53 protein-coding genes and 4 pseudogenes (2 of these 57 only partly in view) are annotated in these 55588 nt (G+C 68.6%); 31 read left to right on the top strand and 26 right to left on the bottom strand.

Annotation, left to right across the window (positions count from 1 at the left end):
• From ACQ859_RS13170 to ACQ859_RS13160, 3 genes are all read left to right on the top strand, one after another.
• A protein-coding gene (locus ACQ859_RS13170; protein WP_431266151.1) for a saccharopine dehydrogenase family protein crosses the window boundary here: on the top strand, positions 1-516 show its end. Its footprint begins 600 nt before the window's first position; 516 of the gene's 1116 nt are visible here — the last part of the coding sequence; the start codon falls outside the window, past its left edge; it ends in the stop codon at positions 514-516.
• 46 nt (positions 517-562) lie between these two features.
• A complete protein-coding gene (locus ACQ859_RS13165; RefSeq protein ID WP_431266150.1) occupies positions 563-1195 on the top strand; it encodes an NAD-dependent epimerase/dehydratase family protein in 633 nt (210 codons plus the stop codon).
• A 112-nt stretch (positions 1196-1307) separates the two neighbouring features.
• The gene (locus ACQ859_RS13160) at positions 1308-4709 is read left to right on the top strand and encodes an amidohydrolase family protein (RefSeq protein WP_431266149.1); all 3402 of its coding nucleotides are present in this window, start codon (positions 1308-1310) and stop codon (positions 4707-4709) included.
• 190 nt (positions 4710-4899) lie between these two features.
• Here the strand turns inward: ACQ859_RS13160 and dut are convergent, their stop codons facing one another.
• The 11 genes from dut to ACQ859_RS13105 all read right to left on the bottom strand — a co-directional run bounded on the left by dut (position 4900) and on the right by ACQ859_RS13105 (position 16296).
• Entirely contained in the window at positions 4900-5349 is a 450-nt protein-coding gene (gene dut, locus ACQ859_RS13155) for a dUTP diphosphatase (RefSeq protein ID WP_431266148.1), read from the bottom strand.
• An 85-nt stretch (positions 5350-5434) separates the two neighbouring features.
• On the bottom strand, positions 5435-6664 hold the full coding sequence (gene coaBC, locus ACQ859_RS13150; protein ID WP_431266147.1) for a bifunctional phosphopantothenoylcysteine decarboxylase/phosphopantothenate--cysteine ligase CoaBC: 1230 nt from the start codon (positions 6662-6664) through the stop codon (positions 5435-5437).
• A gap of 202 nt (positions 6665-6866) precedes the next feature.
• The gene (gene trmB / locus ACQ859_RS13145; protein WP_431266146.1) at positions 6867-7628 is read right to left on the bottom strand and encodes a tRNA (guanosine(46)-N7)-methyltransferase TrmB; all 762 of its coding nucleotides are present in this window, start codon (positions 7626-7628) and stop codon (positions 6867-6869) included.
• Between the two features lie 160 nt (positions 7629-7788).
• Positions 7789-9108, bottom strand: a complete 1320-nt coding sequence (gene deoA / locus ACQ859_RS13140; protein WP_431266537.1) for a thymidine phosphorylase — start codon at positions 9106-9108, stop codon at positions 7789-7791.
• 152 nt (positions 9109-9260) lie between these two features.
• Positions 9261-10025 carry a deoxyribose-phosphate aldolase gene (gene deoC / locus ACQ859_RS13135; protein ID WP_431266145.1) on the bottom strand — a complete coding sequence of 255 codons (765 nt, stop codon included), beginning with the start codon at positions 10023-10025 and terminating at the stop codon, positions 9261-9263.
• Positions 10026-10184: 159 nt separating this feature from the next.
• Positions 10185-11042 (bottom strand): purine-nucleoside phosphorylase, encoded by an 858-nt coding sequence (locus ACQ859_RS13130; RefSeq protein ID WP_431266144.1) that lies wholly within the window; start codon positions 11040-11042, stop codon positions 10185-10187.
• Between the two features lie 70 nt (positions 11043-11112).
• Entirely contained in the window at positions 11113-11571 is a 459-nt protein-coding gene (locus ACQ859_RS13125; protein WP_431266143.1) for a cytidine deaminase, read from the bottom strand.
• Between the two features lie 2 nt (positions 11572-11573).
• Positions 11574-12539: an ABC transporter permease gene (locus ACQ859_RS13120; protein WP_431266142.1), complete on the bottom strand. Its 966-nt coding sequence runs from the start codon at positions 12537-12539 to the stop codon at positions 11574-11576.
• Positions 12532-13689 (bottom strand): ABC transporter permease, encoded by a 1158-nt coding sequence (locus ACQ859_RS13115; RefSeq protein WP_431266141.1) that lies wholly within the window; start codon positions 13687-13689, stop codon positions 12532-12534. Before ACQ859_RS13115 ends, ACQ859_RS13120 begins: the two co-directional genes overlap by 8 nt.
• The gene (locus ACQ859_RS13110; RefSeq protein WP_431266140.1) at positions 13686-15281 is read right to left on the bottom strand and encodes an ABC transporter ATP-binding protein; all 1596 of its coding nucleotides are present in this window, start codon (positions 15279-15281) and stop codon (positions 13686-13688) included. Before ACQ859_RS13110 ends, ACQ859_RS13115 begins: the two co-directional genes overlap by 4 nt.
• Before the next feature lie 25 nt (positions 15282-15306).
• Entirely contained in the window at positions 15307-16296 is a 990-nt protein-coding gene (locus ACQ859_RS13105; protein WP_431053304.1) for a BMP family lipoprotein, read from the bottom strand.
• Between the two features lie 463 nt (positions 16297-16759).
• Between ACQ859_RS13105 and ACQ859_RS13100 the strand changes: the two genes are divergently transcribed.
• The 5 genes from ACQ859_RS13100 to ACQ859_RS13080 all read left to right on the top strand — a co-directional run bounded on the left by ACQ859_RS13100 (position 16760) and on the right by ACQ859_RS13080 (position 22189).
• A complete protein-coding gene (locus ACQ859_RS13100) occupies positions 16760-17041 on the top strand; it encodes a FeoA family protein (protein ID WP_431266139.1) in 282 nt (93 codons plus the stop codon).
• Between the two features lie 42 nt (positions 17042-17083).
• A complete protein-coding gene (gene feoB, locus ACQ859_RS13095; protein ID WP_431266138.1) occupies positions 17084-18895 on the top strand; it encodes a ferrous iron transporter B in 1812 nt (603 codons plus the stop codon).
• Between the two features lie 167 nt (positions 18896-19062).
• Complete coding sequence (locus tag ACQ859_RS13090) at positions 19063-20883, top strand: DUF885 domain-containing protein (protein WP_431266137.1); 1821 nt, start codon at positions 19063-19065, stop codon at positions 20881-20883.
• Entirely contained in the window at positions 20880-21128 is a 249-nt protein-coding gene (locus ACQ859_RS13085) for a SlyX family protein (protein WP_431266136.1), read from the top strand. The genes ACQ859_RS13090 and ACQ859_RS13085 overlap by 4 nt, the downstream gene beginning before the upstream one ends.
• A gap of 323 nt (positions 21129-21451) precedes the next feature.
• A complete protein-coding gene (locus ACQ859_RS13080) occupies positions 21452-22189 on the top strand; it encodes a hypothetical protein (RefSeq protein WP_431266135.1) in 738 nt (245 codons plus the stop codon).
• 68 nt (positions 22190-22257) lie between these two features.
• Here ACQ859_RS13080 and ACQ859_RS13075 read toward each other — a convergent pair whose 3' ends face one another.
• Together ACQ859_RS13075 and lepB are read right to left on the bottom strand one after the other, a co-directional pair.
• Complete coding sequence (locus ACQ859_RS13075; protein ID WP_431266134.1) at positions 22258-22968, bottom strand: glutathione S-transferase N-terminal domain-containing protein; 711 nt, start codon at positions 22966-22968, stop codon at positions 22258-22260.
• A gap of 139 nt (positions 22969-23107) precedes the next feature.
• Positions 23108-23788: a signal peptidase I gene (gene lepB / locus ACQ859_RS13070; protein ID WP_431266133.1), complete on the bottom strand. Its 681-nt coding sequence runs from the start codon at positions 23786-23788 to the stop codon at positions 23108-23110.
• A gap of 215 nt (positions 23789-24003) precedes the next feature.
• Between lepB and ACQ859_RS13065 the strand changes: the two genes are divergently transcribed.
• The 3 genes from ACQ859_RS13065 (at position 24004) to ACQ859_RS13055 (ending at position 27486) form a co-directional block, all read left to right on the top strand.
• The gene (locus ACQ859_RS13065) at positions 24004-24357 is read left to right on the top strand and encodes a DUF2946 family protein (protein ID WP_431266132.1); all 354 of its coding nucleotides are present in this window, start codon (positions 24004-24006) and stop codon (positions 24355-24357) included.
• A gap of 138 nt (positions 24358-24495) precedes the next feature.
• The gene (locus ACQ859_RS13060) at positions 24496-26682 is read left to right on the top strand and encodes a TonB-dependent receptor (RefSeq protein WP_431266131.1); all 2187 of its coding nucleotides are present in this window, start codon (positions 24496-24498) and stop codon (positions 26680-26682) included.
• A 123-nt stretch (positions 26683-26805) separates the two neighbouring features.
• Positions 26806-27486 (top strand): class I SAM-dependent methyltransferase, encoded by a 681-nt coding sequence (locus tag ACQ859_RS13055; RefSeq protein WP_431266130.1) that lies wholly within the window; start codon positions 26806-26808, stop codon positions 27484-27486.
• A gap of 10 nt (positions 27487-27496) precedes the next feature.
• Here the strand turns inward: ACQ859_RS13055 and ACQ859_RS13050 are convergent, their stop codons facing one another.
• Positions 27497-28546 carry an SRPBCC family protein gene (locus ACQ859_RS13050; RefSeq protein WP_431266129.1) on the bottom strand — a complete coding sequence of 350 codons (1050 nt, stop codon included), beginning with the start codon at positions 28544-28546 and terminating at the stop codon, positions 27497-27499.
• Positions 28547-28687: 141 nt separating this feature from the next.
• On the opposite strand from ACQ859_RS13050, the gene ACQ859_RS13045 reads away from it, so the two are divergent.
• The 3 genes from ACQ859_RS13045 (at position 28688) to ACQ859_RS13035 (ending at position 31077) form a co-directional block, all read left to right on the top strand.
• Positions 28688-29176 carry a MarR family winged helix-turn-helix transcriptional regulator gene (locus tag ACQ859_RS13045; protein WP_431266128.1) on the top strand — a complete coding sequence of 163 codons (489 nt, stop codon included), beginning with the start codon at positions 28688-28690 and terminating at the stop codon, positions 29174-29176.
• Positions 29177-29320: 144 nt separating this feature from the next.
• Positions 29321-30304, top strand: coding sequence for an alpha/beta fold hydrolase (locus ACQ859_RS13040; protein ID WP_431266127.1), 984 nt, complete (start codon positions 29321-29323; stop codon positions 30302-30304).
• 203 nt (positions 30305-30507) lie between these two features.
• The gene (locus tag ACQ859_RS13035) at positions 30508-31077 is read left to right on the top strand and encodes a GNAT family N-acetyltransferase (RefSeq protein ID WP_431266126.1); all 570 of its coding nucleotides are present in this window, start codon (positions 30508-30510) and stop codon (positions 31075-31077) included.
• A 124-nt stretch (positions 31078-31201) separates the two neighbouring features.
• Here the strand turns inward: ACQ859_RS13035 and ACQ859_RS13030 are convergent, their stop codons facing one another.
• Genes ACQ859_RS13030 through ACQ859_RS13015 form a run of 4 tightly spaced genes read right to left on the bottom strand, consistent with a single transcriptional unit; the run spans position 31202 to position 34821 of the window.
• Positions 31202-31918, bottom strand: coding sequence for an ABC transporter ATP-binding protein (locus ACQ859_RS13030; protein WP_088403963.1), 717 nt, complete (start codon positions 31916-31918; stop codon positions 31202-31204).
• Positions 31919-31942: 24 nt separating this feature from the next.
• Positions 31943-32734: an ABC transporter ATP-binding protein gene (locus ACQ859_RS13025; RefSeq protein WP_431266125.1), complete on the bottom strand. Its 792-nt coding sequence runs from the start codon at positions 32732-32734 to the stop codon at positions 31943-31945.
• A gap of 22 nt (positions 32735-32756) precedes the next feature.
• On the bottom strand, positions 32757-33887 hold the full coding sequence (locus ACQ859_RS13020) for an ABC transporter permease subunit (RefSeq protein WP_431266124.1): 1131 nt from the start codon (positions 33885-33887) through the stop codon (positions 32757-32759).
• A gap of 10 nt (positions 33888-33897) precedes the next feature.
• Positions 33898-34821: a branched-chain amino acid ABC transporter permease gene (locus ACQ859_RS13015; protein WP_088403807.1), complete on the bottom strand. Its 924-nt coding sequence runs from the start codon at positions 34819-34821 to the stop codon at positions 33898-33900.
• A gap of 283 nt (positions 34822-35104) precedes the next feature.
• Between ACQ859_RS13015 and ACQ859_RS13010 the strand changes: the two genes are divergently transcribed.
• Genes ACQ859_RS13010 through ACQ859_RS13000 form a run of 3 tightly spaced genes read left to right on the top strand, consistent with a single transcriptional unit; the run spans position 35105 to position 38323 of the window.
• The gene (locus tag ACQ859_RS13010) at positions 35105-35767 is read left to right on the top strand and encodes a hypothetical protein (RefSeq protein WP_431266123.1); all 663 of its coding nucleotides are present in this window, start codon (positions 35105-35107) and stop codon (positions 35765-35767) included.
• A 2-nt stretch (positions 35768-35769) separates the two neighbouring features.
• A complete protein-coding gene (locus tag ACQ859_RS13005) occupies positions 35770-36990 on the top strand; it encodes a sensor histidine kinase (protein ID WP_431266122.1) in 1221 nt (406 codons plus the stop codon).
• Positions 36983-38323 carry a sigma-54-dependent transcriptional regulator gene (locus tag ACQ859_RS13000; protein WP_088403805.1) on the top strand — a complete coding sequence of 447 codons (1341 nt, stop codon included), beginning with the start codon at positions 36983-36985 and terminating at the stop codon, positions 38321-38323. Before ACQ859_RS13005 ends, ACQ859_RS13000 begins: the two co-directional genes overlap by 8 nt.
• A gap of 305 nt (positions 38324-38628) precedes the next feature.
• Here the strand turns inward: ACQ859_RS13000 and ACQ859_RS12995 are convergent, their stop codons facing one another.
• Entirely contained in the window at positions 38629-39003 is a 375-nt protein-coding gene (locus ACQ859_RS12995; protein WP_431266121.1) for a response regulator, read from the bottom strand.
• Positions 39004-39319: 316 nt separating this feature from the next.
• Between ACQ859_RS12995 and ACQ859_RS12990 the strand changes: the two genes are divergently transcribed.
• The 7 genes and pseudogenes from ACQ859_RS12990 (at position 39320) to ACQ859_RS12960 (ending at position 45332) form a co-directional block, all read left to right on the top strand.
• Positions 39320-39967 carry a biliverdin-producing heme oxygenase gene (locus tag ACQ859_RS12990; RefSeq protein ID WP_431266120.1) on the top strand — a complete coding sequence of 216 codons (648 nt, stop codon included), beginning with the start codon at positions 39320-39322 and terminating at the stop codon, positions 39965-39967.
• Positions 39964-41109: pseudogene (locus ACQ859_RS12985) on the top strand (GAF domain-containing protein); the annotation flags it as partial. The gene ACQ859_RS12990 and the pseudogene ACQ859_RS12985, both read left to right, overlap by 4 nt.
• Positions 41110-41114: 5 nt before the next feature.
• A pseudogene (locus ACQ859_RS12980) lies at positions 41115-41429 on the top strand (hypothetical protein); the annotation flags it as partial.
• A 12-nt stretch (positions 41430-41441) separates the two neighbouring features.
• The gene (locus ACQ859_RS12975; RefSeq protein ID WP_431266536.1) at positions 41442-42317 is read left to right on the top strand and encodes a sensor histidine kinase; all 876 of its coding nucleotides are present in this window, start codon (positions 41442-41444) and stop codon (positions 42315-42317) included.
• Between the two features lie 20 nt (positions 42318-42337).
• Positions 42338-42795 (top strand): annotated as a pseudogene (locus tag ACQ859_RS12970) (response regulator).
• A 3-nt stretch (positions 42796-42798) separates the two neighbouring features.
• Positions 42799-44793 carry a response regulator gene (locus tag ACQ859_RS12965; RefSeq protein ID WP_431266119.1) on the top strand — a complete coding sequence of 665 codons (1995 nt, stop codon included), beginning with the start codon at positions 42799-42801 and terminating at the stop codon, positions 44791-44793.
• An 80-nt stretch (positions 44794-44873) separates the two neighbouring features.
• Positions 44874-45332 carry a cupin domain-containing protein gene (locus ACQ859_RS12960; RefSeq protein ID WP_431266118.1) on the top strand — a complete coding sequence of 153 codons (459 nt, stop codon included), beginning with the start codon at positions 44874-44876 and terminating at the stop codon, positions 45330-45332.
• 216 nt (positions 45333-45548) lie between these two features.
• Here the strand turns inward: ACQ859_RS12960 and ACQ859_RS12955 are convergent, their stop codons facing one another.
• From ACQ859_RS12955 to pmbA, 5 genes are all read right to left on the bottom strand, one after another.
• Positions 45549-45713, bottom strand: a complete 165-nt coding sequence (locus ACQ859_RS12955) for a hypothetical protein (protein WP_431266117.1) — start codon at positions 45711-45713, stop codon at positions 45549-45551.
• Between the two features lie 200 nt (positions 45714-45913).
• A complete protein-coding gene (locus ACQ859_RS12950) occupies positions 45914-46306 on the bottom strand; it encodes a type II toxin-antitoxin system RelE/ParE family toxin (protein ID WP_431266116.1) in 393 nt (130 codons plus the stop codon).
• A 105-nt stretch (positions 46307-46411) separates the two neighbouring features.
• The gene (locus ACQ859_RS12945; RefSeq protein ID WP_431266115.1) at positions 46412-46798 is read right to left on the bottom strand and encodes a hypothetical protein; all 387 of its coding nucleotides are present in this window, start codon (positions 46796-46798) and stop codon (positions 46412-46414) included.
• Between the two features lie 138 nt (positions 46799-46936).
• Positions 46937-48019, bottom strand: coding sequence for a TRAP transporter substrate-binding protein (locus tag ACQ859_RS12940; RefSeq protein WP_431258188.1), 1083 nt, complete (start codon positions 48017-48019; stop codon positions 46937-46939).
• 184 nt (positions 48020-48203) lie between these two features.
• Positions 48204-49571: a metalloprotease PmbA gene (gene pmbA / locus ACQ859_RS12935; protein WP_431266114.1), complete on the bottom strand. Its 1368-nt coding sequence runs from the start codon at positions 49569-49571 to the stop codon at positions 48204-48206.
• A 121-nt stretch (positions 49572-49692) separates the two neighbouring features.
• Between pmbA and yjgA the strand changes: the two genes are divergently transcribed.
• Genes yjgA through ACQ859_RS12920 form a run of 3 tightly spaced genes read left to right on the top strand, consistent with a single transcriptional unit; the run spans position 49693 to position 51448 of the window.
• Positions 49693-50301: a ribosome biogenesis factor YjgA gene (gene yjgA, locus ACQ859_RS12930; RefSeq protein WP_431266113.1), complete on the top strand. Its 609-nt coding sequence runs from the start codon at positions 49693-49695 to the stop codon at positions 50299-50301.
• Positions 50294-50923, top strand: a complete 630-nt coding sequence (gene mog / locus ACQ859_RS12925) for a molybdopterin adenylyltransferase (protein WP_431266112.1) — start codon at positions 50294-50296, stop codon at positions 50921-50923. Before yjgA ends, mog begins: the two co-directional genes overlap by 8 nt.
• Before the next feature lie 21 nt (positions 50924-50944).
• Positions 50945-51448: an FKBP-type peptidyl-prolyl cis-trans isomerase gene (locus tag ACQ859_RS12920; protein ID WP_331617172.1), complete on the top strand. Its 504-nt coding sequence runs from the start codon at positions 50945-50947 to the stop codon at positions 51446-51448.
• Positions 51449-51629: 181 nt separating this feature from the next.
• Here ACQ859_RS12920 and cysE read toward each other — a convergent pair whose 3' ends face one another.
• Both cysE and ACQ859_RS12910 read right to left on the bottom strand, forming a co-directional pair.
• Positions 51630-52397 (bottom strand): serine O-acetyltransferase, encoded by a 768-nt coding sequence (cysE, locus tag ACQ859_RS12915; RefSeq protein ID WP_431266111.1) that lies wholly within the window; start codon positions 52395-52397, stop codon positions 51630-51632.
• A gap of 88 nt (positions 52398-52485) precedes the next feature.
• Positions 52486-53334 carry an RNA methyltransferase gene (locus ACQ859_RS12910; RefSeq protein WP_431266110.1) on the bottom strand — a complete coding sequence of 283 codons (849 nt, stop codon included), beginning with the start codon at positions 53332-53334 and terminating at the stop codon, positions 52486-52488.
• A gap of 107 nt (positions 53335-53441) precedes the next feature.
• On the opposite strand from ACQ859_RS12910, the gene ACQ859_RS12905 reads away from it, so the two are divergent.
• From ACQ859_RS12905 to mutS, 4 genes and pseudogenes are all read left to right on the top strand, one after another.
• Positions 53442-54419: an inositol monophosphatase family protein gene (locus ACQ859_RS12905; protein WP_431266109.1), complete on the top strand. Its 978-nt coding sequence runs from the start codon at positions 53442-53444 to the stop codon at positions 54417-54419.
• A gap of 167 nt (positions 54420-54586) precedes the next feature.
• On the top strand, positions 54587-55057 hold the full coding sequence (locus ACQ859_RS12900; protein ID WP_431266108.1) for a Panacea domain-containing protein: 471 nt from the start codon (positions 54587-54589) through the stop codon (positions 55055-55057).
• Positions 55054-55470, top strand: coding sequence for a hypothetical protein (locus tag ACQ859_RS12895; protein WP_431266107.1), 417 nt, complete (start codon positions 55054-55056; stop codon positions 55468-55470). The genes ACQ859_RS12900 and ACQ859_RS12895 overlap by 4 nt, the downstream gene beginning before the upstream one ends.
• 110 nt (positions 55471-55580) lie before the next feature.
• Positions 55581-55588, top strand: a pseudogene (gene mutS / locus ACQ859_RS12890) (DNA mismatch repair protein MutS) (it continues 2594 nt past the right edge of the window).

The following is a 55588-nucleotide window of genomic DNA, read 5'->3' as shown; positions in this document are numbered from 1 at the left end:
CGCGTCGAGTTCGCCCGCTTGCGGCCGCGACTCGGCGCGCTGTGCGACATCCCGGATCTCGAGCTGTTCCCGTCGCGCTACGGCGTCACCAACCGCGTCATGTTCCGGGCCGCGCTCGAGGTGGGCCTCACGCAGCGGACGATGGGGTGGCTGGCGACGCTTCGGCGCCTCGGCCTGCTGAAGCGGCCATCGCGGCTCGCCGCGCTGATGCAGGCCACGGCGCCCGCGTTCGACTTCCTCGGTTCGGCGCTCGGCGGCATGGTCGTGCGCGTGGAAGGCGAAGATCCCACAGGTCGCAGCATCCGCAGGGAATGGCACATCGCCGCCGACAACGACCACGGCCCCGAGATCCCCTGCATGGCCGCGATCCTCCTGGCTCGCCGGCTGGCGCGCGGGCATGACCTGGCACCAGGCGCCCATGCGTGCATGGGTTTGCTGGCGCTGGACGAGTTCAGCGCAGAATTCGACCGATGGGGCATGGTCACCGATCTGCCCGCCGAAGAGCCGCTCGGATGACACTTGGCTCAAGGCCTTCGACACGCTGAAGTCCGGAGATTCGACGATGAGACTGCTTCTGCTCGGTGCCACAGGCTTGGTGGGCAGCAACGCACTGGGGCTTGCGCTTGCCAGCGACGCGTTCTCCGAAGTGATTGCGCCGACGCGCAAGCCATTGGCGCGTGCCGCCAAGCTGGTGAATCCCGTGGTCGCCCGACTGGAAGACCTGATTCCTGAGCTGGCGTCGCTCAAGCCTCAAGCGGTGATCTGCGCATTGGGAACCACCCAGGCCAAGGCTGGCTCGAAAGAGGCGTTCCGCCATGTCGACCACGAGCTCCCCGTCGCCTTCGGCAAGGCCGCGCACGCCGAGGGCGCCGAGACCTTCGCTCTCGTGAGCGCGGTAGGCGCATCGGCGGGCTCCCGGTTCTTCTATACGAGGACCAAGGGGGAAGTGGAACGGGACATCCAGGCCATCGGGTTCCGATCGCTGACGATCTGCCGGCCCAGCCTCATCGGCGGCGAGCGCCGGGAAACCCGGCGTGCCGAACATGCGGCGATGGCGCTGATCCGGGTCCTGACGCCGGTCCTGCCGAAGAGGTTCCGCATCAATCCGGCGGGCAGCATTGCTGCGGCGTTACTAAAGGCTGTCACCGAGGCAAGACCGGGACTTCGCTTGATCTCGTCGGACGAGATGAACTGACACGCCACCGATACGCCCAGCGCACTGCCATTCGTCATGCCCTCGCAAACCCGGTCGGGTTTGCGCGTAGTGCCCGCCTATGCTGCCGGCACTCTTCATCCCAGGGTGCCCCATGACGAACAAGATGCTCACGAAGCAGGCCTCGCCGACGACCCTTTCCAAGGGCGCCGACGGTTTCACCGTCACGCCCGCCCGCGCGGGCGTGATCGCTTTTGCGCTGGCCCTGCAGGCCGCCGCCTTCGCCGCTGACGCGCCTGCCGGAGCCCCCTCTCCCGCCGTTGCGGCGTCGGCCCCGGCGGCGAAGTGGAACGTCAACCAGCCCCCGGGTGACAAGAAGATCGCCAACATCGACGTGCGCACCGGCACCTGGATGTCGGTGGACGTCAGCCCCGACGGCAAGCAGATCGTCTTCGACCTGCTCGGCGACCTCTACGTGATGCCCGCCGGCGGCGGCGAAGCCAAGGCACTGACGCACTCGATCGCGTGGGAGATGCAGCCCCGCTTCTCGCCCGACGGGAAGCAGATCGCCTTCGTCTCCGACGCCGGCGGCGGCGACAACATCTGGGTCATGAACGCCGACGGCTCCAACGCCCGCGCAATCTCGACCGAAGACTTCCGCCTGCTCAACAACCCCGTCTGGCATCCGGGCGGCAAGTACATCGCCGCCCGCAAGCACTTCACCGGCACCCGCTCGCTGGGCAGCGGCGAGATCTGGCTCTATCACGTCGACGGCGGCAAGGGCCAGCAGCTCAACGAGAAGCCGAACTGGCAGAAGGACCTCGGCGAACCCGCGCTCTCGCCCGACGGCAAGTACCTCTACTACTCGCAGGACAGCACGCCAGGCCGCCAGTTCGAATACAACAAGGACAGCACCGGCGAGATCTTCCGCATCTACCGCCAGGACCTGACCGACGGCACCAGCGAGCCCTTCGTCACCGGCGCAGGCGGCGCGATCCGCCCGACGCCCTCCCCCGACGGCAAGTACCTCGCCTTCATCCGCCGCCTGCGCGACGCCACGGGCAGCCGCACCACGCTCTTCCTCAAGGACCTGAAGACCGGCCGCGAGTTCCCCGCCTGGACCGGCATGGAACGCGACCTGCAGGAGTCCTGGTCCGTGCACGGCGTGTACCCCGGCATCGCGTGGATGCCCGATTCCAAGCAGGTTGTGACCTGGGCGCAGGGCAAGCTGTGGCGCATCGATCCGTTCAAGTCCACCGCCGCGGAGATCCCCTTCCATGTGAAGGACGAGCGCCAGATCACCCCCGCGCTGCGCTTCGCGCATGAGGTCGCGCCCGCCACCTTCGACTCGAAGATGCTGCGCTGGGTCAAGGTCTCGCCGGACGGCAAGCGCGTGGTGTTCTCCTCCGCCGGCTATCTCTACACGAGCGAGCTCCGCGACGGACAACCGGTCGGCGAAGCGCGTCGTCTCACGTCACAGACGGAGCGCTTCGAGTACTTCCCGGCGTTCTCGCGCGATGGGAAGCAGCTCGTCTACGTGAGTTGGAACGACGCCGACCAGGGCCGCGTGCGCGTGCTCGATCTCGCCGGCGGTCGCGACACCATCGTCACGCCGGAGCCAGGCAAGTACCTGTCGCCGGCGTTCTCGCCGGACGGCAGGACCGTCGCGTACCAGAAGGCCAAGGGCGGCTTCCTCACCTCGCCCTGGAACAGCCTGGAGCCCGGCGTCTACGTCGCCGCGGTCGATGGCAAGGGCCAGCCGCGCCGGGTCACCAAGGACGGCGAGGCGCCCCAGTTCGGCGCCGACAGCGACACGCTCTACGTCACGCGCAAGCAGACGACGGGCGAGGTCGATTCGAATCACCAGCTGGTCCGCCTGAACCTGATCGAGCGCAGCGAGTTCGCCGTCGCCAAGAGCGAGTTCGCGACCCGCTTCACCGTGTCGCCGGACGGCCAGTGGCTGGGCTTCACCGAGCGCTTCCACACCTACGTGACGCCGCTCGCGCCCGCGGGCAAGCTGCAGACGGTCGGCCCGAAGGCCGAGGCCATGCCGGTGAAGAAGCTCGACGTGAACGCGGGCGACGACCTGCAGTGGTCGGGTGACGGCAAGTCGCAGCCGTATGCGCTGCACTACGCGCTGGGCAACGAGCTCTTCACCGTGCCGCTGACGCAGGCGCTGCAGCCGGGCTTCAAGCCGGCGGAGCGCGGCGCGCCCATCAAGCTGACGCTGACCGCGGACAAGCCCAAGGGTCGCATCGCGATCGTCGGCGCGCGCATCGTCACGATGAGCGCGAGCAAGCCCGATGAGGTCATCGAGGACGGCGCGATCCTGGTCGACGGCGACCGCATCGCCGCGATCGGGCCGCGCGCATCGGTGACGATCCCAGCGGGCACGGAGACCATCCAGGCCGCCGGCAAGACGGTCATCCCGGGCCTGATCGACGCGCACTGGCACGGCACCATGGCCGAGAGCGAGATCGTCCCGCAGCAGAGCTGGATCAACTACGCGTCGCTGGCCTTCGGCCTGACGACGCTGCACGATCCATCCAACCGCACCAGCGACATCTACACGCAGTCGGAGATGCAGCGCACGGGCCGCGTGGTCGGGCCGCGGATCTTCTCGACCGGCACGGTGCTGTACGGCGCGAAGGCCAACTTCTCCGCCGTCATCAACAGCCTGGAAGACGCGCAGACGCATCTGAAACGGCTGAAGTCGGCCGGCGCGATCAGCGTGAAGAGCTACAACCAGCCGCGGCGCGATCAGCGCCAGCAGGTGCTCGAGGCGGCGCGCGAGACGGGGATGATGGTCGTGCCGGAAGGCGGCTCGCTGTTCCAGCTCAACATGTCGATGGTGGTCGACGGCCACACCGGCGTGGAGCACGCGCTGCCGGTCGCCAAGGTCTATGACGACGTCAAGCAGCTGTGGCCGCAGACGCAGGTCGGCTACACGCCGACGCTGAACGTCGCCTACGGCGGCCTCGACGGTGAGCACTACTGGTACGCGCGCACGGACGTGTGGCGCCATCCGATCCTCAGCAAGTTCGTGCCCAAGGCGGTGCTGGAACCGCGCAGCGTGCGCCGCGAAACGGCGCCGGAGGAGGACTTCAACGTCATCCAGGTCGCGAAGACCGCAACCGAGCTGCAACGCGCCGGCGTGTCGGTGAACATCGGCGCGCACGGTCAGCGCGAAGGTCTCGGCGCGCACTGGGAACTGTGGATGATGGGCCTGGGCGGCATGACCTCGCTGGAAGCCATCCGCACCGCGACACTCAATCCGGCGCGTTACCTCGGCCTGGACAAGGACATCGGCTCATTGGAGCCGGGCAAGCTCGCAGACCTCGTGATCCTCGATGGCGACGTGTTGAAGGACATCCGCCAGAGCGACAGGATCAGCCAGGTCATGCAGGGCGGCCGCGTCTTCGACATCCCGTCGATGAACGAGGTCTGGCCAGCGAAGAAGCCGCGCAAGCCGTTCTTCTTCGACGGCGCGAATGCGAGCGCGCCGGTGGATGCGGCGGCAGCTGGCGTTGAAGAGGGGCATGGGCACGGGGATTGAAGACCAGTGACCCCGGCCTGCCAGGCGCGGGCTCTCCACGGGGCATGGGGCCTCCCTCCGGGAACCCCAAGCCCCATTCCGGCCCCACCCTCGCCCGCTGACTCCGGCCTGCGATTGACCCGTCCGACCGCGTCGGTCGGGTGATGGACGTGAGGCGTGAGGCGTGAGCGGCGAGCGGGGGTGGGCGGGGTCAGGCCTTGCCGGTCGACCCGAAACCGTCCTCGCCGCGCGAGGACGCGTCGAAATCATCGACGACGCGGAAGGTCGGCTGCACGACCGGCACGATCACCATCTGGGCGATGCGCTCCATCGGCTGGATCGTGAAGGTGTCCTTGCCGCGGTTCCACACGCTGACCATCAGCTGGCCCTGGTAGTCCGAGTCGATCAGACCGACCAGGTTGCCCAGCACCACGCCGTGCTTGTGGCCCAGGCCCGAGCGCGGCAGGATCATCGCCGCCAGGCCCGCGTCGCCGATGTGGATCGCCAGGCCCGTGGGCACCAGCACGGTGTCGCCGGGCGCGAGCGTGATCGCCTCGTCCAGGCAGGCGCGCAGGTCCAGGCCGGCGCTGCCGGTCGTCGCGTAGGCAGGGAGCTGCTCGGCCATGCGGCGGTCGAGCACCTTCAGATCGATGGTGGTCATGGAATCAGTCGAGGAAGCAGTCGAGGAAACAGTCGAAGAATCGGTCGGAAGGGAATCGGAAGGTCTGAAGGTCGGCGCGTCCGCCTCAGGTGCCGTAGGTCGTCAGCCGCTGCGCGATCTCGCGCACCAGCTCGCGCGCCAGCGTCAGCTTGTCGGCGCGCGACAGCTCGCGTTCGCCGCGCGCGTCGACCAGCGTCAGCGCGTTGTCGTCCTGGCCGAAGGCCGCGGGACCGATGTTGGCCACGATCAGCGGCACGTTCTTGCGCTGGCGCTTCTCGCGCGCATGCTTGACCAGGTCCTGGCTCTCCGCCGCGAAGCCCACGCACAGCGGCGGCTGCGGCAGCGCGGCGACCGTCGCCAGGATGTCGGGGTTCTCGGCCAGGGTCAGCGCGGGAGGCACCGCCTCGCCGGCCTTGGCGTTCTTCTTGATCTTGTGTTCGGCGGTCTGCGCCGGGCGCCAGTCCGCGACCGCCGCCGTCGCGACGAACACCTGGTGCGTCGCCGCGCGCGGCAGCACCGCGTCCAGCATCTCGCGCGCGCTCTGCACGTCGATGCGGTTCACGCCCAACGGCGTCGGCAGGTGCACGGGACCGGCCACCAGCGTCACCTCGGCGCCCGCCTCCGCGGCCGCGCGCGCGATGGCGAATCCCATCTTGCCGCTCGATCGGTTGGTGATGCCGCGCACAGGATCGATCGCCTCGTAGGTCGGACCGGCGGTGATCAGCAGCTTGCGTCCGGCCAGCACCTTGGGCTGGAAATGCGAGACCACGTGCTCCAGCAGCTGCATCGGCTCCAGCATGCGGCCGTCGCCGACCTCGCCGCAGGCCTGGTCGCCGGAACCGACGCCCAGCACCAGCGCGCCGTCCGACTGCACCTGCGCCAGGTTGCGCTGCGTGGCCGGATGCGCCCACATCTCGCGGTTCATCGCCGGGGCCAGCAGCAACGCGCACTTGTGCGCCGGACGCGCCAGCGCCGTCAGCGACAGCAGGTCATCCGCGCGGCCTTGCGCCAGCTTGGCGATGAAGTCCGCACTGGCGGGCGCGATGACCATCACGTCGGCCTCGCGCGTCAGGTTGATGTGCGCCATGTTGTTGTCGGGGCGCGCATCCCACTGGCTGGTGAAGACGGGGCGGTTGGACAGCGCCTGCATCGTCACCGGCGTGATGAAGGCCTCCGCGGCCTCCGTCATGATCACCTGCACCGTGGCGCCGGCCTTCACGAACAGCCGCGTCAGCTCGGCGATCTTGTAGCAGGCGATGCCGCCGGACAGGCCCAGGAGCACATGCCGACCGGCAAGGGAGTTGGATTCGGACATAGGCGGGAACTCTAACAGTGCGACCCTCCGGCGATCCCTGAAAGGCCTTGCAGGTCCGGCCGCGCCTGACCTTCGTCACGCGGGTTCCCGCCCCGATGGGCGGAATTGGCGCACGCCCGCCCCGAGGGGGCGCGGGATGGGTGCATGCGCGTCCTGACGGGGCGGGACGGGGGCATGCGCCCCGACATGGCGCGGGCGCGGGTCAGGCCTTGCGCTTGAACACCAGGTCCCAGACGCCGTGGCCCAGCTTGAGGCCGCGGTTCTCGAACTTGGTGAGCGGACGGTATTCGGGCTTGTCGGCGTAGCCGTCCGCGCGGGTCGAGGTGTTCACCAGGTCCGGATCGGCGGCCAGCACTTCCAGCATCTGCTGGGCGTAGGGCTCCCAGTCGGTGGCCAGGTGCAGGTAGGCGCCCGGCGCCAGGTGTTGCACCAGCTTGGCGACGAATCCGGGCTGCACCAGGCGGCGCTTGTTGTGGCGCTTCTTGTGCCACGGATCCGGGAAGTAGATGTGCACGCCCGCCAGCGAGGCCTTGGGGATCATGCTGTCCAGCACCTCGACGGCGTCGTGCTGGAAGATGCGGATGTTGGCGATGTCCTGCTCGCCGATCAGCTTGAGCAGCGCGCCGACGCCGGGTTCATGGACCTCGCAGCCGATGAAGTCGATGCCGGGCAGCGTCTGCGCGATCTGGGCGGTCGGGCCGCCCATGCCGAAGCCGATCTCGAAGACGACGGGCGCCTGGCGTCCGAAGGTGGCTTCGTAGTCCATCGCCTCGGGCTTGAACGGCAGCACGAACTTCGGGCCGAGTTCCGCGAGCGCCTTGACCTGTCCGGTGCCCATGCGACCGGCGCGCACGACGAAGCTGCGGATGCGGGCCTTCGGATGGTTGACGCCCTCGGCGGCCGGCGATTCGCTCGCGTCGTCGCTGTCGATGGGATCGTCGATGGGGTCGATGGAATCGGGCATGTCGCGTGTCAGCGGAAATCAGGAATCGAGGGCCGGAATTCTACCGAGCCTGCTCCCTGGACTCGTGCGGTCGGAGGGACCCGGTGCCGGCCGACCGATTTAGCGGAGCCTGCGAGCGTATGAGGGCGGCCGGTACCGGGTCCCGCAGACGTGCTCGGTTTCAGCCCAGTTCGGCCATGACGAGCGGCGCCGGCGTCCAGGACGGGGCGTCGCCGATGGTGATGGCGGCCAGCACTTGCGCGATGGCGCGGTCGGCTGCGGCTTCATCGGCGGCGTGGACAAAGGCGATGGGATCGCCCGCCGCGACGACATCGCCGAGCTGCGCGAAGCGGTCGAGCCCGACGCGCATGTCGAGCGCATCGCCCGGCAGGCGGCGACCGCCGCCGAGCTCGACGATGACAAGGCCGAGGTCGCGCGTGTTCATGCCGACGAGGCGGCCTGCGCGCGGTGCCGGGATCGGGCGCACGACCGGCGCCGCCGCGAGGTAGGCCTCGGGCTTCTCCAGCAGGTCCGCCGGCCCGCCGAGCGCGGCCACCATCTTCGCGAAACGTTCCGCCGCCGCGCCGCTGTCCAGCGCCGCCTGCAGCTTCACGCGCGCCGACGCCGTGTCGGGCGCGAGTCCGCCCAGCACCAGCATCTCGGCGCACAGCGCCAGCGTGAGCTCATGCGTGCGGGTCTCGCGCGGCTTGCGACCGGTCAGGTAGTCGATGGCACCACGCACTTCCAGCGCGTTGCCGACCTCCTGGCCCAGCACCTGGTTCATGTCGGTGATCAGCGCGCGCGTGCGCAGGCCCGCGCCGCCGGCGACATCGACGATGCTCTGCGCGAGCTCGCGTCCGAATTCCGGCGTGGCCGCGAACGCGCCGTTGCCGCACTTGATGTCCATCGCCAGGCCCTGCAGCCCGGCGGCCAGCTTCTTCGACAGGATGCTCGCGGTGATCAGCGGCACGCTCTCCACCGTGGCGGTGATGTCGCGCACCGCGTAGAAGCGCTTGTCGGCCGGCGCCAGATCGCTGGTCTGGCCGATGATGGCGCAGCCCAGCGCGCGCACGATGCGGTCGAAGTCGGCCGGTGCCGGCGTCGTCGTGTAGCCGGGAATGGCCTCGAGCTTGTCGACGGTCCCGCCGGTGTGGCCGAGCCCGCGTCCCGCGATCATCGGCACGTAGCCGCCGCAGGCCGCCACCATCGGCGCGATCATCAGGCTCAGCTTGTCGCCGACGCCGCCGCTCGAATGCTTGTCGAGCACCGGGCCCGGCATGTCGGGCCAGCTCAGCACGCGGCCGCTGTTCATCATCGCGCGCGTCAGCGCGACGGCCTCGTCGCGTCCCATGCCCCGCAGGAACACCGCCATGCCGAGCGCGGCCACCTGGCCTTCGCTCCAGCTGCCGTCCACCAGCCCGCGCACGAAGTGCCCGATCTGGGTGTCGTCCAGCGCGCGTCCCTCACGCTTGGTGCGAATGATTTCCTGAGCCAGCATGATCGCCGCGTCCCTTCGATGTGTTGTCGTTATGCGCCCGCCCCTCGTCCATCGGGGCGGGTCGTCGCGGCCTGCGCTTGTTGAGCGCTTGTTGAGCGCTTGTTGAACGCTGCGTCAGTACTTCCTCAGCGCTGCTTCAATGCGGGTTCGATGCTTCAGTACGCGGCGCTGACGGCTGCGCTGTCCTGTCCGGCCAGCACCGCCTCGATGTCGCCCAGCAGGCCGCTCGCGCCGAAGCGCAGGCGTTGCGGCGTCAGCGCCGCGACGCCGAGCGCGTCGGCCGCCAGCTGCAGGTAGGCACGGGCATCGATCACCGAGCGGATGCCGCCCGAGGCCTTGAAGCCCGCGTTGCCGAAGCCGCTGCCGGCGATCTCGCGCAGCATCGTCGCGGCCGCTTCCGGCGTCGCCGACACCTTGGTCTTGCCGGTGCTCGTCTTGACGAAATCGGCGCCTGCCATCAGCGCCTGGCGCGTGGCCTCGGCGATGCGCGCGGTCGAGCCGAGTTCGCCCGATTCGATGATGACCTTCAGCGTCAGCGGCCGCGTCGCATGCCGGACCTCGGACAGGAACTCACCCACCTCGGTCGACTGGCCCGCCATCAGCGCGCGGTACGGCAGCACGACGTCCACCTCCTGCGCGCCGGCCTGCGCGATCGCGTCGATCTCGGCCAGCACGCGCGGCAGATCCAGGCTGCCGTCGGGGAAGTTGGCGACCGCGGCGACGCGGATGTCCTTGGGCAGCGCGGCACGCGCCTGCGCGACGAACTTCGGCCACACGCACACGGCGGCGACATGGCCGCGCTCCGGTGCGCCGATCGCGCGCGCGCACAAGGCCTCGATATCGGCGGCGGTGTCGCCGTCGTTCAGGCTCGTCAGGTCCAGGCATTGCAGCGCCAGACGCGCCGCTTGTTCCAGACTCATCTCCGACTTCATCATCTCCGACTTCATCGACAACTCCCTACTGCTCATCCATGGACGACCGAACGGTCAGTCCGCACAACAGCCCGCCGGTTCCGGCGATCGATCCATCGGGCAACCGGCCGACCGGGGGCATGGCCCCGATCTTGCACCGGCCGACGATCAGGCCTTCAGCGATTCCAACGTCGCCAGCGAGGCCAAGTACTGGCCCAGGTAGGCGGCGGCGCGGTCGCCCGAAACCTTCGCCTGCTGCAGCGTCAGCGCGTGCGTCAGCGCCTCGTCGGACATGCCCGCGGCCATGTTGGTGATCAGCGCCAGACCGGCGACGCGCAGGCCCGCGTGACGCGCCAGGATGGTCTCCGGCACGGTGCTCATGCCGACCGCGTCCGCGCCCCAGGCGGCGAACATGCGGATCTCCGCCGGCGTCTCGAAGTGCGGGCCGACGGCCCACACGTACACGCCTTCGGTCAGCACCATGTTGTGCTCGCGGGCGATCTTGAAGCCCTGCTGACGCAGCTCGGCGTCGTAGGCGACGCTCATGTCGCAGAAACGGTCGCTGCCCGGCAGGCCCGTCAGCGGCGAGCGCTGCGGCGCGTTGATGTGGTCCGAGATCAGCATCAGGCTGCCCGGGGGCTGGTGCGAGCGCAGGCTGCCCGACGCGTTCGTCAGCACCAGCACCTTTACGCCCCAGGCCTTCAGGCTGCGGATCGCGCCGGCCATGCCGGTGCAGTCGCCGCTCTCGTAGGTGTGGGCGCGGCCGCGCAGCATCGCCACGCGTTGCTGGCCGACACGGCCCACGGCGATCTCGGCCACGTGGCCTTCGACCTTGGGCTGCGGGAAGGCCGGCAGCTGCGCGTACGGCAGATGCTTCACATCCTGCAGCTGATCGACGGCGCCGGACCAGCCGGAACCCAGCACGACGGCGACTTCAGGGCCTTGCTCGCCGAAGGTCGACTTCAGCGTGGCGATGCTGGCGGTGATGGCGGCGTCGAGTTCGGCGCCTTGCAGGGGGATGGACATGTTCGTTCTCCTGTCGCGGCCACGGCGGCCGCGTCGATGTCGGTGTGGATGTCGGCGCGGATGTCGACGTTCAGGGTTTCAGGTGATCCGGACCGAAGCTGGCGGGCAGCAGCTGCTCCAGGGTCCAGTGCGCGCGCACGCCGGAGGCGTCGCCCGCGATCACGATGAGTTCTTCAGGCCGCGCGAACTCGCGCAGCTTCTGGCGGCAGCCGCCGCAGGGGGTGATGATTTCCGAGCCGGCGCCGGTGACCATCACCGCGCGCGCCACGCGCCCGCCGCCCATGATCATGTGGCCGAGGGCGTTGGTCTCCGCGCACCAGCCTTGCGGGTAGGCGGCGTTCTCGATGTTGCAGCCGGCGTGGATGCGGCCGTGCTCGTCGAGCACCGCGGCGCCGACGAAGTACTTCGAATACGGCGCGTGCGAATGCTGCCGGGCGTCGAGCGCCGCCTTCAGCAGGCGCTCGATGACGTCGGCGGGCAGCGGGATCGCCGCGATCAGGGCTTGGGCCTGGGTGGAACCGGTGCTCATGCTCAGCGCTCCTTCACGTAGGGCTTGCTCAGCGCCTTGGGCGCGATCGCCTGGCCGATGAAGCCGGCCAGCAGCACCACCGTCAGGATGTAGGGCAGCGCCTGGATGAGCTGCACCGGCACCTCGCCGATGCCCGGCAGCGACACGCCCTGCAGGCGGATCGCGACGGCGTCCAGGAAGCCGAACAGCAGGCAGGCGCACAGCGTCGGCACCGGCTTCCACTTGCCGAAGATCATCGCGGCCAGCGCGATGAAGCCGCGGCCCGCGGTCATGTTGGGCGAGAACGAGGCGTTCTGTGCCAGCGTCAGGTAGGCGCCGCCGAGGCCGCACAGGATGCCGTTGAGCGCCAGCGCGGTGTAGCGCAGCCGCGGCACGGACACGCCGGCGGCGTCGACCATCGCCGGGTTCTCGCCGACCGCGCGCAGGCGCAGGCCGGGGCGCGTGCGCTCCAGGAAGAACCACACGACGACGACCAGCAGGAAGGCCAGGTAGACCAGCGCGTTGTGGCTCAGCAGGCCATGGCCGATGACCGAGGCCATCCAGCTGCCGGGCGTGGGCTCGGCCCACTGCGGCAGCAGGCCGGTGACGCGTTGCTCGGCGCCGATCGGCGGCGTCTGGCCGCCCTGCGCGAACCAGGCGATGCCCAGCACCACCGTCAGGCCGGCGGCCACCATGTTCAGCGCGACACCGGAGACGACCTGGTCGCCGCGGTGCGTCACCGTCGCGAAGCCGTGGATCATGGACATCGTGATGGCGACGCCGATCGCGGCCAGCAGGCCGAGCGTCGTCGAGTGCGACACGCTGGCCACCGCCGCCGCGGCGAACGCGGCGGACAGCATCTTGCCTTCCAGGCCGATGTCGACGACGCCGGAGCGCTCGGACAGCAGGCCGGCGAGCGCGGCGAACAGCAGCGGCGTGGTGACGCGCAGCGTCGACGCCAGTACGGAGCCGATCAGGACCTCATCCATTCGACTTCCCTCCAGCAGCGGCTGCGCTGCCTGCAACGCCTGCCTGGCGCTTGCGGGCCACCGCCGCGTACAGCTTCGCGAACATCGGCGCGCTCACCATCGCCATCGCGCCGGCGAACAGCACGATCAGGCCCTGCACGGTCACGACCATCTCCCGGCTGAAGCCGGGGACCTCGAACGAGACTTCGACGCCGCCCTGGTACAGTGTGCCGAAGAGCAGCGAGGCCAGCACGATGCCGACCGGATGGTTGCGTCCCATCAGCGCCACCGCGATGCCGGTGAAGCCGGCGCCGGCGACGAAGTCCAGCGTCAGCTTGCCCTGCACGCCGGCGATCTCGTTGACGCCGACCAGCCCGGCCAGCGCACCCGACAGCCCCATCGCAGCCAGCACCTGCCAGCGCGGCTTGATGCCGGCGTAGTGGGCGGCGCTCGGGTTGGAGCCGACCGCGCGCAGCACGTACCCGGCGCGGCTCTTCCACAGGAACCACCAGACGAAGACGCAGGCCGCGACGGCCAGCAGGATGGACAGGTTCAGCGGCGAGGACGGCCATTCGATGCCGACCTTCGCGAGCAGTTCATGGACCGCCGGCATGCGCGCCGAGTCGGCGAAGGCGTCGCTCTCGACCGACATCGAGCCGTTCGGGCGCAGCCAGTTCACGAGCAGGTAGCCGTTGAGGCTGGCCGCGAGGAAGTTGAACATGATGGTCGTGATGACCACGTGGCTGCCGCGCCAAGCCTGCAGGTAGCCGGGCACCGCGGCCCAGACCATGCCGAACAGCGCCGCCGCGACGATCGCCAGCGGGATCATCACGAAGCCCGGCAGCTTGGGCGCGAGCCACAGCGACAGCAGCCCCACGCCGATGCCGCCCAGCGTCGCCTGCCCTTCCCCGCCGATGTTGAACAGGCCGCCGTGGAAGGCGACCGCGACCGCCAGGCCGGTGAAGATGAAGGTGGTCGTGTAGTACAGCGTGTAGCCGAGGCCGCGCGCGCTGCCGAGCGCGCCCTCGAGCAGCACCGTCAGCGCCTGCATCGGGCTGGCGCCGATCAGCAGCACCACGCCGCCGGCCACCGCCAGCGCGATCAGCAGGTTCCACAGCGGCAGGAGGACCAGGTCCATCCAGCGCGGCATCTGCAAGGCTTGGCTGCTCATGGGGCGGTCGCCGCGACGGCGGTCTTCTCGTGGTTCGGGGAGGCTGACATCAGCAGGCCCAGGTTCTTCTCGGAGCACTCGTCGATCGCGAGTTCGCCGGTGATGCGGCCGGCGTTCATGACGATGACGCGATCGGCCAGCGCCAGGATCTCGTCGAGCTCGCTGGACACGACCAGGATGGCGCAGCCGGCGTCGCGCAGGCGGCGCAGCTGGTTGTGGATGAATTCGATGGCGCCGATGTCGACGCCGCGCGTCGGCTGGCCGACCAGCAGCACCGCCGGGCTCTGGCCGATCTCGCGCGCCAGGATCAGCTTCTGCTGGTTGCCGCCGGAGAACTTCGACGAGCCCAGCTCCGCGTTGCGCGGACGGACGTCGAAGCGCTCCATCATTTCGGCGGTCTGCGCGCGCAGGTGGCGCTGGTTCATGCCCAGGCCCATCGGGCCGGCGCGGTAGGCGTCCTGCTCGTGATAGCCGAGCGCGGCCGTTTCCCATGCGGGGAAGTCCAGCACCATGCCGAGCGCGTGGCGGTCCTCCGGCACGTGCGCGAGCTTGAGCTCGCGCGCCGTGCGCGGATCCATCCATGAGGTGGGGCGGAAGTCGCGGCCCGCGACGTGCAGCGTGCCGGCGTCCGGCGCGCGCATGCCCGCGAGCACTTCCAGCAGTTCGCTCTGGCCGTTGCCCGAGACGCCGGCCACGCCGACGATCTCGCCCGGACGCAGGACCAGCGTCGCGTTGCTCAGCAGGTGCACGCCGGAGCCGGAATCGCCCGCGACCGTCAGGCCCTCGGCCTTCAGCACCGGCTGCTCCGACGGCGGTTTGATCGCACCGTCGTCACGACCGAGGTTGACCTTGCGGCCGACCATGCTCTCGGCCAGGTCCTCGGGACTGGTCTCGCCGATCGCGCAGGTCTTGATCACGGCGCCCGCGCGCATCACGGTCACGGCGTCGCACAGCGCCATCACCTCGCGCAGCTTGTGCGTGATCAGCAGGATGGTGGTGCCGCGCTCGCGCAGGCGGCGCAGGACCTCGAACAGCTGGTCGGTCTCCTGCGGCGTCAGCACCGCGGTCGGCTCGTCCAGGATGAGGATCTTCGCGCCGCGGTACAGCGCCTTCAGGATCTCCAGGCGCTGCATCTCGCCGACCGGCAGGTCCGCGACGGTCGCGTCCAGGCGCACCGTCAGGCCGGTGTCGCGCATCAGCGCCTCGAGCTCCTGGCGCACCTGGCGCTTCGCGCGCGAGAGGAAGAAGGCTGGCTCCGCGCCCAGCATCACGTTGTCCAGCGCGGACAGCGTGTCCACCAGCATGAAGTGCTGATGCACCATGCCGATGCCCAGCGCGATGGCCTGCTGCGAGTTGGCGATGGTCACGCGCTGGCCGTCGACCTCGATGTGGCCCTCGTCGGCGTGGTAGTAGCCGTAGAGGATGGCCATCAGCGTGCTCTTGCCGGCGCCGTTCTCGCCGACCAGGCCGTGCACGGTGCCGCGCTCGACGGCCAAGCTCACCGACCGGTTGGCCTGCACCGCGCCGAAGCGCTTGGAGATCTCGCACAGACGGACCGCGGGCGCGGCGGCGCCGCGTGGGGACTGTGTCATGTCAGGAACGCTCGCTCGCGAGGGGTCAGTTCTTGCAGGCGTTGTCCGCCATGTAGTCCGCGACCTTGATCTTGCCGGCGATGATGTCGGCCTTGTACGCGTCCAGCTTGGTCTTGATCGCGGGAGCGATCAGCTTGGCGTTGTTCGCGTCGACGGCGTACTCGACGCCGCCTTCCTTCAGGCCCAGCACGCTGATGCCGGGCTTCCATTCCTTGAGCACGTTGTAGACGGCAACGTCCACGCGCTTGACCATCGAGCTCAGCATGGTGCCGGGCTGCAGGTGGTTCTGGTTGCTGTCGACGCCGATGGCCAGCTTGCCCGCGTCCTTGGCCGCCTGGTAGACGCCGACGCCGGTGCCGCCGGCCGCGGCGAAGACCACGTCCACGCCCTTGGCGAACTGGGCCTTGGCCAGCTCGCCGCCGCGGGTCGGATCGTTCCAGGCCGAGGCCGTCGTGCCGGTCATGTTCTTGAAGACTTCCGCCTTCGGATTGGCCGCCTTGGCGCCCTGCTCATAGCCGCATTCGAACTTGCGGATCAGCGGGATGTCCATGCCGCCCACGAAGCCGACCTTGCCGGTCTTGCTGGTCAGCGCGGCCAGCGCGCCGACGAGGAAGCTGCCTTCCTGCTCCTTGAACAGCACCGACTGCACGTTGGGCTGGTTGACCTTCTCGTCGATGATGACGAACTTGGTCTTGGGGAAGTCCTTGGCCACCTGGTTCAGCGCGGACGCCTGGGCGAAGCCCACCGAGATGATGGGGCTCGCGCCGCGCTCGGCCATGCGGCGGATCGCCTGCACGCGCTGGGTCTCGTTGCTGATCTCGAACTCGAGGTACTTGCCGCCCGTGTCCTTCTTCCACTGCTCGACGCCGCGGTACGCGGCCTCGTTGAACGACTTGTCGAACTTGCCGCCCATGTCGAAGATCACCGCCGGGGTGGTCTGCGCGGCAGCCGCGCCGGCCGTCAGGGCCAAGGCCAAGCCAGCCGCAAGGGGAGAGAACGACAGGAAGGACTTCATCATTTGCAGTCTCGATGCGAAGGGTGAGGAGCAGCCGAGCATTCTAAGAAGGCGCGAGTGTAAGCCACGTCAAGGTAAACGCTAAACGTTTGCGGGGTCGTCAAAACAGGAGGCGGCTCACTAGTCGGAGGCGTTGCGCCGGCTGGGAATGCCGCTATCGACAAGCACGTCCCGTGCCCAGATCGCCCTACCCCGTCGGCCAAGCGCGGGCTCTCCGCGACGCAGGGGGCATCGCGTCCGCGAACCCCCAGCATCACGCCGGCCCCACGCCCACTTGCTGACTTCCCGTCGTTTGGGCTCGCTGACTTCGTCCCTTTCGAGGGAGTGCATCGTTGGGCGAGTCGCAGTCCGCCCTCGGGTTGACCGAAGCCTGACCTCGGTTCGGCGAGAGAAGTTGAGAATCACTATCATTTAGAATCTTTCGCTTCGCAAGCCCGCAGGCTCCTCCCGAGATCCCCACGACATGAGCGCCGTTCTCCAAGCCCCCACCCTCGCGCAGGCCGCCATCGGCCAGGCGCACCGCGTCAAGGCGCTGCAGGCACCGGCGCATGCGCCGGAATGGAAACAGATGCTGGAGGAACTGGGCTTCGTCGCCGGTGAACACGTCGCCGTGCTGGCCCGCGCCATGCCCGGCGCCGATCCGCTGGTGGTGCGCATCGGCCAGTCGACCTTCGCGCTGCGCCGCGCGGAAGCCGAATGCGTGGAGCTCGAAAGCTCGGGCAAGACGGGAGCCACCCATGCGTGAGTCCGTCGTCCACATCCATCCGGCCGGCCCCTGCTGGCGCTGGTGGGCAATCCGAACTGCGGCAAGACCGCCCTGTTCAACCGCCTGACCGGCAGCCGCCAGAAGGTCGCCAACTACGCCGGCGTGACCGTCGAGCGCAAGGAAGGCCGCCTCAAGACCGCCGCCGGCAAGCTGCTGCGCGTGCTGGACCTGCCGGGCACGTACTCGCTGTATCCGCGCTCGCCGGACGAGCGCGTCACCGTCGACGTGCTGGCCGGCCGCGCGCAGGGCGAGAAGCGCCCCGACCTGATCGTCTGCGTGCTGGATGCGACCAACCTGCGTCGCAATCTGCGCCTGTTCCTGTCGGTGCAGCGCCAGGGCCTGCCCTGCGTGGTCGCGCTGAACATGGCCGATCTGGCGCAACGTCGCGGCATCGTCGTCGACACGCAGAAGCTGAGCGCACTGCTCGGCGTGCCGGTGATCCGCACGGTGGCGACCGACGGCGAAGGCATCGACGACCTGCGCGCGGTGCTGGACGAGCCGGACCGCTGGCGCACCGACGCGGTCACCGCCGAAGGCGAGGACACCGCGCGCATCAACCACATCCTGAAGGAGCTGGGCCTCGACACGCTGCAGGGCGAACTGCCCAGCGACAAGGTCGACCGCTTCGTGCTGCACCCGGTGCTGGGCCCCATCCTGCTGGCGGTGCTGCTGTTCTTCCTGTTCCAGGCGGTGTTCGCGTGGGCCGAGGCGCCGATGGGCTGGATCGAGGCCGCGACCGGATGGCTCGGCGAGCAGGCCGGCGCGCTGCTGCCCGAGGGCCATCTGCGCAGCCTGGTTGTGGACGGCCTGATCGCGGGCGTGGGCGGCGTGCTGGTGTTCCTGCCGCAGATCCTGATCCTGTTCTTCTTCATCCTGCTGCTGGAAGAGTCCGGCTACCTGCCGCGCGCGGCCTTCCTGCTGGACCGGCTGATGGGCTCGGTGGGCCTGTCGGGCCGCAGCTTCATCCCGCTGCTGTCGAGCTTCGCCTGCGCGATCCCCGGGATCATGGCGACGCGCTCGATCGCGAGCCCGCGCGACCGGCTGGTCACCATCCTGATCGCGCCGCTGATGACCTGCTCGGCGCGGCTGCCGGTGTACGCGCTGCTGATCGGCGCCTTCATCCCGCAGCGCGAGCTGTGGGGCGGCATCGAGCTGCAGGGCCTGGTGCTGTTCGTCCTGTACTTCGCCGGAATCATCGCGGCGATGGCGGTGGCGTGGCTGCTGAAGCGCTTCACGAATGCCGGCCGCCAGGTGCGTCCGCTGATGATGGAGCTGCCCAGCTACCACTGGCCGCATGCGCGCAACGTGGCGATCGGGCTGCTGCAGCGCGCGGAGATCTTCATCAAGCGCGTGGGCGGCATCATCCTGGCGCTGACGCTGCTGCTGTGGGTGCTGTCGACCTTCCCCGGCGCGCCGGAAGGCGCGACCGGCCCGGCGATCGAGTACAGCTTCGCCGGCTACCTGGGCCGTGGCCTCGCGACGATCTTCGAGCCGATCGGCTTCAACTGGCAGATCAGCCTGGCGCTGGTGCCGGGCATGGCCGCCCGCGAGATCGCGGTCAGCGCGCTGGGCACGGTGTACTCGCTGTCGGCCACCGGCGATGAGGCCGCGCAGGCGCTGACGCCGCTGATCGCCTCGACCTGGGGGCTGCCGACGGCGTTCTCGCTGCTGGCCTGGTTCGTGTTCGCGCCGCAGTGCCTGTCGACGATCGCGGCGGTCAAGCGCGAGACCGGCGGCTACAAGATCCCGGCGATCATGCTGACCTACCTGTTCGTGCTCGCCTACGTGGCGTCCTGGCTGACCTTCCACGTGAGCCGCTGGCTGCTGACGTGATGCCGGACTGAGGTCGACCCGGGCCGGTGTCGACATCGACACACCAGGGCGCCGATCGCGTCGATCGGCGCCCTTTGCTTTTGGCACGCTGTCGCGCCGGGTCGCGCAAAGCTATGCTCGCGCCCCATGATGAATCGCCCCACCCGTCACCCCTTTCCGCGCTGGCCGTGGCCGCGCTGACCACCCTCGTCGCGCTGTCCGCCGGCACCGCCTTCGCCGCCGACGCGCCGAAGCCGACGCGCGCCGTCATCAAGCTGGAGCCGGAGCAGACCCTGGACGTCGACACCCGCTTCCAGCGCCTGGCCAACGACTACATCGAAGCGCTCTGGCGCCTGGACCCGGACGCCGCCATCGGCGCCGGCCGTTATGAATACGCCGCCGAGCTGCCCGCGCCCGACCGCGCGATGCGCGCCCGCTCGCTGGGTTTCACGAACGACTGGCTCAAGCGCTTCGAGGCCGTCGACGCGAAGACGCTGGGCGCGGCCTCGCGCACCGACCTGGGACAGCTGCTCAACAAGCTGCGCAGCGACCGCTTCCAGCTGACCGAGCTGCGCGAGTACGAGTGGAATCCGTCCTTCCTCAACATCGCCGGCCCGATCGACTACATCCTGGCCACGGACTACGCGCCGCTGCCGGTGCGCCTGAAGACGATCTCCGCACGTCTGGCGCTGGTGCCGGCGTACTACCGCGCCGGCGCGGCGCTGCTGAAGCAGCCGACGCTGGAACACACGCAGCTGGCGATCGACCAGGCGCCGGGCGTGCTGAGCGTGCTGGACGAAGTGGCCAAGGCCGCGCAGGGTCCTGACGCCGCGTCGCTGACCGAGACCGAGCGCAAGCAGCTGGCCGATCGCATCGCCGCGGCGAAGACCGCCGTCGAGGGTTATCGCACGCAGCTGCAGCAGTTGCTGGCCGACGGCAAGACCAGCGGCAAGGCGCGCAGCTTCCGCCTGGGCAAGGCGCTGTACGAGCAGAAGTTCGGCTACGACATCCAGTCGGTGCATTCCGCCGAGCAGATGTACCAGCGCGCGCTGAAGGCGCGCGAGGCGCTGCTGACGCAGATGGCGCAGATCTCCGACCAGCTCTGGACGCAGACGATGGGCGACGCGCCCAAGCCGGAGGACCGCTTCGCCCGCATCGGCGCGGTGATCGGCAAGCTGAGCGAGCAGCACGTCAAGCGCGAGGACTTCGTGAAGGAGATCCGCGCGCAGATCCCGCAGCTGGAGCGCTGGATCACCGAGCACGACCTGCTGACGCAGGACGCGAGCAAGCCGCTGATCGTGCGCGAGACGCCGGTGTACCAGCGCGGCGTGGCCGGCGCCGGCATCGAGGCCCCCGGCCCCTACCGGCCGCAGGACCGCACCTACTACAACGTGACGCCGCTGGACGACCTGACTCCGGAGCAGGCGGAGAGCTCGCTGCGCGAGTACAACCGCTGGATCCTGCAGATCCTCAACATCCACGAGGCGGTGCCGGGCCACTACACGCAGCTGGTGCACGCGAACAAGTCGCCGTCGCTGGTCAAGACGCTGTTCGGCAACGGCGCGATGGTCGAAGGCTGGGCGGTCTACGGCGAGCGGATGATGCTGGAGTCCGGCTACGGCGGGAACGCGCCGGAGATGTGGCTCATGTGGGGCAAGTGGAACCTGCGCAGCGTCACCAACACGATCCTGGACTACAACGTGCACGTGCTGGGCATGACCGAGGCCCAGGCGCTGGACCTGCTGCAGCGCCAGGCCTTCCAGACCGAGCGCGAGGCTCGCGAGAAGTGGCGCCGGGTGCAGCTGACCTCGGTGCAGCTGACGAGCTACTTCAGCGGCTACAGCGACATCATGGAGCTGCGTGAGCAGCGCAAGCAGGCGCTGGGCAAGGACTTCCAGCTCAAGGCCTTCAACGAGCAGTTCCTGAGCTACGGGAATGCGCCGGTGTCGGTGATCTCGGAGCTGATGTCGCAGCCCGTGGCAAAGGCAGCAACGAAGGCGGCGCAATGAGCGAGGTCGCGGGCAACGGCGGTCCGGCCGAGGAGGTTCGCGTCCTCGAGGCTCGCGTCACGGAGCTGGAGATCAAGGCCAGCTTCGCCGAGGACCTCGTCGACCACCTGAACGCGCAGGTCGCCAAGCAGCAGGAGCAGATCGACGCGCTGGTGCGCGAGGTTATGCAGCTGCGCCGGCAGGTGCCGGAAGGTCGCGGCGACGGCACCGGCGGGCTGCGGGACGAATTGCCGCCGCATTACTGAGCGAGGCCGCTCGCCCTCACCCCCGCCCTCTCCCGCAAGCGGGAGAGGGAGTCCGACCGGTGCTCCTCGCAGCGCCCACTCCTCTCGCTCCCTCTCCCGCCCTCGCTCCCTCTCCCGCTTGCGGGAGAGGGTCGGGGTGAGGGCCAGCGGCGGTGGAAGTACCGAAGCCCTCTTGCTCTCCCGCACTGCCGGAACGGTTTGGGGCAAGGAACTTCAAAGGACGAAAGTCAGATGTGTGGCGGCGGTGATCGGCGCAGCATCGCGCTGCGCGATGTCAAGGTCCCACCGGGTGGTCGGTGGGTCTGTTGCGCCAGGGAGTTTCCATGTTCGACAAGATCAAACCCGGCCATGTACTGCGCTTCAACGGCACCGACCCGGGCGACATCGTCCCGCCGGCCGCGACGGCCGTGGGCAACGACATCACCGCCGAGACGCGCTGGACCGCCCAATCGGTGCTGGGCCGTGTCGACCTGGTCTCACATCCGACCGGACCGCTGGCCGACATGGCCGCCGAGGTGGCCAAGAAGCTGCGCCCGGGCATCAGCCTGACGCGGCTGGTCAGCTACTCCGACACTGCCAAGGAGCACACGCCGCAGAACCGGTTCCTCGGCGCGGCGCTGTGCGACTTCGTCGGCTATGTCGACGGCCGCAGCAACTACATCGCCACCGATCGCGCCGTCATCAGCAAGGACTTCAGCGGCTGCCTGATGGTCAGCTACGTCGTCAATGGCGAGCGCCGCGTCGCGCATTCGGCGGCGAGCCAGGATCCCGCCCGCGACTGCAAGCAGGCTTTCCTGACCACGCTGCAAGGCCAGAACGCCCGGCAGTTGAGCTGGTTCAAGCCCTACACCACCGACGAAGCCGCGGGCTTCATCCAGCGCTTCGCGGTGGCGAGCCCCCACGTGGGCGGCCGGCCCAACCGCATGACGACTTTCGGCGTCGTCACGTCGACCGGCGACGCCTACGCCATCGAAGCGTTCAAGCCGCTGGCGGCGGTTCAGAACGACTGGATCGTCACGGCCGTGCGGCGGCCGCAGATCCGCAGTTCCTGGACCGTTTGACCTGGACCGTTTGACCTGGGCCGTCGCCCCCTGGGGCGCCAGACCCAGCCCCGTCCGCCGGCCTCGACTCAGGCCGCCGGCCGCGCCGGGATGTTCAACCCGCGCTTGACCGCGTCGCGCGCCAGGAACGCCTCCAGCACGCGCTGCACGTTCTTGAACTCGCTGAAGCCGACGAGGTCGCCCGCGCCGTAGAAGCCCACCAGGTTGTTGACCCAGGGCCAGATGGCGATGTCGGCGATCGTGTACTCGTCGCCCATGATCCAGCCGCGGCCGGTCAGGCGCTGCTCGAGCACGCCCAGCAGGCGCTTGGATTCGTTGAGGTAGCGGTCGCGGGGACGTTTGTCCTCGTAGTCCTTGCCGGCGAATTTGTGGAAGAAGCCGACCTGGCCGAACATCGGCCCGATGCCGCCCATCTGGAACATCACCCACTGCAGCGTCTCGTAGCGGCGTGCCGGGTCTTGCGGGATCAGCTGGCCGGTCTTCTCCGCGAGGTAGACCAGGATCGCGCCGGACTCGAACAGCGGCAGCGGCTGGCCACCGGGGCCGTCCGGATCGATGATCGCGGGGATCTTGTTGTTCGGGTTCAGCGACAGGAACTCGGGCGTGAGCTGGTCGTCGGTCTGGAAGCTGACCAGGTGCGGCTCGTAGGCCAGGCCCAGTTCTTCCAGTGCGATCGACACCTTCACGCCGTTGGGCGTCGGCAGCGAGTACAGCTGCAGGCGCTCGGGGTGCTGCGCGGGCCACTTCTTGGTGATGGGGAAGCTGGACAGGTCCGTCATGAAGGTTCCGTCGGAATGTTGTGAAGGCGCCGGTGAGGCGTGATTGACGGACCATTCTCTGCGGCCCCGGAGAGACCCTGCGGGGGACGGGTCAATGGGTTCCGTGCACAGGGCGATCCGTGCACGGGACGCATCGCGCTCAGCGCAGCGGCGCTGCGAACCGGTCCCAGCGCGGCGCCCAGTGCCCGGTGATGTCGGCCGAGACGAGCACGCGATGCGCCTGCCCGATGATCAGCCGACGCGGCACGAGGCCGATGAAGCGCGAGTCCTCGCTGTTGTCGCGGTTGTCGCCCATCATGAAGAACTGGTCCGCCGGCACGGCGAGCGGGCCGAAGTCGCGCCGCGCGCGCACCTCGGGCAGGAACTGCACGATGCGGCGCTGACCGCCCCAGGCCTCGACCTCGCGCACGCCGCGCACCGCGACGCCGGGCGCGAGCGCCTCGGCGACCTCCTCCACCGGCGCGTAGTCCGCCGGCTGGCCGTTGAGGATGAGCCGGTCGCCGCGCAATTCGACGATGTCGCCGGGCACGGCGACGATGCGCTTGATCAGGCGCGTGCCGTCGCGCGGCGAACTGAAGGTGACGACATCACCCCGCATCGGCTCGCCGACGCGGCGCAGCGAGAGGTCGGTCAGCGGCAGCTTCCAGTCGTAGGCGAGGCGTTCGACGAACACGACGTCCCCTTCGAGGATGGTCGGTCGCATCGACCCGCTGGGCACCGGATTCCAGTCCGCGATCGCGGTGCGGAAGAACAGGAAACCGGCCAGGAACAGCAGGAAACCGCGGTTCTCGCGGAACCAGGCGGCGACAGGGATCTTCATGGGGACGCTCCAAGGATCGGACGACGAGGCCCCAGTGTGTCGAGGCCCGGGCCGCCCGTGGGCCGCGTGCGGCGATTGGCGGGAATCCACGCGTGAGTGGCGGCACGCGCGTCGATTCGACTGTCATTCGCCCACAGTTCGCCCCTGCCCTGACGACAGCTTCGCGACAGCCTGACGTTCGTCCGGACGGTTCCCGACCTTCATAATTCCGCGCCATGCGCAAGCACCTCCTGCACTTGCTGCTCCCGCTGTTCATGCTGCTCTCGCAGCAGGGCGCGGTGTGGCATGGCATCGGTCATCTGACCGGTGCGCGAGGGCATGCGCCGGCGACCGCCTCGGTCCAGGCCGGGCGCGACGACGTCGCCCACGCCGATCCGGACGACCTGTCCGCAGATCAGCTGTGCGAGGTCTGCCTGGCCTTCGACGACCTCGCCGCCTCGGCCCGCGCCGAGGCGCCGGTGCTCGCGCTGGCCGAGGCCGTGCACGTCCAGGCGGCCGCCGCCGAGCGCGTCGCGCGCTCGATGCCCGCGCCGCCGCCGCGCAGCCGCGGCCCGCCCCTGGCGATCTGAGCTCGACCTCCTGACCGCAACGCCGTCCGCCCGCGCCCGAGCGCTTCGAACGATCTCCACGATCGGCTGAAGCCTCCGGCGAACGGGCCTCGCCGGCCGGCCTGCGCTCGACCGAATTCAGATTGCCAGAGATTCACCATGACCCATCCTCCCCTGCGCGTGCTCGCGCTTTCCCTGTCGCTCGCCTATCCGCTGCTGCACGCGCTGCCGGCGCGTGCCGATGACACCGCCACCGCCTCTGCGGCGGTCGCCACGACCAGCACCGTTGAAGCGCCCACCGCCGCCGGCGGCGCGGCACTTCCCACCGTCCAGGTCCAGGGCGCGCGCAGCCGCCTCGACGCGGCGCGCAACGGCCTGTCGCCGGACACCGGCAGCACGATCTACAAGTTCGACAAGAACGACATCGCCCGCCTCCCGCAAGGCGACGACACCCCGCTGAACCAGGTGCTGCTGCAGACGCCGGGCGTCGTGCAGGACTCCTACGGTGGCCTGCACGTGCGCGGCGACCACGCCAACCTGCAGTACCGCATCAACGGCGTCGTCATCCCCGAGTCCATCAGCGGCTTCGGACAGACGCTGGAGACGCGCTTCGCCGACAGCATCAGCCTGCTGACCGGCGCACTGCCGGCGCAATACGGCTACCGGACCGCCGGCATCGTGGACATCACCACCAAGGGCGTGGGCGACGACGACAAGCCCTTCACCGGCAGCGCCGGCATCACGCTGGGCACGCAGCGCTCGCGCGAGCTCGACCTGTCGGTGCACGGCACGCAGGGCCGGCTGAGCTACGAGGTCAGCGGCTCCTTCCTCGGCAACGACCTGGGCATCGAGAACCCGACGGCCTCGCGCGACGCGCTGCACGACCGCACGCACCAGGGCAAGGGCTTCGGCCTGGTGTCCTACCTGCTCGACGACGACAGCCGCATCACCGCGATGGCCGGCGTCACCGACAACCGTTTCCAGATCCCGAACTCGCCGGGGCAGTCGACCGCCTTCACGATCGCCGGCACGCCGGACAAGGACTCGAGCACGCTGGACGCGCACCAGCGCGAGCGCAACCGCTTCGCCGTCGTCAGCTACCAGAGCGTGATCGGCCGCGACATCGACTACCAGGTCTCGCTGTTCCACCGCTACACCGACGTCCACTACACGCCGGACACGACCGGCGACCTGCAGTACCTCGGCGTGGCCGCGAACATCCTGCGCCGCAACGAGGCCAACGGCGTGCAGGCCGACGCCAGTTGGCGACTCGACAGCGCGCACACGATCCGCACCGGCCTCTTCGCGCAGCGCGAGCACGCCAGCACCGTCAACAACGCCCAGGTGTTCCCGGCCGACGACGACGGCAACCAGACCAGCGGCGTGCCGGTGAGCATCGCCGACAGCGGCCGCCTGAGCGGCCACCTGTGGGGCGCCTATCTGCAGGACGAGTGGAAGCTGGACCGCACGCTGACGCTGAACTACGGCGCACGCTACGACGAGGTCGACACCGTCACGAAGGAACACCAGCTGAGCCCGCGCATCGGCCTGGTCTGGGACGCGGCGCCGACGGTGCGCTTGCATGCGGGCTACGCGCGCTACTTCACGCCGCCGCCGACCGAGAAGATCGACACCACCTCGGTCGCCGCCTTCGCCGGCACGACCAACGCGCTGCCGACGGACGCGGACACGGCAGTGCGCTCCGAGCGCTCGAACTACTACGACGCCGGCGCCGCCTGGCAGGTCACGCCCAAGCTGACGCTGGGCATCGACGGCTACTACCGCGCGGTGCAGCACCTGCAGGACGAGGGCCAGTTCGGCAACGCGCTGATCTACTCGGCCTTCAACTACGCGAAGGGCCGCATCTACGGCGTCGACCTGTCGGCGAGCTACAAGGAGAAGACCTGGTCCGCGTACGCCAACCTCGGCACCACGCACGCCCGCGCGCAGCAGGTCGAGACGGGCCAGTTCAACTTCGAGCAGGACGAGCTCGACTTCATCGCCAACCACTGGGTGCACCTGGACCACGAGCAGAAGCTGAGCGCCTCGGCCGGCGTCAACGTGCGGCTGGACGACGGCTACGCGGTCGGCGCGAGCGCGCTGTTCGGCAGCGGCCTGCGCAACGGCTTCGCCAACACGACGCACCTGCCCTCGTACACCAGCGTCAACGCGGACGTGAGCAAGAAGTTCGACCTCGGCGGCGGCGGTCCGGTGGAAGCGCGGCTGTCGGTGCTCAACCTCTTCGACAAGGGCTACCAGCTGCGTGACGGCTCGGGCATCGGCGTCGGCGCGCCGCAGTACGGCCAGCGCCGCACGGTCTACGTGAGCCTGACGAAGGAGTTCTGACCGGCGCAAGGAACGGCGGCCGTGGCGCCGCCTTCCGCAGCCGTGCGCCGTCCTGTCGCCTGTATCGGGCGAAGGTGGGGCGGCGCACGGCGGCGAGGCCGGGGCCGAGGTAGGCTGTCCCGCATGAATGCCCTGCCCCCGGACCGCCCCGCCTCCGCCGGATCGAACGAGCCCGACGTCACCTCCGAGCCTGCCTCGGACGTCTGGGACCGTCGCTACGCCGCACAGCCGCTGAGCCAGGACGAGGCGTGGTTGAGCGGCTGGCAGCACCGCCTGCCCGGCGTGCGCCGCGCGCTGGACATCGGCTGCGGCGACGGCTGGGAGACCGCCGCGCTGCTGGAGCTGGGCGTCGAGGTCACCGGCATCGACATCTCCGCCGAGGCGCTCGCGCGCTGCCGGCAGCAGTCGCCGCGGGCGCGGCACGTGCTGGCCGACGTGCGCGCGATGCCGATGCTGCCCGACGCCGGCTTCGACCTGGCCGTGGCGCAGCTGTCGCTGCATTACTTCGACCATGACGACACGCAACGCGCGCTGTGCGAGATCGCCCGCGTGCTCGCCCCCGGCGGCCGGCTGATCGGCTGCGTCAACGCCGAGGACGACTGGCACTACGGCGCGCCGGACGACGCGTCGTCCTGGGCCCTCACGGTCGTCGACGGCGTTGCCAAGCAGTTCTTCACCCGCGCGAAGATCGAAGACGTCCTAGCCGCGTGCTTCGACATCGAGCACCTCGACAAGCGCACGCTGAGCCGTTACGGCAAACCGAAATCGGTGTGGGAGTTCTTCTGCACGAAGAAGCCGGAGTGAACCGGCACCGTCAGCCCTCGCTCCGGCGCTTGTAGAACGTCAGCAGGCCATCGACGAAGTCACGCCCCAGGAAATCGGCGACCGGCACGGCATAGACGTTGATGCTCGACGTGACGCGGTAGTGGGCCTCGATGTCCAGCCGCGTGTGCGTCGCATCGAGGGGCGTCAGCGTGAACCGCGTCTCGCCGAGATCGAAGTAGCGTCCGCCGATGACGACATGATCATCCATCGTGCCTGGCGGAAAGGAATCCGGCGAGAACTCGTAGCGCCACGCGAGTTGGCGCCCCTCGACCCGCTCGGTGACCCGGCCAAGAAAGTGGACGCCGCGCTCCCAGCGCGACTCGCGGACCTCGCCTTGCGGCGTCGCATGGTTGACGCCTTCGACCGGTCGCGGCACCCCGATGAGATGGATCCAGGTTCGCGGGAATTCCTCGGGGTGAATGTCCCGCGCCGCGACGATCTCCGACCAGACACGATCCGGCGCGGTCTCGACGACGACGGAACGATCGATGCGCTGCCAGCGCTCGACGGTCAACGGCCCCTCCACTGCGGTGAACAGCAGCGGCAGCGCCGCAAGCACGCCGAACTGCAGCGTGCCGACCCGCGTCGTCTTCAGGACCAGGTTCATCAGCACGCCGCCGATCGACGCCAGCACGAGGAACACCGGCGACAGGATCACGACGCAGATGGCCCCTTCCAGCAATGTCACCATGGCGCCGACCATCATCAGTGCTGCCGCACCCCATGGCACGAACACCACCTGCATCCAGGTGGGACCCGGGCGGCCCGGCGCAGCCCGCATCACGTACACGGTGACAGCGCCCAGCACCACTGGCGTCATCAGCACGAAGCCGGTGCTCATCACGAACGCGGTGTCCGACGAGAAATTCAGCCACGGTGACACGAACGTCAGACCGCCGAACGCCAGGCGCATCAGCAATCCATAGATCGCTCCCGCCAGCACGGGCACCCAGACCGCGCGACCACTTCCCTTGGACTTCCGGACGATCGCACCGGAGTCGGAACCGCCGTCACGTGACGGCGTCTCTGCGTCTTTCATGTTCGCCTTCCCTGCCGTGTCTGGAGGCGCATTCTGCCCACATCGATCCGCAGGTCCGGGTCCGGGTCCGGTCGAGTCGATGCTGGTCGAGTCGAAAAATTTCGCTTGCAATTCATTCGCACACTAATTAAAGTTCACCCCATGGCACGCACCAACACCCCCAAGCAGCAGAAGGCGATCGGCACCGCCGACGTCTGCCCGCCGCTGGAGATCGATCAACAGCTCTGCTTCGCGCTCTACTCGACGATGCTGGGCATGAACAAGGTCTACCGCGAGCTGCTGAAGGACCTGGAGCTGACCTATCCCCAGTACCTGGTGATGCTGGTGCTGTGGGAACGCGACGGACTGACGGTCGGCGAGCTCGCCGAGCGCGTGTTCCTCGACTCCCCTACCGTGACCCCGCTGCTGAAGCGGCTGGAGGCCGCGGGCCTGGTCAGCCGGGACCGCTCGCCACAGGACGAGCGCCAGGTGCTGATCACGCTGACCGACGCCGGCCGCGCGCTGCGCAAGCGCTCGACGCACCTGCCGCAGTGCATCGTCGATGCGTCGGACTCGGATCTCTCCGAACTGATGGAGCTCCGCGACCGGCTCCTCGTGCTGCGCGAACGCATGGCCCGCAAGGCCGGCTGAGCGCCTCATCAACGAACTCGAACCACCTTCCCTTTTCTCGTCTCAATTACTTCGCACACCAAACATTAGCAAGCAATCAGATTAAAGCTCACCCCCTCTCCCACCACCCACCCTGCTTTCCCACACCACCCGAAGGAGCCCACCATGAATGCCATCGCCACCCTCGCCCGCCAATCGCGTCGTCAACTGCTGGTCCTGTCGACGCTGGCCGTCGCCGTCGCCGGCGCGGTCGCCACCCCGGCCTTCGCCGCAGAGACCAAGTCCTCGCCCGCGCCCATCGTCAGCGCGCAGCCGTCGGGTTCCTTCATCACGACGAAGGACGGCGTGCAGCTGTACTACAAGGACTGGGGCCCGAAGAACGGCCAGCCCATCGTGTTCAGCCACGGCTGGCCGCTGAACTCGGACAGCTGGGAATCGCAGATGATCTTCCTGGCCGACCAGGGCTACCGCGTGATCGCCCATGACCGTCGCGGCCACGGCCGCTCCAGCCAGCCGTGGGACGGCAACGACATGGACCATTACGCCGACGACCTGTCCACCGTCATCGAGACGCTGAACCTGAAGAACGCCGTGCTGGTCGGCTTCTCCACCGGCGGCGGCGAAGTCGCCCGCTACATCGGCCGCCACGGCACCTCGCGCGTCGCCAAGGCAGTGCTGATCTCGGCCGTCCCGCCGATCATGGTCAAGTCCGACAAGAACCCCGGCGGCCTGCCGATCGCGGTCTTCGACGGCATCCGCCAGGCGCAGCTGGACAACCGCTCGCAGCTCTACAAGGACATCCCCGCCGGTCCGTTCTACGGCTTCAACCGTCCCGGCGCCAAGGTCTCGCAAGGCCTGATCGACAACTGGTGGTTCCAGGGCATGCAAGGCGGCCACAAGAACACCTACGACTCGATCAAGGCGTTCTCCGAAACCGACTTCACCGAGGACCTGAAGAAGTTCGACAAGCCCACGCTGATCATCCACGGCGATGACGACCAGATCGTGCCGATCGATGCCGCGGGCCGCGCCTCGGCCAAGCTGATCAAGGGCTCCGTGCTGAAGGTCTATGCCGGCGCGCCGCACGGCCTGACCGACACCCACAAGGACCGGGTCAACGCGGACCTGCTGGCCTTCATCCGCCAGTAACTGGCTGCAACACCGGGGGTCCGACCGCTGCGGTAGACGGTCGGATCCCTGGGACGCAAGACCCGTCCCCCACCTTCGGGGGAAGTCAGACGCGGGGTACCGCTACCCGCCCGGTTTGGTACGCTCGGTGATCTTTCCGATGGCCGGCGCCTCGACGCGCCGGCGCGTGGACCCCGCCGATGCCGATTCCCCTCCCGCCTTCCTTGTCGCTGCCTCATGTCCGTGTGTTCGAACTCCAGGCCAGCGATGAGGACCTGCTCCAACGGTTCTACGAACGGAATCCGCTGTACTTCGAGCAGGTGACCGGCGCCCCGCCCCGATCCGACGAAGCCCGCGAGGAAATCCGCGACCTGCCGCCCGAGGGCTGGAGCTTCAGCGCCAAGCGGCTGCTGGGCTACGTCGACGATTCCGGCGAACTGGTCGCGATGGCCTCGCTGGTCTCGGACCTGATGGCTCCGCGGGTCTGGCTGGTCGGACTGTTCATCGTCGCGACCTCGCTGCACGGCACCCAGGCCGCCCGCGAGATCTACGCGGAACTGGAGCGCTGGATGCAGGACAACGGCGCGCGCTGGATCCGGCTGGGCGTCGTCGTCGGCAACCCGCGCGCGGAGCGCTTCTGGGAGCGCCAGGGCTTCACCGAGGTGCGGCGTCGCGACGGCCTCACGATGGGCCAGCGCGTCAACGAACTGCGCGTGATGATCAAGCCGCTGGATGGCGGCGCGATCGACGATTACCTGATCATGGTCCCGCGCGATCGTCCCGGCGAGCCTTGACGGAAATCCCCGCCACCGGGGGCCGACGCCATGCACAGGGGCCCTCGCGGGCCCCTTGTCATGGTGGGTGGTGCGGCGCGGCAGGCCTTGACCGGCCCCGCGCCCCAGCTTCACGGCCGCTGGCTCACTCGCCCAGGTAGGCCGCGCGCACCTTCGGGTCGTTCAGCAGCGTCCTGCCGTCGCCCTGCATCGTGATCGCGCCCGATTCCATCACGTAGCCGCGGTTGGCCAGTTCCAGCGCGCGGCTGGCGTTCTGCTCGACCAGCAGCACCGTCACGCCCTGCTGGTGGATGTCGTTCACGACCTCGAAGATCTTGTCGACCATGATCGGCGACAGGCCCATCGACGGCTCGTCCAGCAGCAGCAGCTTGGGCTTGGCCATCAGCGCGCGCCCCATGGCCAGCATCTGCTGCTCGCCGCCGGACATCGTGCCGGCGAGCTGGTTGCGACGCTCCTTCAACCGCGGGAACAGGCCGAAGACCTTCTCGATGTCGGCCTCGATCTCCTTGTCCTTGCGGATGAACGCGCCCATCTGCAGGTTCTCGGTGATCGTCATGCGCGTGAAGGTGCCGCGGCCTTCCGGCACCATCACCAGGCCCTGCTTGGCCAGGTCCCAGGCGCCCTGGCCCTTGATCGAGCGGCCCATGAACTTGACGTCGCCGACGCCCAGCGGCTGCAGCCCGGTGATGGCCTTGAGCGTGGTGGTCTTGCCCGCGCCGTTGGCGCCGATCAGCGAGACGAGCTCGCCCTGGCGCACGTCGAAGTCCACGCCCTTGACCGCCTGGATCCCGCCGTACGCGACCTTGAGGCCCTCGACCTGGAGGAGGATGTTGTCTGCCATCTTTTCGATTTCCATGGGTCGGGATCAGGGGGCCGCGTGGGCCGCTTCAGCCGCGTGGGCGCCGAGGTAGGCCTCGATCACCTTCGGGTTGCGCTGCACTTCCGCCGGCGTGCCGGAGGCGATGAGCTTGCCGTAGTCCAGCACCGACACGTGGTCGCACAGGCCCATCACCAGCTTCACGTCGTGCTCGATCAGCAGGATGGTGCGGCCGTCGTTGCGGATGCGGTCGATCAGCTCGCGCAGCACGACCTTCTCGGTCGCGTTCATGCCGGCGGCGGGCTCGTCCAGCGCGATCAGCTTGGGATCGGTCGCCAGCGCACGGGCGATCTCCAGGCGGCGCTGGTCGCCGTAGGACAGCGTGCGCGCCTTGAAGTCGGCGTGCCGGCCGATGCCGACGTACTCGAGCAGCTCGCGGGCGCGGGCGGTGATCTCGGCCTCTTCCTTCTTGAAGCCCGGCGTGCGCAGCACCGCGCCGATCAGGCCCGAGTGCGTGCGCACATGGCGCCCGACCATCACGTTCTCCAGCGCGGTCATGTCGGCGAACAGCCGGATGTTCTGGAAGGTCCGCGCGATGCCGGTCTTGGCGACCTGGTGCACCGCCTGCGGCTTGTAGGCCTGGCCGCCCAGTTCGAAAGTGCCGCCGTCGGGCACGTACAGCCCGGTGATCACGTTGAAGAAGGTCGTCTTGCCGGCGCCGTTGGGACCGATCAGGCCGTAGACCTGGCCCTTCTTGATCTCGATGCCCACATCCGACAGCGCCTGCAGACCGCCGAAGCGCTTGGAGGCGCCGGCCACTTTCAGTACGGTTTCAGTCATTGGTTCTTGCTCCTGGCGCGGCTCAGGCGTTGATGGCGTTGCCGGCATTGGCGGGCGGTTGGGCGCCCGGCGGCAGGGGCCGGGACTTGCCATGTTCCGGCGAGGGCCACAGGCCGCGCGGACGCATCAGCATGATCACGATCATGGCCAGCGCCACCAGCAGCTGACGCAGGATGGACGCGTCCAGGCGGCCGTCGGTCATCTGCTGCAGCGGGCCGGCGACGTAGCGCAGCACTTCCGGCAGCGCGGCCAGCAGCAGCGCGCCCAGGATCACGCCCGGGATGTGGCCGATGCCGCCCAGCACCACCATGGCGACGATCATGATCGACTCCTGCAGGCTGAACGATTCCGGCGAGACGAAGCCCTGGAACGCGCCGAACATCGACCCGGACACGCCGCCGAAGGTGGCGCCCATGCCGAAGGCCAGCAGCTTCATGTTGCGGGTGTTGATGCCCATGGCCTTGGCGGCGATCTCGTCCTCGCGGATGGCCATCCAGGCGCGGCCGATGCGCGAGTTCTCGAGCCGGTAGCAGATCAGCACCGAGCCGACCACCAGCGCCAGGAACAGGTAGTAGTACATCGTCACCGAGTTGATGGTGAAGCCCAGGATCTCGTGGTTCTGGCTGAACTCGAAGCCCAGGAAGTGCACGCCGTCGATCTGGCCGATGCCGCGCGGGCCGTTGGTGATGTTCAGCGGATATTCCATGTTGTTCAGGAACACCCGGATGATCTCGCCGAAGCCCAGCGTCACGATGGCCAGGTAGTCACCGCGCAGCTTCAGCGTCGGGGCACCCAGCAGCACGCCGAACAGCCCCGCCAGCAGCGCCGCCAGCGCGATCGCCAGCAGCAGCGGCAGGTGCAGCCCGTTGGGGAAGGCCGCGGCGATGTGCTCGAAGTTCTCCGACAGGTGCGGGCTGTTGAGCAGCGCGAAGAGATACGCGCCCACCGCGTAGAACGCGACGTAGCCCAGGTCGAGCAGGCCGGCGTAGCCGACCACGATGTTCAGGCCCAGCGCGAGCAGCACGTACAGCAGCGCCAGGTCGATGATGCGGACCGGGCCGTTGCCGAACTGCTGCGTGAACAGCGGCAGCACCAGCAGCAGCACGCCGGCGATCAGGAAGGTGATCAGCTTGGAGGATTTGGTCTGGAACATGTGCGGCTCCTCAGGCGCGGTCGGCGACGCGTTCGCCCAGCAGGCCGGACGGCCGCAGCGTCAGCACCAGGATCAGCGCGATGAAGGCGAAGATGTCGGAGTAGTGGCTGCCCAGCACGCCACCGGTCCAGTCGCCGAGGTAACCGGCGCCGATGGCCTCGATCAGGCCCAGCAGCACCCCGCCGACCATCGCGCCGGCCAGGTTGCCGATGCCGCCCACCACCGCGGCGGTGAAGGCCTTCAGGCCCGGCAGCACGCCCATCGTGTGCTGCGCGGTGCCGTAGTTGGCGGCCCACATCAGGCCGGCGACCGCGGCCAGCGCGGCGCCGATGATGAAGGTCAGCGAGATCACCGCATCGGGCTTGACGCCCATCAGCGAGGCCACGCGCGGGTTCTCGGCCGTGGCGCGCATCGCGCGGCCCATCTTGGTGTGGTTCACCAGGAACAGCAGGCCGCCCAGGATCACGACCGTGGTCACCAGGATCACGATCTGCGTCACCGTGATCACGGCGCCGCCGATGTGGATCGGGTCAGCCGGCAGCAGCTGCGGGAAGGGCTTGGGGTTCGGCTTCCAGATGATCATGGCCAGCGTCTGCAGCAGCAGCGACATGCCCATGGCGGTGATCAGCGGCGCCAGTCTGGGCGCGCTGCGCAGGGGCCGGTAGGCGATCTTCTCGATCGTGTAGTTCAGCAGCGTGCAGACCAGGATCGCGCACACCAGCGCGGCCAGCATCAGCACCCAGCCGGGCAGGCCCAGCGACGCCAGCGCCGTGACCACGGTCCAGCTGACGAGCGCCCCCACCATCAGCACGTCGCCGTGCGCGAAGTTGATGAGGTTGATGATGCCGTAGACCATCGTGTAGCCCAGTGCGACGAGGGCATACATGCTCCCCAGCACCAGGCCGTTGATGATCTGCTGAAAAAGTATCTCCATAGGGCCCCAGCATGTAGTTGGACGCGGCTCGCACCGCGTGACGGCGCTTCGGGGTGCAACCCCCGTGCCAAGCGCCGCGTTTCAAGGGTATTCACCGACAAGGCCACATCCGTGCGCGCAGGTCGACGTTGTGTTCGGAGTCTCGGCGACGCAACGAGGTGCGGAAATCCGCACAAACCGCCTAGCCAGCCGGGCGATTCCTCGCCAGAGACAAAAAAGCCGTCCCGCCGGGTGCAAGGCGTGCGCCAAGTTGGGCACACTGGGCGTCGATTTTCCGCCTCCCATGCCCTCGGTCGCCTCCTCCTCCTTCACCCCCACCTCGGCCCGCCAGCGGCTGGCGTACTTCCTCGGCCGGCCGACCTTCTATCTGTACCTGACCGGCGTGCTGATGCTGCTGGGCCTGTTGCTGGGCCACCGCTTCAGCGAACGCGCGAGTCTGGACCAGTTGAGCGCGCTGGCGACCGAGCGGCTCGAGCTTTACGCGTCCAACCTGCAGACCGAGCTCGGCCGCCACGCCTACCTGCCGAGCCTGCTGGCCATCGACAGCGAGGTGACCCGGCTGATCGAGCATCCCGACGACGAGGCCCAGCGCAAGGCCGCCAGCCTGCTGCTGGCCCGGGTCAACGTGCGCGCGGGGACGACGCAAATCTTCGTCGCCGACCCGGAAGGCCGCGTGCTCGCGTCCAGCGAGCCGCTGACGCCGCCGTTGCGGCTGCAGCAGGCGATCGAGCAGGACCGGCACCACTTCTTCGCCTCCGACGCCGGGCAGTCGGGGCTGAGCGGCTCCACCAACTTCTTCCTGCTGCACCCGCTGCGGCGCAACCAGCAGCTGCAGGGCGTCATCGTCGTGAAGCTCAACCTGGCGCCGCTGGAGTCGACCTGGGTCGACCTCGGGCTGCGCTCGCAGGGGAGCGCATCCTGGTCTCTGACGACCAGGGCGTGGTGATCATGAGCTCGGTCGAGGACTGGCGCTACGCCGTGCTGAACCGCGCCGACGCGTCGGAACGCGACCGGCTGCAGGCCAGCGCGCGCTACCCGCGGATCGGACCGGACCTGGGCCTGCCCGGTGCGCTGGAGGCCTACAACAGCCTGCTGGTGCGCGCGCCCGCGCCGGCCAGCACGACGCTGCTGGCGCAGGAGCGGCAGCTGCTGCCGCTGGGCGTGCGCCTGCTCGCCCTGTCGGACCTGTCCGAAGTGCGGCGGCAGGCACGCCTGGCCGCATGGAGCGGCGCGGCCTTCGGCGCGGCGATCGGCATGCTGCTGCTCTACCTCGCGTCGCGGCGGCGCGCGCTGCGGCAGCTCTTCCACGCGAAGACCGAATTGCAGAACGCGCATGCGCAGCTGGAGCTCATCGTCGACGAACGCACGGCGGAACTCCGCCAGACCAACGAAGAATTGCTCGACCAGATCGCCCAGCGCCGGCAGGCCGAGGGCGAGCTGCTGCAGACCAGCAAACTGGCGGTGCTGGGGCAGATGTCGGCGGGCCTGTCCCATGAAGTCAACCAGCCGCTGACGGCGCTGCGCGCGCTGGCACGGAATTCGCAGAGGTTGCTGGAGGCCGGCCGCACGCAAGCGGTCGCGGACAACCTGCAGACGATGGACGACATGGTCGAGCGGATGGGTCAGATCACGCGCCAGCTCAAGAGCTTCGCCCGCAAGGCGGAACCGGCGCGCACGTCGGTGTCGCTGCTGGCGAGCGTGAACAACGCGCGGCTGCTGCTGGAGCACCGCACGCGCCAGCTGGACCTGCCGGTCGAGGTCGACGTGCCGGCGGGGCTGCGCGTCAGCGCCGAATCCAACCGGCTGGAGCAGGTGCTCGTGAACCTGCTGGCCAACGGCATCGACGCGATCGCGTCGGAGCCGGCGCATGACGGTCACGAGCGCCGGCTGCGCGTCGCGGCCGTGCCGGCGGAAGATGGCCGGCGCGTGCGCGTGCAGGTGCGGGACACCGGGCCGGGCCTCAGCGAATCGCTGCTGCCGCGGCTGTTCGAACCGTTCTTCACCACCAAGCCCGCCGGCGAAGGCCTGGGGCTGGGGCTGGTGATCTCTTCAAAGATCGTCCACGAGTTCGGCGGTGCGCTGCGCGCGTACCGCCTGGACCATGGCATGTGTTTCGAGTTCGACCTGGAGGTCGACACCTGGCAGGCCGAGGAGGGGCAGTATGTTTGAGGGCTACAAGGTCGTGTTCGTCGAGGACGACCTGCCGGTGCGGGTCAGCCTGACCCAGACGCTGGAACTCGAGGGGCTGGCCGTGGTGCCGTGCCGCTCGGCCGAGGAGGCGCTGCCGCATGTGCAGCCCGGCGCGCAGGTGATCGTCATCACCGACGTGCGGCTGCCCGGCATGGACGGACGCGCGCTGCTGGCGCACGTGCAGGCGACCGATCCGCAGATCCCGGTGATCCTGATCACCGCGCACGGCGACGTGAACATGGCCGTGCAGGCGATGCGCAACGGCGCCTACGACTTCATCGAGAAACCCTTCGCGCCGGAGCGGCTGCTCGACACGGCGCGGCGCGCGCTGGACCTGCGCCTGATCCGCCACTCGGCCGACGAACTGCGCGCGCAGCTGTCGGCGGCCAGCGGCATCGAAGCGGCGCTGCTCGGCAAGTCGGGCGCGATGCAGCAGCTGCGGCGCCAGGTGCTCAACCTGGCCTCGACCTCGGCCGACGTGATGATCCTGGGCGAGACCGGCACCGGCAAGGAACTGGTCGCGCGCTGCCTGCACGACCAGAGCCCCCGCCGCGACCGCAACTTCGTCGCGATCAACTGCGGCGGACTGCCGGAAGCGCTGTTCGAGAGCGAACTCTTCGGCCACGAGTCCGGCGCGTTCACCTCGGCGGGCAAGCGCCGCATCGGCAAGATCGAACACGCCAACGGCGGGACGTTGCTGCTCGACGAGATCGAGACCATGCCGGTCGCGCTGCAGATCAAGCTGCTGCGCGTGCTGCAGGAACGCCGCGTGGAACGGCTGGGCTCCAACGAGGAGCAGGTCATCAACGTCCGCTTCATCGCGGCCAGCAAGGCCGACCTGAAGGAGATGGGCGAGCGCGGCCAGTTCCGCAGCGACCTGTACTACCGGCTCAACATCGCCACGCTGGTGCTGCCGCCGCTGCGCGAGCGCCGCGAAGACATCCCGCTGCTGTTCGAGCACTTCGTCGCCCAGGCCTGCAAGCGCTACGAGCGCGAGGCGCCGGAACTGACGCCGGAGAAGCTGCGCGAACTGATGGCCCACGACTGGCCGGGCAACGTGCGCGAGATCCGCAACGCGGCCGACCGCTTCGTGCTGGCGCTGGATGACCTCGACTCCTCGGCCGCCATCCAGGCGGTGCCCAACCTGGCGCTGGCGCGACAGATGGAGATGGTCGAGAAGGCGCTCATCGAGCAAGCCCTGCGCCGCTCAGGCGGCAAGGTGCCGGCGGCCATGGAACTCCTCGGCACTCCGCGCAAGACGCTCTACGACAAGCTGCACCGCCACGGGATCCAGCTCGACGATTTCCGCTGACTTCTGAGACCCCGCGCGCTACGCGCGCCCCTCACCCCAGCCCTCTCCCGCAAGCGGGAGAGGGGGCAAGAGGATCCAGCGCAACGAGTGGCGCAGCTCGAACACCCTCTCCCGCTTGCGGGAGAGGGCGGGGTGAGGGCCAGCTGAGGGGAAGTACGGAGGCCCGCTTCCCTTCGACGTCTCTGGGTCCGTATGGGAGAAAGATTTTCCCGGCTCCGCCGCGAAAACCCTTCCCCCATACACCGACGCAGCGCTGTCCTTAGACGGCCGCGCACCGAGGCGTTCGGAGAAGTTCAGTGCGGCCTTCAGGCCGCCTGGCGCGATCCCTGTGACGCGCGATCGAGCACTTCCTTCAGCTGATCGATCGTCGCCGGCTTGACCAGATAGGCGCTCGCGCCCCGACGGATCGCCTCGGCGGCATCGCCCGGATCCGACGTCCCCGTCAGCATCACGACCGTCATCGGCCCCTGCAGCAGCGCCTCGGTCAGGAAGTCCATGCCCTGCCCGTCCGGCAGCGCACGGTCCAGGATCAGGACGTCGGGCCGATGCTCGGCGATCCGCTGGCGGGCTTCGCGCAAGGTCGCCGCGGTGGCGGCGGAGTAACCCTCCAACTCCAGGAGGATGCCCAGCGTCTCGCTGGATTCGATGTTGTCGTCGACGATGACGGCGTGGGGAGGCATGGCAAACCCTGCGGCAAGAGGTCCACTGAGAAAGGCCGACGCGCGCGACAAGAGCCGGCGCGCGACGGGCGTGCGATTAGGCGATCCAGGAAGACTCGGCAAACGGTGTGCCTCCCCGGATCCTTTCCCTCTGAAGGACGGTCCGACATTCTTGCCGGTATCTGGCACCCGCGTCGGACCCCTCGTCCGTAGGGGGCAGGACGGATGTTTGCCCTGCGCCTTTCTGACCATAATCCGCGCCTTCGCGGAACGGGGTTGCGGCAAGACTGCAACGGGCCCGTTCCGGGCTGCGCATCCGCCTTGCCTCTCCAGCTTCATGACGACGACCGACGCCACGATCGACACCGACCTGCTCCCCCGCCTGCGCCGTTGCACGGGGCCGCTGCACGACGACATCGAGGCACTGCTCCGGCTGGAGGCGCCGATGCCGCTGATGCGCTACGGCCGCATCCTGCGCGGCTTCCACGAGTTCCTGCAGCTCTGGGAACCGCGCGTGCGCCAAGCCCTGCCCGAGCGTCTGCGCCCCTGGTTCGACGCCCGGGTGCGTTCGCCGTTCGCCGCGCGCGACCTGGCCGCGCTCGATCTGCCCGAGGACGGCGCGGACGCCGCGATGCGCGCCTCGGCGCTCGCGGCCCTGCACGGCTTGAGGCTGGACTCGCCAGCGGCGGCGATCGGATCGCTGTACGTGATCGAGGGCTCGGCCCTGGGCGGCCAGGTGCTGACGCCGAAACTGCTCGCCGCGCACGGCCTGACCCCCGAGCACGGCACGGCCTACTTCCACGGCTTCGGCGCCCGGACAGGCGCGATGTGGCGGGAGTTCCGCCAGCTCGCCCAGACCGAGGCCGGCGCCGATGAAACCGATCGCTCCGCTGCCTGCGACGCGGCGGCGGCGACGTTCCGCGCACTGATCGCGACCTTCGCGCCGGTCGATGCCGCCGGCGCGGCGCCGCCGAGGTCCTCATGAACACCGCGACGCTGACGCCCGTCCCGACGGACCTGCAGATCGCGCAGTGCGCGAGCGAGCCGATCCGCGTGCCCGGCGCGATCCAGCCGCACGGCTGGCTGGCCGCGGTGGACTGGCGCAGCGGCAGCCTGGTCGCGTTCAGCGAGAACTGGGCAGCCCTGCTGCCCTCGACGCCGGACGCCTTGCCCGCGCGCATCGAAGGCGCGCTGGACGCGGTCAGCGGCGTGCGCCCGGGCCTGGTGGACGGCGAGGGCCCGGTCTCCTGCGGCACGCTGACGATCGGCGATCGCCGTCTGCATGTGTCGGGCCATCGCATCGGTGGCCTCGCCTACCTCGAGCTCGAAACCGACGCCGAGGACGCCGGCAACCGCGCGCCGATCTACAGCCTGGCGCGCCACCTCGTGCCGATGATGCAACGCACCGCCGCGGTGACCGAGCTCTGCCGGGTCGTGGTCGCGGAGATGAAGCAGCTGACCGGCTTCGGCCGCTGCCTGGCCTACCGCTTCGACGCGGACGGCCACGGGGAGGTGCTCGCCGAATCGATCGACGCGGGCTACGACGCCTACGCGGGCCACCGCTTCCCGGGCTCGGACATCCCGCCGCAGGCGCGCGAGCTCTACCGCATCAACCACATCCGCCTGATCGCCGACGCGCACTACGAGCCGGTGCCGGTGCGCTTCGTCGACGGCCGCGACGGTACGGCGCTGGACCTGTCGCAGGCCGCGCTGCGCAGCGTGTCGCCGGTGCACCTCGAGTACATGCGCAACATGCGGACGCTGGCGTCGATGTCGGTGTCCATCATCGTCGGCGGGAAGCTGTGGGGCCTGGTGTCCTGCCACGACCACGATCCGAAGCAACTGTCCTGGCAGACGCGCATGGCCTGCGAGCATCTGGGGCAGCTGCTGTCGCTGCAGATCGAGGCCAAGGAAGAGAACGAGCAGGTCACCGAGCAGTTGAGGTTGCGGCAGCTGACGCTGGCGATCGTGTCCCACCTGTCGGACAGCGACGCGACCTTGCAGCGGCTGATCGAAGAGCCCGGCCCGCTGCTGCGCCTGGCGCGCGCGACGGGCGCGGCGGTGATCCTCAACGACACCTGCTGGGCCATCGGGGAAACGCCGGATCACCCGACGCTGCTGGCGCTCGGCCAATGGCTGGGCAACCGCATCGACGAGGTCTGGCACAGCGACCGGCTGCCGGTGGAGGTGTCGTCGCTGGGGAGTCGCTGGGCACCTCCGCGGCGCAGGCGCTGGGACCGACCGCGGGACTGCTGGCGATCTCGATCTCCAAGCTGCACCGGCACCACATCGTCTGGTTCCGGCCCGAGATCGTCCAGACCATCGTCTGGGCCGGCGATCCGCGCAAGGAATCGGCCACCGGCGAGGATTCGCGCCTGCATCCACGCCGCAGCTTCGCGAGTTGGAAGCAGCAGGTCGGCGGCCGGTCCCTGCCCTGGACCCAGGGCGAGGTTCACGCCGTGCAGGAACTGCGGCAGGCCCTGATCGGCATCGTGCTGCGCCGCGCCGAGGAAATGGCCGAGGTCGCGATGGAACTGGGCCGGGTCAACAAGGAGCTGGAAGCCTTCTCCTATACCGTGTCGCACGACCTGCGCGCGCCGATGCGCCACATCGCGGGCTTCGTCGACCTGGTGCTGGAGATGGAGGGCGGCGCGCTGTCCGAGCGCTCGCGCCGCTACCTCGCGCACGTGAAGGAAGCCTCCGCGCATGCCGGCCAGCTGGTGGACGCGCTGCTGGACTTCTCGCGGATGGGACGTTCGGCGATCAAGCACGGCTCGATCAACACCGGCCACCTAATCGACGACCTGATCGCGGAACAGACCACGCTGAACAAGGAGCGCCGCATCGAGTGGACGGTGCAGCGCCCGCTGCCGCGGCTCTGGGGCGACCCGGTGCTGCTGCAGGTGGCCATCCGCAACCTGGTGTCCAACGCCGTCAAGTACACGCGTCCGCGCGATCCCGCACGCATCGAGATCGCCGGCATCGACGGCGAGGACGGCGTCGGCCTGAGCATCTCGGACAACGGCGTCGGTTTCCAGATGAAGTACGTCGGCAAGCTGTTCGGCGTGTTCCAGCGGCTGCACCAGACCGAATCCTTCGAAGGCACCGGCATCGGCCTGGCGAGCGTGCGACGCATCGTCGAGCGGCACGGCGGCCAGGTCGAGGCCTGGGGCGAGGCCGACCATGGCGCGCGATTCCGGTTCACGATCCCCACCCGCGAGATGGCCGAATCCCAGGCCATCGACTCCAACCCCGGCAACGGGGCCTTCCCCCTTGGCGATGCCACGCTGACCGCTTTCGAGCGGTCCACCGGCACCGGCAACACCCTTCTCTGACTTACTGCCCCCCGAACGCCATGCTCAAGCCCATCCTGCTTGTTGAAGACGACGCCCGAGACCTCGAACTGACGCTGGTCGCGCTGGAACGCAGCCAGCTCGCCAACGAGGTGATCATCGTGCGCGACGGCGCCGAGGCGCTGGACTACCTGAACCGCGAGGGGTCCACGCGGACCGCGCCGAGGGCAATCCGGCGGTGATCCTGCTGGACCTGAAGCTGCCGAAGGTCAACGGGCTGGAGGTGCTGAAGGCCGTGCGGGCCACGGCGAACCTGAAGAGCATCCCCGTGGTCATGCTGACCTCGTCGCAGACCGAGTCGGACGTGGTGCACAGCTACGAGCTGGGCGTGAACGCGTATGTCGTGAAGCCGGTGGAGTTCAAGCAGTTCGTCGCGGCGATCGCCGACCTGGGTGTGTTCTGGGCCGTGCTCAACGAGCCGCCGCCCGGATCGCTGCGCGCCACGCGCCGCTACGAATGAACCATGACTGAACCGTCACCGCCGCCCAGCGACGCGGGTTCGCCGCCGCTGGAGATCCTGCTGCTGGAGGACTCGACCTTCGACGCCGAGCTGCTGCTGGCGTCGCTGGAGACGACGCATCCGCGCGCGCGGGTGACCTGGGTGAAGGACGAGGCCCAGCTGCTGGGCGCGCTGGAGACGCAGCGCTTCGACCTGATCCTGTCGGACTACCAGTTGCCGGGCTTCACCGGCGCGGAGGCGCTGACGCTGGCGCAGCGGCTGGTGCCGGGGACGCCGTTCATCTTCGTGTCGGGCGTGATCGGCGAGGAGAACACGGTGGAGCTGCTCAAGCGCGGCGCCACCGACTACGTGATGAAGGGCCGGCTGACGCGGCTGCCGGTCGCGATCGACCGCGCGCTGCGCGAGGTGCGCCAGCGCGAGGCGCAGATCCAGGTCGAGGCGCAGCTGCGCGAGGCCGACGCGCTGTACGCGCGGGTGGTCGATTCGCTGCAGGACCACGCGGTGATCCTGCTCGACACCGAGGGCCGCATCCGCGACTGGAACCGGGCGGCGGGGACCATCTTCGGCCACGCGCTGGACGCCGTGCGCGGCATGTCGGCGGAGGTCCTGCTGACGCCGGAGGACCGCGCGGCCGGCGTGCTGGAGAACGAGCTCGCGCTGGCGCTGACGCAGGGCGCGGCACGCGACGACCGCTGGCTGATGCGGCAGGACGGCACGCGGCTGCGCGCCGAAGGCGTGGTGACGCCGCTGTTCAGCGCGACGGGCGTCACGACGGGTTTCTCCAAGATCATCAAGGACTCGACGCCGGCCTACGAGGCGCAGCAGGCGCTGCGTCAGGGCAAGGAAGAGGCGGAACGCGCCAACGAGCTCAAGGACCAGTTCCTGGCGGTGCTGTCGCACGAGCTGCGCTCGCCGCTGAGCGCGATCACGGGGTGGGCGGACATCCTGACCAACTTCTCCGACGCGCATCCGCTGCTGGGCAAGGCCTCGACGGTGATCCGGCGCAACGCGCAGCTGCAGGCGCGGATGATCAACGACCTGCTCGACATGAGCGCGGTGGTCGCGGGCAAGCTGATGCTGCAGACGACGCCGCTGGACCTGTCGGCGCTGGCGTCGGATTCGGTGCTGGCCGCGCTGCACGAGGCGCAGGGCAAGGGCGTCGCGCTGAACTGCCATGCGGCGCAGCCGGTGTGGATCTCGGGCGACGCGCAACGCCTCTCGCAGGTGCTCACGAACCTGATCGGCAACGCCCTCAAGTTCACCGAGAGCGCGGGCAGCGTCGACGTGCATGTGGAGGTCGAAGACGGCTGCGCGCTGCTGCGCGTGCGGGACACGGGGCGCGGCATCTCGCCGGAGTTCCTGCCCTTCGTCTTCGACCGGCTGCGGCAGGAGGACGGGTCCAAGACGCGCAAGGTCGGCGGCCTCGGCCTGGGGCTGGCGATCGCGCGGGCGATCGCGGAACTGCATCAGGGCCGCATCAGCGCGGACAGCCCGGGCCCGGGCGGCGGCGCGGTCTTCGAGCTGCGCCTGCCGATGCTGAAGGATCAGGCGCTAGCGCCGCCGCCGTGCGCCGAGCCGGTCGAGCTGTCGGACGACACGCTGTCGGGCGTGCGGGTGCTGCTCGTCGACGACGAGGAGGACGCGCGCGAGGTCGGCCAGGTGGCGCTGAGCCGTCTTGGCGCGAAGGTCAGCGTGGCGACGAGCGCGGCGGAGGTGCTGTCGCGGCTCGAGGAGGGCGAGGAGCACTACGACCTGCTGGTGTCCGACATCGGGATGCCGGAGATGGACGGGCGCTCGCTGATCCGCGCGGTGCGGCAGCTGCCGGGCGGCAGCCCCGAACAGCTGCCGGCGGTGGCGCTGACGGCGTTCGCGATGGTCGCGGATCGCCAGGAAGGCCTCTCCGCCGGATTCCAGGGCTATGTCGCGAAGCCGATCGAATTGGCGGCGCTGACTCGCGCGATCCAGGTCGCGCTGGGGCGCAAGGCCGGCGGGGATTGAGGGCAAGCGCGACGCGCGACGGGCCGCATTGAAGGATCATGCGAACGACGACACCTGTCGCTCGAGCAAGGACCGCTGCCATGCCGAAGCTCAACACCGCGCTCTGGACTGATCATGCCGGGGTCGCCAATCGTTTCTCCGGACAGAACGACGGCTCCTACGCCGAGCTGGTGCTCGGGGATCAAGCGGGCCTGTCGCAATTCGGCGTGCGGCTCGAACGTCTTCCGCCCGGCTCCCGTTCCTCGCACAGGCACTGGCACGAGACGGAAGATGAGTTCGTGTACGTACTCTCCGGCGAACTGGTGCTCGTGGAGGACGAAGCGTCCGTCCTGCGAGCCGGCGACGCGGCCGCCTGGGCCGCAGGGGCACCCGTGGCCCACTGCCTGGAGAACCGCTCCGCCGCCGATGCCGTTTACCTCGTTGTGGGCAGCCGGGCGTCGGCAGGCACCGTCCACTACCCGGACCATGATGTAGTCCTGCATCACGATGGCACCGAGCGCAGGTTCACCAGAGGTGACGGCACTCCCATCAAGCGCTGATGGCGCTCAAACGGGGAGGCCTTGTCGCCGTCCTAGCGCCGCGGACCTGCGGCGCTCAGCGCACGGCGCCCGTGAGGACGGACAGGCTCGGCGGGTCGGAAGAGCGCGCCAGCTGCGAAGAAACATTCGATCAAAAGGGGTGAGCGACTTGCGCGTGACTGCTGACCTCCAAGTAGCTTGACGTCAACGCCGTGGTCCCGCTGCCCTGAGCGCCCGCTACTTGCGCGGGCGGAAAGGTTCAGCGGGCTCGCGAGGCTGGAGATGCGGCCGGTAGTGCGCTTGTACGCCCATGTACTCCGCCTTGGTGACCGCTCCGCTCTTGTAGAGGTCAAAGAAGGTTCCACGCATCATCAGCTCAGAGATGTTCAGGGACTTGTGCATCCGCCTCCAATCAAAACCAGGTCGTTGATCAACGACGCGGACCCGCCGCACTGAGTGCTCGCCGCTTATACGGACGGAATGGCTCTGCGGGCTCTCGTGGCTGCAAGGTTGGCCGGCACACAGTCTGAACTGCCATGTACTTGGCACGGCTAACCAAACCGGCGCGCTTGAGATCGAAGTACGTCGTCAGAAGCATTCGATCAAATGACGTCACGGACTTGTGCATGGCAATCCACTTCGAAGAGAAGACCCGCCTCGACCTGCTTCTCGCGTTGGTCGAGGGGCAATGACTGAAATTGCTTCGCAACGTCCCGGCAGTGCAACTCCTTGACCGCACTGACGTTCCCCTGCTTGCTCTTGGCGAAACCGTAAACGAAAAGCCAGGTACCGGGCTTCGGTTTGGCCACGATCGTCCGAAAGCCGCCACGCTTTCCTTGACCATTTCGGGGAAGCCGTTGCTTGAACAGTCCTCCACCAAGATCGGCATCGATCAGCCCTCGCGCCATCGCATGGACCGCACCACAGACATCGCGATCCACGAGCCCTTGCTGCGCCATCCAACGCCGGAACCAACGCACCACATAAACCGCCACATCGACCTCCGCGCATCACTGCGAGGAAGGTCAGTGCCGGGTCTTGCATGCGAACGATTCGTTCTGAAGGCGGCCTACTGATGGGGGCGCGGTGCCCGCGCGATGTCAGAAAGTGGATCTCGGGCGCACCAGGCTCGGCACGGCCAGCAGGACGATCAACACTGCCTCGAAGAGATCGAAGGCGAAGGGGCCGTCCGATGCGTACAGTTCCACGACGTGGCGCCAGCCGAAGAAGACGATGCTGAGCGCGTAGAGCACCAGCAGCAGTACCGCGCCGATGCGACGCACCGGCTGCGGCACGAGCAGCATGATCAGCAGTCCCGCCAGCACGCCCGCCGGCACGAGCGACCAGAACGGCGGCGACGCATAGGTGAACGAGTATGCGAAGAGACGGAAGCAGATGACGGCGATGACTGTCAGCGTCAGCAGCACCGTGAGCAGCACGCGAAGGGCCTTGAGGAGCGCCTCGAGCGACTGCGTTTCCTGATTCATGAACTCATCCTGATGCCGATTGATCGAGGACCGATTGTGCCGCCACGCCCCTGCCCTCAGTCCAAGGCCATACAACAAGCGGAACGGGCCGCGCCCCTTGTCGAAGCGCGGCCCGCGTTCAGCGAAAGAGGGGGCGGATCAGAACCGCTGCGACTGCATGAAGTCGTCGAAGCCCGCTTCCGCGAAGCGGAACCACAGGTTCTGGTCACGCCGGAAGTTGGCGTAATCCTCGTAGACCTTCTTCCAGTTCGGGTTCTTCGCCGACAGCTCGCTGTACAGCGCCATCGACTCCTTGAACGCCAGGTCCATGGTGTCCTTCGGGAAGCGCATCAGCTTGGTCTTGGCCGCCACCAGCTGCTTGAGCGCCTGCGGATTCAGCACGTCGTACTTGGCCTGCATGTCCACATGCACGTACGCGGACGCCGCCTCGACGATCGCCTTGTACTCGGGCGACAGCCCTTCATAGGCCTTGGTGTTGATGAAGAAGTCGACCTGCGGGCCGCCCTCCCACCAGCCGGGGTAGTAGTAGAACGGCGCGACCTTGTTGAAGCCCAGCTTCAGGTCGTCGTACGGGCCGACCCATTCCGCCGCGTCGATCGTGCCCTTCTCCAGCGCCGAATACAGCTCGCCGCCCGGCAGGTTCTGCGGCACGCCGCCCATGCGCTCGATCACCCGGCCGGCGAAGCCGCCGATGCGGAACTTCAGGCCCTTGAAGTCCGCCGCCGACTTGATCTCCTTGCGGTACCAGCCCGCCATCTGCGCGCCGGTGTTGCCGCCGGGGAAGTTGATGATGTTGTAGTTCCGGTAGAACTCACGCATCAGCTTCAGGCCGTTGCCGTGGAAGGTCCACGCCGTCATCTGCCGCGAGTTCAGCCCGAACGGGATGGACGCGCCGATCGCGAAGGTCTCGTCCTTGCCGAAGAAGTAGTACGGCACCGTGTGCGCGATCTCGACCGTCGCGTTCTGCACGCCGTCGACCACGCCGAAGGCCGGCATCAGCTCGCCGCCCGCGTGCACGCTGATCTGGAACTTGCCGCCGCTGAGCTCGCTGACCTTCTTGGCGAAGACCTCGCCGCCGCCGTAGATCGTGTCGAGCTGCTTGGGGAAGCTCGACGCCATCCGCCACCGGATGTTGGCCTGCGCATGCACGATGGCCGGGGCCGCACCCGCGGCCAGCACGCCGGCCAGGCCGGCATTCTTGACGAACGAACGACGCTCCATGAAGTCTCCTTTTTTCGTTGGTATCGGCGCCGCATCACGGGCACCTTCCGAGCCGAGGCCCGAGCGAAAAGAGGATTAACCACCGCACGGCTGGCGTCAACCTGACAACCCCGGAGAGCTCCCCAAAAGCGAAGCGGCGCCCAAGGCGCCGCTTCATCGGAGATCGGTCGAGGTCAGTCGGCGATCACGCGCCGGCGAGCTTCATGTTCTCCAGCAGGATGGAGCCCACCGTCTTGCTGCCCAGCGTGTAGGTGTCGGCGCCGATGCCCACGATCTGCTTGAACATCTCCTTGACGTTGCCCGCGATCGTGATCTCGTTGACCGGGAAGGCGATGACGCCGTTCTCGACCCAGTAGCCGCTCGCGCCGCGCGAGTAGTCGCCGGTCACGTAGTTGACGCCCTGCCCCATCAGCTCGGTGACGAACAGGCCGGTGCCCAGGCGGCGCAGCATCGTCGGCAGGTCGTCGCCGGGGGCCGTCGCCTTGCTGCGCATCGTCAGGTTGTGCGAGCCGCCCGCGTGGCCCGTCGTGCGCAGGCCCAGCTTGCGCGCCGAGTAGGTCGACAGGAAGTAGCCCTTGAGCACGCCCGCGTCGACCACGGTGCGGGCCTTCGTCACCACGCCCTCGTCGTCGAAGGGCGAGCTGCCCTTGCCCTTGACGATGTGCGGATCCTCGACGACCTCGACGTGCGGCGACAGGATCTGCTGGTCCAGGCTGTCGAGCAGGAAGCTCGCGCGGCGGTAGAGCGCACCGCCGCTGGTGGCCTGCACCAGCGCGCCCAGCAGCCCGGCGGCGACCGGGGCCTCGAACAGCACCGGCACGCTGGCCGTCTTGACCTTGCGGCCCTTGAGCCGCGCCAGCGCGCGCTCGGCGGCATAGCGGCCGATCGTTTCGGCGGAGGACAGGTCCGCCGCATCGCGCATCGAGCTGTACCAGGCATCGCGTTCCATGCCCGCGCCGCGTCCGGCGATCGGGGCCACCGACACCGAGTGCCGCGAACTCGCATAGCCGCCGCGGAAGCCGCGCGAGTTGCCCGAATAGAAGTGCGACTGCTGCGCCGAGACCGCCGCGCCTTCCGAGTTGGTGATGCGCGGGTCCGTCTTCAGCGCCGCGTCCTCGCAGCGCAGCGCCAGCTCGGCGGCCTGCTCGGCGGTGATCGCCCACGGATGGAACAGGTCCAGCGACGGCCGCGACGCTTCGTCGAGCGACAGGTCCTGCTCGTCCGGCAGGCCGGCGAACTCGTCCTCGGCCGTGAAGCGCGCGATGTCGTAGGCCGCCCTGACCGTGTCCTTCAACGCCTGCGGCGAGAAGTCCGAGGTGCTCGCATTGCCTCTGCGCTGGCCCAGGTAGACCGAGATGCCCAGCGACTTGTCGCGGTTGCGCTCGACGTTCTCGAGCTGGCCGCGCCGCACCGACACCGACATGCCGCTGCCCTCGGACACTTCCGCGCCGGCCTCGCTGGCGCCCTGGTGTTTGGCTTCGGCCAGGACGTCCTCGATCAACTGGCGGAAATGATCCTGGCTGTAGGCGAATCCTTGCTCGGCTTGACTCATGAATGCGGTCTCTTTGAAAGCAGCGCGGCCTGGGGGAATCCGAGGCCGCGGCGGGGTGGCGACTATCATACGGTCGCTGTGCCCCGCCCTCCCGGTCGGGGCTTCTCGCTTTCTCCCTCTCATGAACGCCGACCACGACGACCACGACGACCGCGCGGACTTCGACGACCTCGAAGACGACCGCCCCAGCAAAAGCCAGCTCAAGCGCGACATGGATGCGCTGCAGGCGCTGGGCGAAGAACTGCTCACGCTGCCCGAGAAGCGCGTGGCCGCGCTCGACCTGCCCGAGTCGCTGCTCGACGCGATCAAGGAAGGCCGCCGCATCGTCGCCGGCACCGCCCGCAGCGGCAAGAAGCGCCACCTGCAGCTGATCGGCAAGCTGATGCGCCAGGTCGATCCCGAACCGATCCGCCAGGCCGTCGCCGAGTTCAAGCTCGGCCGCGCGCAGGACTCGCTGGAGCTGCACCAGGCCGAGCGCTGGCGCGTGCGCCTGGTCGAGGAAGACAGCGCCCTGCAAGGCTTCATCGACAGTTTCGACGAGGTCGACACGCAGCAGCTGCGCAGCCTGATCCGCGCCGCCCGCAAGGACCGCGCGCAGGCGCCCGAGCAGCGCAACGGCCGCGCCTGGCGCGAGCTGTTCCAGTTCGTGAAGGGCCATGTGCTCGCCGGCAAGGACAACGCCTCCGCCAACGAGGACGCGGATGCCGCCGACGAGGACGACGATGAGTGAGCCGGCGGTCCCGTCGATCCCATCGGACAACGACGCGGCGCTGCCTCCGCCGGAAGCGGTCCGCATCGGCATCGTGTCGATCAGCGACCGCGCCTCCAGCGGCGTCTACGAGGACAAGGGCCTCCCCGCGCTGCAGGACTGGCTGCGCTCCGCGCTGATCAATCCGATCGAGTTCCAGCCGCGCCTGATCCCCGATGAGCGCGAACTCATCGCGCAGACCTTGCGCGAGCTCGTCGACGAGACCGGCTGCCACCTCGTGCTGACGACCGGCGGCACCGGCCCCGCGATCCGCGATGTCACGCCCGAGGCGACGATGGATGTCGCCGACCGCGTGATGCCGGGCTTCGGCGAGCAGATGCGGCAGATCTCGCTGCACTTCGTGCCGACCGCGATCCTGTCGCGCCAGGTCGCGGTGATCCGCGGCCAGGCCCTGATCATCAACCTGCCCGGCCAGCCCAAGGCGATCGCCGAGACGCTCGCCGGCCACGAGGCCGCCAGCGGCATCTTCGCCGCCGTGCCGTACTGCATCGACCTGATCGGCGGCCCGTATCTCGAAACACGCGACGCGGTCTGCGCCGCGTTCCGTCCCAAGACCGCCCAACGGCCGACGCGCCAGGGCTGAACTCCACCACGCACACCCACCATGAAGATCACCAAGGACACCATCGCCACCGTCGAACTGAAGGTCGCGAACAAGCTCGGCCAGATCATCGAGAAGACCGACGAGCCGATGGCGCTGCTGATCGGCGGTTACGGCAACACGCTGCCGGTCGTCGAAGCCGCGCTGGAAGGCCAGGAGAAGGGTTTCGCCACCACGATCGAGCTGACGCCCGAGACCGGCTTCGGCGAGCGCGACGAGAGCCTGCTGATCACCATCCCGAAGAAGGACTTCCCGCCCGGCGTGAAGGTCGGCGGCCAGATCCAGATCCGCCAGGCCAAGGAAGGCGAGGAAGAGCCGGCGGCCGACGACGGCTTCCACGTCTTCACCGTCGTGAAGGTCAAGGGCGACACCGTGCACCTGGACGGCAACCACCCGCTGGCCGGCCAGCACCTGAAGATCAGCGTCAAGGTCACGGACGTCCGCGCCGCGTCGCAGGAAGAGATCGAGCACGGTCACGCGCACGGCGCACACGGTCACCACCACTGATTCGCCGCCGCTCCTCTTACCCCCTCTCCCGCTTGCGGGAGAGGGTTGGGGTGAGGGCCAGCGGACTAGGCAGTCAGCAAGAAGTCTTCAGCACTTCCACCGCCGCTGGCCCTCACCCCTGCCCTCTCCCGCAAGCGGGAGAGGGAATGAGTCAGGCGCTGCAGCTCGGTAGATCAGCGACTCACTTCACCAGCCGCGACAGCTCCGCCGCATCGAAGTGCTCGCCCTGCTGCGCGCCTTGCGGCACGCAATCGGTCTGCTCCTGCTCGGACAGCTTCGCGATCGCCTGCCACAGCAGCGCGATCTGGTGTTCCTGGGTCGCCGCGTTGTCGATCAGGCCCTTCATGGCCAGCGCCACCGGGTCGTCGCCCTGCGTCACGCCGTAGGCCGAGAAGCCCATCCGCGCCGCCGCTTCCTCGCGTCTGGCATCGAGCTTGGCCTCGATGACACGCGCCGGATTGCCGACCGCCGTCGCGCCCGCCGGCACCGGCTTGGTCACCACCGCGCCGGAGCCGACGCGCGCGCCCTCCCCGACCGTGAAGCCGCCGAGGATGCAGGCGTTGGCGCCGACGATGACGCCGCGCTCCAGCGTCGGGTGCCGCTTGGCACCCTTCACCAGCGAGGTGCCGCCCAGGGTCACGCCCTGGTAGATCGTCACCTCGTCGCCGATTTCGGTCATCTCGCCGATGACGACGCCCATGCCGTGATCGATGAACACCCGCCGGCCGATGGTCGCGCCGGGGTGGATCTCGATGCCCGTCAGGAAACGGCCGATGTGGGACGTGAACCGCCCCAGCCACCGGAACCCGCGCAGCCAGAACCAGTGCGCACACCGATGCACCACCAGCGCGTGCAGACCCGGGTAACAGGTCAGCACCTCCCAGGCCGAGCGAGCGGCGGGGTCGCGTTCGAGGATGCAGGCGATGTCTTCGCGAAGACGCTGGAACATGGTGGGGGAACCCGATGGCAGCCCGCGAGGGGCTGGAGCTGAGGGTCGGCCAGTTTAGCGGCGGGTCCCGACCTTGCCCGCCGCAGGCTTACTGGTGTGCCGCGCGGGCGCCACGCTTCCTGGCCAGTCCGCGGCTACTCGTCTCCCCCGAGTGCGGGGGCGTGCCCGCGGCGGGACGGGTCTTCTCGATCGCGCGGGCGATGCCGCGCAGGATGTGGATCTCTTCCTTCGTCAGCCCGGCGCGGTTGAAGAGCTGATTCAAGCGTGGCATCAGCTTCTTGGGCGAGGCCGGGTCGAGGTAGCCGAGATGCACGAGGCTGCTTTCCAGATGCGTCAGCAGGCCTTGCACCGCCTGCGCGTCGGCGAGCTGCGGGTCCGCGGTGCGTGCCTCCACCGCGAAGCCGCCCAGCGCCTGGCGCCAGTCGTAGGAGATCAACTGCACCGCCTGCGCCAGGTTCAGCGAGCCGTACTCCGGATGCGTCGGGATCGACAGCACCGCATGCGCGCGGTACACGTCCTCGTTGCTCATGCCGTAGCGCTCGGACCCGAAAAGGAAGGCCACCTGATGGGGGTGCGGTTCCCCCTTCGCCAGCTCGGCGAAGAGCGATCTCGGCTCGCGCGTCGGTGGCCCGAAGTCTCTCGGCGTCATCGCCGTGGCACAGACGAAGGTGCAGCCGTCGAGCGCGTCCTCCACGCGATCCACGATGCGCGCACGCGCCAGGATGTCGGCCGCGCCGCTGGCCATGGCGACGGTCTCCTCCTGGCTCAGCACGTCGGCGAAGCGGGGCCGCACCAGCACCAGGTCGCGGAAGCCCATCACCTTCATCGCCCGCGCGGTCGAGCCGACGTTGCCAGGGTGGCTGGTCTCGATCAGCACGAAACGTGTCGGATCCGACGTCGGAGGGAGAGCGGTCGTGCCGGAGTCAGCCGGGGGCATAGGGGAAACCACGAGTCTGTGTCAAAATGGAGGATTATCCGCGCCGGCCCCGAGCCAGCGCCCGCTCTTTCCTTTCGCCAGTCCACTTCCCACAGGAACCGTCCCGCATGACGCAAGCCGCTCACCATCCCATGCTCAACGTCGCCATCAAGGCGGCGCGTACCGCCGGCGCGATCATCAACCGCGCGTCGATGGACCTGGACATCCTGAAGATCAACACCAAGTCGCCCAACGACTTCGTGACCGAAGTGGACCAGGCCGCCGAGCAGGCGATCATCGAGACGCTGCTGCAGGCCTACCCCGACCACGGCATCCTGGCCGAAGAATCCGGCCGCGAATACGGCGCGAAGCATTCCGAGTACCAGTGGATCATCGACCCGCTGGACGGCACGACCAACTTCATCCACGGCCTGCCGTTCTACTGCGTGTCGATCGCGCTGGCGCACCGCAACATCGTGCAGCAGGCCGTCGTCTACGACCCGACCCGCAACGACCTGTTCTACGCGACCAAGGGCCGCGGCGCCTACCTGAACGACAAGCGCATCCGCGTGAGCAAGCGCACCCGCATGAGCGACGCGCTGATCGGCACGGGCTTCCCGTTCCGTCGCGGCGACAACTTCAAGCGCTACCTGAAGATGTTCGAGGAAGTGATGACCGAGGTCGCCGGCGTGCGCCGTCCGGGCGCGGCCGCGCTGGACCTGTGCTACGTGGCCGCCGGCCACTACGACGGCTTCTTCGAGACCGGCCTGCACCCGTGGGACGTGGCCGCGGGCTCGCTGATCATCCAGGAAGCGGGCGGCCTGGTGGGCAACTTCACCGGCGAGCCGGACTTCCTGCACCAGCGCGAGATCGTGGCCGGCACGCCGCGCATCTACGGCCCGCTGGTCCAGATCCTGGCGCCCTACACCCGCGTGATCACGCAGGACGCGCTGGATGCCGATGCGGAAGCGGCGGCTGGCGGAGCGCCGACCGACAAGGCAGCCCCCAAGAAGAAGGCCGCGACCGCCACCGAAGGGGGAACCGACGCGCCGAAGAAGCGCGCCCCGGTGCGCATCAAGAAGAACGATGGCGGCGCAGAGGCCTGATTCCATCGGCCTTCCCGGCGATCCGCGGCGTCATTGACGCCGATCAAACAGAGCCCTCCCCTTGGAGGGCTTTGTCGTTTTTGGCGCGAACGGTTGAAGCGTGGGCGGTGGGAGCAGACCTAGCATGGCTGCAAGCATTTCGCACAACGATCCGAGAGGTGAACGCCATGCCCTCCACTGCCAAGAAGATCTCCGAGTACATCCTTGCCGCCTTCCAGGAAGTAGGTGATCCCATCACGACGGCCAAGCTCCACAAGCTGCTGTACTACGTGCAGGGCTGGCACCTTGCACATTTCGATGAACCCGCATTCCCGGAACGCCTGGAGGCCTGGATGCATGGGCCGACCTGCCCGGCAGTCCACGACCTCTACAACGGACATTGGGGGCGTCCAATCGTGGAGGCCATCGAACAGCCGCAGGACCTCGACGAACGGTTGCGGCATCTGGTTGATGACGTCATCAGGCTCTATGGTGGGGACACCGGCTACGCGCTGTACCTGATCACACGGCAGGAAGACCCGTGGAAAGAGGCCCGTGTCGGGTTGTCCAACCATCACGAAGGCTGCACCGAAGAGATCAGCCACGAATCGATGAAGCGGTTCTTCCAGGCCGAAGATGTCCGACCGGAGGTCGCATGAAACGGCGCCCGCCATCCCAGGTTGCGGTCCGCGAGCATCTGCTGCGCGGCATTCCGGACAATCTGATGAAATTCTCCTTCCGCCTGATGAACTCCACGCACAAGTTTGGCGAGGAGCACGCCTCGGAAGCGCCGGCCTACTTGCGACACCTGCTGCATCGCCTTCGAGCGCTCTCGTCGCTTCAGGTCAGGGAATTCCGCGCAGGCAAGGAGAAGTCCATGCGCGCGCATCGACACCATTGGCACGAGACGACGGAATCGCAAGGCTTCCCTCGTCTGAGCGGCGAGTGGGACGGCCACGAAGCCTGGCAGCTCCAACTCAGCGCCAACAAGCACGGGCGCGTCCACGGCATCCTGGTCGACGAAGTGTTCTACATCGTCTGGCTGGATCCCGAACACCGCCTCTACCAATGAGCCCGGAGCGCCCGACCATGAACGGCCATGCCCTACACTCGTCCCCCAACTCCCCTCCACAGCGCCCTCCGACCGAGGGCGTTGTCCATTTGCCACCCCCACCGCCCCCGATGACCAG

It is taken from the genome of Roseateles chitinivorans (genome assembly GCF_050632235.1).
GTDB classification, from domain to species: domain Bacteria; phylum Pseudomonadota; class Gammaproteobacteria; order Burkholderiales; family Burkholderiaceae_C; genus Roseateles; species Roseateles chitinivorans_A.
The sequence above is the reverse complement of the archived record's forward strand: the minus strand, read 5'-3'. Positions and strand labels throughout refer to the sequence as shown.

Excerpts from the sequence above, each read along its gene's own strand:
- ACQ859_RS13165 (WP_431266150.1), top strand. The coding sequence starts at position 563 with ATGAGACTGCTTCTGCTCGGTGCCACAGGCTTGGTGGGCAGCAACGCA.
- ACQ859_RS13160 (WP_431266149.1), top strand. The coding sequence starts at position 1,308 with ATGACGAACAAGATGCTCACGAAGCAGGCCTCGCCGACGACCCTTTCC.
- dut (WP_431266148.1), bottom strand. The coding sequence starts at position 5,349 with ATGACCACCATCGATCTGAAGGTGCTCGACCGCCGCATGGCCGAGCAG.
- coaBC (WP_431266147.1), bottom strand. The coding sequence starts at position 6,664 with ATGTCCGAATCCAACTCCCTTGCCGGTCGGCATGTGCTCCTGGGCCTG.
- trmB (WP_431266146.1), bottom strand. The coding sequence starts at position 7,628 with ATGCCCGATTCCATCGACCCCATCGACGATCCCATCGACAGCGACGAC.
- deoC (WP_431266145.1), bottom strand. The coding sequence starts at position 10,025 with ATGAGTCTGGAACAAGCGGCGCGTCTGGCGCTGCAATGCCTGGACCTG.
- ACQ859_RS13130 (WP_431266144.1), bottom strand. The coding sequence starts at position 11,042 with ATGTCCATCCCCCTGCAAGGCGCCGAACTCGACGCCGCCATCACCGCC.
- ACQ859_RS13125 (WP_431266143.1), bottom strand. The coding sequence starts at position 11,571 with ATGAGCACCGGTTCCACCCAGGCCCAAGCCCTGATCGCGGCGATCCCG.
- ACQ859_RS13120 (WP_431266142.1), bottom strand. The coding sequence starts at position 12,539 with ATGGATGAGGTCCTGATCGGCTCCGTACTGGCGTCGACGCTGCGCGTC.
- ACQ859_RS13115 (WP_431266141.1), bottom strand. The coding sequence starts at position 13,689 with ATGAGCAGCCAAGCCTTGCAGATGCCGCGCTGGATGGACCTGGTCCTC.
- ACQ859_RS13110 (WP_431266140.1), bottom strand. The coding sequence starts at position 15,281 with ATGACACAGTCCCCACGCGGCGCCGCCGCGCCCGCGGTCCGTCTGTGC.
- ACQ859_RS13105 (WP_431053304.1), bottom strand. The coding sequence starts at position 16,296 with ATGAAGTCCTTCCTGTCGTTCTCTCCCCTTGCGGCTGGCTTGGCCTTG.
- ACQ859_RS13100 (WP_431266139.1), top strand. The coding sequence starts at position 16,760 with ATGAGCGCCGTTCTCCAAGCCCCCACCCTCGCGCAGGCCGCCATCGGC.
- ACQ859_RS13085 (WP_431266136.1), top strand. The coding sequence starts at position 20,880 with ATGAGCGAGGTCGCGGGCAACGGCGGTCCGGCCGAGGAGGTTCGCGTC.
- ACQ859_RS13080 (WP_431266135.1), top strand. The coding sequence starts at position 21,452 with ATGTTCGACAAGATCAAACCCGGCCATGTACTGCGCTTCAACGGCACC.
- ACQ859_RS13075 (WP_431266134.1), bottom strand. The coding sequence starts at position 22,968 with ATGACGGACCTGTCCAGCTTCCCCATCACCAAGAAGTGGCCCGCGCAG.
- lepB (WP_431266133.1), bottom strand. The coding sequence starts at position 23,788 with ATGAAGATCCCTGTCGCCGCCTGGTTCCGCGAGAACCGCGGTTTCCTG.
- ACQ859_RS13065 (WP_431266132.1), top strand. The coding sequence starts at position 24,004 with ATGCGCAAGCACCTCCTGCACTTGCTGCTCCCGCTGTTCATGCTGCTC.
- ACQ859_RS13060 (WP_431266131.1), top strand. The coding sequence starts at position 24,496 with ATGACCCATCCTCCCCTGCGCGTGCTCGCGCTTTCCCTGTCGCTCGCC.
- ACQ859_RS13055 (WP_431266130.1), top strand. The coding sequence starts at position 26,806 with ATGAATGCCCTGCCCCCGGACCGCCCCGCCTCCGCCGGATCGAACGAG.
- ACQ859_RS13050 (WP_431266129.1), bottom strand. The coding sequence starts at position 28,546 with ATGAAAGACGCAGAGACGCCGTCACGTGACGGCGGTTCCGACTCCGGT.
- ACQ859_RS13045 (WP_431266128.1), top strand. The coding sequence starts at position 28,688 with ATGGCACGCACCAACACCCCCAAGCAGCAGAAGGCGATCGGCACCGCC.
- ACQ859_RS13040 (WP_431266127.1), top strand. The coding sequence starts at position 29,321 with ATGAATGCCATCGCCACCCTCGCCCGCCAATCGCGTCGTCAACTGCTG.
- ACQ859_RS13030 (WP_088403963.1), bottom strand. The coding sequence starts at position 31,918 with ATGGCAGACAACATCCTCCTCCAGGTCGAGGGCCTCAAGGTCGCGTAC.
- ACQ859_RS13025 (WP_431266125.1), bottom strand. The coding sequence starts at position 32,734 with ATGACTGAAACCGTACTGAAAGTGGCCGGCGCCTCCAAGCGCTTCGGC.
- ACQ859_RS13020 (WP_431266124.1), bottom strand. The coding sequence starts at position 33,887 with ATGTTCCAGACCAAATCCTCCAAGCTGATCACCTTCCTGATCGCCGGC.
- ACQ859_RS13015 (WP_088403807.1), bottom strand. The coding sequence starts at position 34,821 with ATGGAGATACTTTTTCAGCAGATCATCAACGGCCTGGTGCTGGGGAGC.
- ACQ859_RS13010 (WP_431266123.1), top strand. The coding sequence starts at position 35,105 with ATGCCCTCGGTCGCCTCCTCCTCCTTCACCCCCACCTCGGCCCGCCAG.
- ACQ859_RS13005 (WP_431266122.1), top strand. The coding sequence starts at position 35,770 with ATGAGCTCGGTCGAGGACTGGCGCTACGCCGTGCTGAACCGCGCCGAC.
- ACQ859_RS13000 (WP_088403805.1), top strand. The coding sequence starts at position 36,983 with ATGTTTGAGGGCTACAAGGTCGTGTTCGTCGAGGACGACCTGCCGGTG.
- ACQ859_RS12995 (WP_431266121.1), bottom strand. The coding sequence starts at position 39,003 with ATGCCTCCCCACGCCGTCATCGTCGACGACAACATCGAATCCAGCGAG.
- ACQ859_RS12990 (WP_431266120.1), top strand. The coding sequence starts at position 39,320 with ATGACGACGACCGACGCCACGATCGACACCGACCTGCTCCCCCGCCTG.
- ACQ859_RS12965 (WP_431266119.1), top strand. The coding sequence starts at position 42,799 with ATGACTGAACCGTCACCGCCGCCCAGCGACGCGGGTTCGCCGCCGCTG.
- ACQ859_RS12960 (WP_431266118.1), top strand. The coding sequence starts at position 44,874 with ATGCCGAAGCTCAACACCGCGCTCTGGACTGATCATGCCGGGGTCGCC.
- ACQ859_RS12955 (WP_431266117.1), bottom strand. The coding sequence starts at position 45,713 with ATGCACAAGTCCCTGAACATCTCTGAGCTGATGATGCGTGGAACCTTC.
- ACQ859_RS12945 (WP_431266115.1), bottom strand. The coding sequence starts at position 46,798 with ATGAATCAGGAAACGCAGTCGCTCGAGGCGCTCCTCAAGGCCCTTCGC.
- ACQ859_RS12940 (WP_431258188.1), bottom strand. The coding sequence starts at position 48,019 with ATGGAGCGTCGTTCGTTCGTCAAGAATGCCGGCCTGGCCGGCGTGCTG.
- pmbA (WP_431266114.1), bottom strand. The coding sequence starts at position 49,571 with ATGAGTCAAGCCGAGCAAGGATTCGCCTACAGCCAGGATCATTTCCGC.
- yjgA (WP_431266113.1), top strand. The coding sequence starts at position 49,693 with ATGAACGCCGACCACGACGACCACGACGACCGCGCGGACTTCGACGAC.
- mog (WP_431266112.1), top strand. The coding sequence starts at position 50,294 with ATGAGTGAGCCGGCGGTCCCGTCGATCCCATCGGACAACGACGCGGCG.
- ACQ859_RS12920 (WP_331617172.1), top strand. The coding sequence starts at position 50,945 with ATGAAGATCACCAAGGACACCATCGCCACCGTCGAACTGAAGGTCGCG.
- cysE (WP_431266111.1), bottom strand. The coding sequence starts at position 52,397 with ATGTTCCAGCGTCTTCGCGAAGACATCGCCTGCATCCTCGAACGCGAC.
- ACQ859_RS12910 (WP_431266110.1), bottom strand. The coding sequence starts at position 53,334 with ATGCCCCCGGCTGACTCCGGCACGACCGCTCTCCCTCCGACGTCGGAT.
- ACQ859_RS12905 (WP_431266109.1), top strand. The coding sequence starts at position 53,442 with ATGACGCAAGCCGCTCACCATCCCATGCTCAACGTCGCCATCAAGGCG.
- ACQ859_RS12900 (WP_431266108.1), top strand. The coding sequence starts at position 54,587 with ATGCCCTCCACTGCCAAGAAGATCTCCGAGTACATCCTTGCCGCCTTC.
- ACQ859_RS12895 (WP_431266107.1), top strand. The coding sequence starts at position 55,054 with ATGAAACGGCGCCCGCCATCCCAGGTTGCGGTCCGCGAGCATCTGCTG.